52 protein-coding genes, 2 tRNA genes and 2 pseudogenes (2 of these 56 running past the window's edge) are annotated in these 57,671 nt (G+C 49.9%); 24 read left to right on the top strand and 32 right to left on the bottom strand.

The genetic code is table 11. The features are described 5' to 3' along the window. Window positions 1-1,043: the 3' portion of an IMP dehydrogenase gene (gene guaB / locus NL324_RS06190; protein WP_253306760.1), read on the top strand. 427 nt of this gene lie to the left of the window's left edge; the window shows 1,043 of its 1,470 coding nt (coding positions 428-1,470); its start codon lies beyond the left edge, outside the window; it ends in the stop codon at window positions 1,041-1,043. Window positions 1,044-1,125: 82 nt separating this feature from the next. Next, window positions 1,126-2,706, top strand: coding sequence for a glutamine-hydrolyzing GMP synthase (gene guaA / locus NL324_RS06185; RefSeq protein ID WP_253306759.1), 1,581 nt, complete (start codon window positions 1,126-1,128; stop codon window positions 2,704-2,706). 172 nt (window positions 2,707-2,878) lie between these two features. Here the strand turns inward: guaA and NL324_RS06180 are convergent, their stop codons facing one another. Beyond that, the gene (locus tag NL324_RS06180) at window positions 2,879-3,610 is read right to left on the bottom strand and encodes a 3-deoxy-manno-octulosonate cytidylyltransferase (protein ID WP_253307150.1); all 732 of its coding nucleotides are present in this window, start codon (window positions 3,608-3,610) and stop codon (window positions 2,879-2,881) included. Window positions 3,611-3,955: 345 nt separating this feature from the next. On the opposite strand from NL324_RS06180, the gene NL324_RS06175 reads away from it, so the two are divergent. Beyond that, window positions 3,956-5,632: an ABC transporter substrate-binding protein gene (locus NL324_RS06175; RefSeq protein WP_253306758.1), complete on the top strand. Its 1,677-nt coding sequence runs from the start codon at window positions 3,956-3,958 to the stop codon at window positions 5,630-5,632. A gap of 38 nt (window positions 5,633-5,670) precedes the next feature. Here the strand turns inward: NL324_RS06175 and NL324_RS06170 are convergent, their stop codons facing one another. From NL324_RS06170 to NL324_RS06150, 4 genes and pseudogenes are all read right to left on the bottom strand, one after another. Next, window positions 5,671-6,765, bottom strand: coding sequence for a hypothetical protein (locus NL324_RS06170; RefSeq protein WP_253306757.1), 1,095 nt, complete (start codon window positions 6,763-6,765; stop codon window positions 5,671-5,673). A 104-nt stretch (window positions 6,766-6,869) separates the two neighbouring features. Beyond that, window positions 6,870-7,433, bottom strand: coding sequence for a GNAT family N-acetyltransferase (locus tag NL324_RS06165; protein ID WP_253306756.1), 564 nt, complete (start codon window positions 7,431-7,433; stop codon window positions 6,870-6,872). 178 nt (window positions 7,434-7,611) lie between these two features. After that, window positions 7,612-8,777, bottom strand: a pseudogene (locus tag NL324_RS06160) (IS3 family transposase). Window positions 8,778-8,940: 163 nt separating this feature from the next. Further along, window positions 8,941-9,150 carry a hypothetical protein gene (locus NL324_RS06150; protein WP_253306755.1) on the bottom strand — a complete coding sequence of 70 codons (210 nt, stop codon included), beginning with the start codon at window positions 9,148-9,150 and terminating at the stop codon, window positions 8,941-8,943. 379 nt (window positions 9,151-9,529) lie between these two features. Between NL324_RS06150 and NL324_RS06145 the strand changes: the two genes are divergently transcribed. The 5 genes from NL324_RS06145 to sucD all read left to right on the top strand — a co-directional run bounded on the left by NL324_RS06145 (window position 9,530) and on the right by sucD (window position 16,765). Beyond that, complete coding sequence (locus tag NL324_RS06145) at window positions 9,530-10,288, top strand: Nif3-like dinuclear metal center hexameric protein (RefSeq protein WP_253306754.1); 759 nt, start codon at window positions 9,530-9,532, stop codon at window positions 10,286-10,288. 179 nt (window positions 10,289-10,467) lie between these two features. Further along, entirely contained in the window at window positions 10,468-13,296 is a 2,829-nt protein-coding gene (locus tag NL324_RS06140; protein ID WP_253307149.1) for a 2-oxoglutarate dehydrogenase E1 component, read from the top strand. Between the two features lie 92 nt (window positions 13,297-13,388). Next, window positions 13,389-14,621, top strand: a complete 1,233-nt coding sequence (gene odhB, locus NL324_RS06135; protein ID WP_253307148.1) for a 2-oxoglutarate dehydrogenase complex dihydrolipoyllysine-residue succinyltransferase — start codon at window positions 13,389-13,391, stop codon at window positions 14,619-14,621. Between the two features lie 84 nt (window positions 14,622-14,705). Then, entirely contained in the window at window positions 14,706-15,899 is a 1,194-nt protein-coding gene (gene sucC, locus NL324_RS06130) for an ADP-forming succinate--CoA ligase subunit beta (RefSeq protein ID WP_253306753.1), read from the top strand. Then, window positions 15,887-16,765, top strand: a complete 879-nt coding sequence (sucD, locus tag NL324_RS06125) for a succinate--CoA ligase subunit alpha (protein ID WP_253306752.1) — start codon at window positions 15,887-15,889, stop codon at window positions 16,763-16,765. The genes sucC and sucD overlap by 13 nt, the downstream gene beginning before the upstream one ends. Before the next feature lie 107 nt (window positions 16,766-16,872). On the opposite strand, the gene NL324_RS06120 is transcribed toward sucD, so the two are convergent. Next, window positions 16,873-18,267: a hypothetical protein gene (locus tag NL324_RS06120; RefSeq protein ID WP_253306751.1), complete on the bottom strand. Its 1,395-nt coding sequence runs from the start codon at window positions 18,265-18,267 to the stop codon at window positions 16,873-16,875. Between the two features lie 454 nt (window positions 18,268-18,721). Here NL324_RS06120 and fnr point away from each other — a divergent pair, with 454 nt between their 5' ends. Then, entirely contained in the window at window positions 18,722-19,420 is a 699-nt protein-coding gene (gene fnr, locus NL324_RS06115; protein ID WP_253306750.1) for a fumarate/nitrate reduction transcriptional regulator Fnr, read from the top strand. Window positions 19,421-19,456: 36 nt separating this feature from the next. Here the strand turns inward: fnr and NL324_RS06110 are convergent, their stop codons facing one another. Both NL324_RS06110 and galU read right to left on the bottom strand, forming a co-directional pair. Then, window positions 19,457-20,791, bottom strand: a complete 1,335-nt coding sequence (locus NL324_RS06110) for a UDP-glucose dehydrogenase family protein (RefSeq protein ID WP_253306749.1) — start codon at window positions 20,789-20,791, stop codon at window positions 19,457-19,459. A gap of 6 nt (window positions 20,792-20,797) precedes the next feature. Continuing rightward, on the bottom strand, window positions 20,798-21,727 hold the full coding sequence (gene galU, locus NL324_RS06105; protein WP_301282763.1) for a UTP--glucose-1-phosphate uridylyltransferase GalU: 930 nt from the start codon (window positions 21,725-21,727) through the stop codon (window positions 20,798-20,800). A gap of 163 nt (window positions 21,728-21,890) precedes the next feature. On the opposite strand from galU, the gene sppA reads away from it, so the two are divergent. Then, entirely contained in the window at window positions 21,891-23,750 is a 1,860-nt protein-coding gene (gene sppA, locus NL324_RS06100) for a signal peptide peptidase SppA (RefSeq protein WP_253306748.1), read from the top strand. A gap of 71 nt (window positions 23,751-23,821) precedes the next feature. Beyond that, window positions 23,822-24,865: an asparaginase gene (gene ansA, locus NL324_RS06095; protein WP_253306747.1), complete on the top strand. Its 1,044-nt coding sequence runs from the start codon at window positions 23,822-23,824 to the stop codon at window positions 24,863-24,865. Between the two features lie 20 nt (window positions 24,866-24,885). On the opposite strand, the gene NL324_RS06090 is transcribed toward ansA, so the two are convergent. Further along, window positions 24,886-24,972, bottom strand: a tRNA-Leu gene (locus NL324_RS06090). Between the two features lie 231 nt (window positions 24,973-25,203). Here NL324_RS06090 and queA point away from each other — a divergent pair. Beyond that, entirely contained in the window at window positions 25,204-26,265 is a 1,062-nt protein-coding gene (queA, locus tag NL324_RS06085; RefSeq protein ID WP_253306746.1) for a tRNA preQ1(34) S-adenosylmethionine ribosyltransferase-isomerase QueA, read from the top strand. 35 nt (window positions 26,266-26,300) lie between these two features. Here queA and NL324_RS06080 read toward each other — a convergent pair whose 3' ends face one another. From NL324_RS06080 to rluC, 11 genes are all read right to left on the bottom strand, one after another. Further along, window positions 26,301-27,116, bottom strand: a complete 816-nt coding sequence (locus NL324_RS06080) for a YchF/TatD family DNA exonuclease (protein WP_253306745.1) — start codon at window positions 27,114-27,116, stop codon at window positions 26,301-26,303. A gap of 10 nt (window positions 27,117-27,126) precedes the next feature. Next, a complete protein-coding gene (locus NL324_RS06075; protein ID WP_253306744.1) occupies window positions 27,127-28,125 on the bottom strand; it encodes a DNA polymerase III delta subunit-related protein in 999 nt (332 codons plus the stop codon). Between the two features lie 9 nt (window positions 28,126-28,134). After that, window positions 28,135-28,767 carry a dTMP kinase gene (gene tmk / locus NL324_RS06070; protein WP_253306743.1) on the bottom strand — a complete coding sequence of 211 codons (633 nt, stop codon included), beginning with the start codon at window positions 28,765-28,767 and terminating at the stop codon, window positions 28,135-28,137. After that, the gene (mltG, locus tag NL324_RS06065; RefSeq protein ID WP_301282762.1) at window positions 28,764-29,741 is read right to left on the bottom strand and encodes an endolytic transglycosylase MltG; all 978 of its coding nucleotides are present in this window, start codon (window positions 29,739-29,741) and stop codon (window positions 28,764-28,766) included. Before mltG ends, tmk begins: the two co-directional genes overlap by 4 nt. A 274-nt stretch (window positions 29,742-30,015) precedes the next feature. Further along, window positions 30,016-30,267 carry an acyl carrier protein gene (gene acpP / locus NL324_RS06060; RefSeq protein ID WP_253306741.1) on the bottom strand — a complete coding sequence of 84 codons (252 nt, stop codon included), beginning with the start codon at window positions 30,265-30,267 and terminating at the stop codon, window positions 30,016-30,018. Window positions 30,268-30,426: 159 nt separating this feature from the next. Further along, window positions 30,427-31,161 (bottom strand): 3-oxoacyl-ACP reductase family protein, encoded by a 735-nt coding sequence (locus NL324_RS06055; protein WP_253307146.1) that lies wholly within the window; start codon window positions 31,159-31,161, stop codon window positions 30,427-30,429. A gap of 7 nt (window positions 31,162-31,168) precedes the next feature. Beyond that, on the bottom strand, window positions 31,169-32,113 hold the full coding sequence (fabD, locus tag NL324_RS06050) for an ACP S-malonyltransferase (RefSeq protein ID WP_253306740.1): 945 nt from the start codon (window positions 32,111-32,113) through the stop codon (window positions 31,169-31,171). Between the two features lie 11 nt (window positions 32,114-32,124). After that, window positions 32,125-33,075 (bottom strand): beta-ketoacyl-ACP synthase III, encoded by a 951-nt coding sequence (locus tag NL324_RS06045; protein ID WP_253306739.1) that lies wholly within the window; start codon window positions 33,073-33,075, stop codon window positions 32,125-32,127. A gap of 86 nt (window positions 33,076-33,161) precedes the next feature. Continuing rightward, window positions 33,162-33,335 (bottom strand): 50S ribosomal protein L32, encoded by a 174-nt coding sequence (rpmF, locus tag NL324_RS06040; protein WP_253306738.1) that lies wholly within the window; start codon window positions 33,333-33,335, stop codon window positions 33,162-33,164. A 10-nt stretch (window positions 33,336-33,345) separates the two neighbouring features. Beyond that, window positions 33,346-33,894, bottom strand: coding sequence for a YceD family protein (locus NL324_RS06035; RefSeq protein ID WP_253306737.1), 549 nt, complete (start codon window positions 33,892-33,894; stop codon window positions 33,346-33,348). Between the two features lie 34 nt (window positions 33,895-33,928). Next, window positions 33,929-34,900, bottom strand: a complete 972-nt coding sequence (rluC, locus tag NL324_RS06030) for a 23S rRNA pseudouridine(955/2504/2580) synthase RluC (RefSeq protein WP_253306736.1) — start codon at window positions 34,898-34,900, stop codon at window positions 33,929-33,931. Window positions 34,901-35,421: 521 nt separating this feature from the next. Between rluC and rne the strand changes: the two genes are divergently transcribed. Then, complete coding sequence (gene rne / locus NL324_RS06025) at window positions 35,422-38,046, top strand: ribonuclease E (RefSeq protein WP_253306735.1); 2,625 nt, start codon at window positions 35,422-35,424, stop codon at window positions 38,044-38,046. A 117-nt stretch (window positions 38,047-38,163) separates the two neighbouring features. Continuing rightward, window positions 38,164-39,597 (top strand): deoxyribodipyrimidine photo-lyase, encoded by a 1,434-nt coding sequence (gene phrB, locus NL324_RS06020; protein WP_253306734.1) that lies wholly within the window; start codon window positions 38,164-38,166, stop codon window positions 39,595-39,597. Between the two features lie 14 nt (window positions 39,598-39,611). On the opposite strand, the gene NL324_RS06015 is transcribed toward phrB, so the two are convergent. The 9 genes and pseudogenes from NL324_RS06015 to NL324_RS05975 form a co-directional block, all read right to left on the bottom strand. After that, a complete protein-coding gene (locus tag NL324_RS06015; RefSeq protein WP_253306733.1) occupies window positions 39,612-40,532 on the bottom strand; it encodes an OTU domain-containing protein in 921 nt (306 codons plus the stop codon). 143 nt (window positions 40,533-40,675) lie between these two features. After that, on the bottom strand, window positions 40,676-40,876 hold the full coding sequence (gene iscX, locus NL324_RS06010; RefSeq protein WP_253306732.1) for a Fe-S cluster assembly protein IscX: 201 nt from the start codon (window positions 40,874-40,876) through the stop codon (window positions 40,676-40,678). A 42-nt stretch (window positions 40,877-40,918) separates the two neighbouring features. After that, on the bottom strand, window positions 40,919-41,257 hold the full coding sequence (gene fdx / locus NL324_RS06005) for an ISC system 2Fe-2S type ferredoxin (protein ID WP_253306731.1): 339 nt from the start codon (window positions 41,255-41,257) through the stop codon (window positions 40,919-40,921). A 25-nt stretch (window positions 41,258-41,282) separates the two neighbouring features. After that, a pseudogene (hscA, locus tag NL324_RS06000) lies at window positions 41,283-42,824 on the bottom strand (Fe-S protein assembly chaperone HscA); the annotation flags it as partial. A 12-nt stretch (window positions 42,825-42,836) separates the two neighbouring features. Beyond that, on the bottom strand, window positions 42,837-43,361 hold the full coding sequence (gene hscB / locus NL324_RS05995; RefSeq protein WP_253306730.1) for a Fe-S protein assembly co-chaperone HscB: 525 nt from the start codon (window positions 43,359-43,361) through the stop codon (window positions 42,837-42,839). Beyond that, window positions 43,354-43,677 carry an iron-sulfur cluster assembly protein IscA gene (gene iscA, locus NL324_RS05990; RefSeq protein WP_253306729.1) on the bottom strand — a complete coding sequence of 108 codons (324 nt, stop codon included), beginning with the start codon at window positions 43,675-43,677 and terminating at the stop codon, window positions 43,354-43,356. The genes hscB and iscA overlap by 8 nt, the downstream gene beginning before the upstream one ends. A gap of 29 nt (window positions 43,678-43,706) precedes the next feature. Continuing rightward, complete coding sequence (gene iscU, locus NL324_RS05985) at window positions 43,707-44,132, bottom strand: Fe-S cluster assembly scaffold IscU (RefSeq protein ID WP_253306728.1); 426 nt, start codon at window positions 44,130-44,132, stop codon at window positions 43,707-43,709. Between the two features lie 31 nt (window positions 44,133-44,163). Further along, window positions 44,164-45,378, bottom strand: coding sequence for an IscS subfamily cysteine desulfurase (locus tag NL324_RS05980; protein WP_253306727.1), 1,215 nt, complete (start codon window positions 45,376-45,378; stop codon window positions 44,164-44,166). Between the two features lie 78 nt (window positions 45,379-45,456). Further along, window positions 45,457-45,924 (bottom strand): Rrf2 family transcriptional regulator, encoded by a 468-nt coding sequence (locus NL324_RS05975; RefSeq protein ID WP_253306726.1) that lies wholly within the window; start codon window positions 45,922-45,924, stop codon window positions 45,457-45,459. Window positions 45,925-46,112: 188 nt separating this feature from the next. On the opposite strand from NL324_RS05975, the gene xseB reads away from it, so the two are divergent. From xseB to dxs, 3 genes are read left to right on the top strand one after another with little or no spacing between them, the layout of a single operon-like run. Further along, window positions 46,113-46,376, top strand: coding sequence for an exodeoxyribonuclease VII small subunit (xseB, locus tag NL324_RS05970; RefSeq protein ID WP_253306725.1), 264 nt, complete (start codon window positions 46,113-46,115; stop codon window positions 46,374-46,376). Continuing rightward, window positions 46,376-47,260 (top strand): (2E,6E)-farnesyl diphosphate synthase, encoded by an 885-nt coding sequence (ispA, locus tag NL324_RS05965; RefSeq protein WP_253306724.1) that lies wholly within the window; start codon window positions 46,376-46,378, stop codon window positions 47,258-47,260. Before xseB ends, ispA begins: the two co-directional genes overlap by 1 nt. A 36-nt stretch (window positions 47,261-47,296) precedes the next feature. Further along, window positions 47,297-49,171: a 1-deoxy-D-xylulose-5-phosphate synthase gene (dxs, locus tag NL324_RS05960; protein ID WP_253306723.1), complete on the top strand. Its 1,875-nt coding sequence runs from the start codon at window positions 47,297-47,299 to the stop codon at window positions 49,169-49,171. 1 nt (window position 49,172) lies between these two features. On the opposite strand, the gene NL324_RS05955 is transcribed toward dxs, so the two are convergent. Continuing rightward, a complete protein-coding gene (locus tag NL324_RS05955) occupies window positions 49,173-49,811 on the bottom strand; it encodes a carbonic anhydrase (protein ID WP_253306722.1) in 639 nt (212 codons plus the stop codon). A gap of 131 nt (window positions 49,812-49,942) precedes the next feature. On the opposite strand from NL324_RS05955, the gene NL324_RS05950 reads away from it, so the two are divergent. The 3 genes from NL324_RS05950 to gpmA all read left to right on the top strand — a co-directional run bounded on the left by NL324_RS05950 (window position 49,943) and on the right by gpmA (window position 51,635). Continuing rightward, window positions 49,943-50,018: transfer RNA gene (locus NL324_RS05950), tRNA-Phe, on the top strand. A 55-nt stretch (window positions 50,019-50,073) separates the two neighbouring features. After that, window positions 50,074-50,724, top strand: coding sequence for a ribonuclease T (gene rnt / locus NL324_RS05945; RefSeq protein ID WP_253307145.1), 651 nt, complete (start codon window positions 50,074-50,076; stop codon window positions 50,722-50,724). Window positions 50,725-50,864: 140 nt separating this feature from the next. Then, entirely contained in the window at window positions 50,865-51,635 is a 771-nt protein-coding gene (gene gpmA, locus NL324_RS05940) for a 2,3-diphosphoglycerate-dependent phosphoglycerate mutase (protein ID WP_253306721.1), read from the top strand. Window positions 51,636-51,674: 39 nt separating this feature from the next. Here the strand turns inward: gpmA and dcd are convergent, their stop codons facing one another. Continuing rightward, the gene (dcd, locus tag NL324_RS05935; protein ID WP_253306720.1) at window positions 51,675-52,268 is read right to left on the bottom strand and encodes a dCTP deaminase; all 594 of its coding nucleotides are present in this window, start codon (window positions 52,266-52,268) and stop codon (window positions 51,675-51,677) included. A 33-nt stretch (window positions 52,269-52,301) separates the two neighbouring features. Beyond that, on the bottom strand, window positions 52,302-53,420 hold the full coding sequence (apbC, locus tag NL324_RS05930; RefSeq protein WP_253306719.1) for an iron-sulfur cluster carrier protein ApbC: 1,119 nt from the start codon (window positions 53,418-53,420) through the stop codon (window positions 52,302-52,304). 228 nt (window positions 53,421-53,648) lie between these two features. Between apbC and rdgC the strand changes: the two genes are divergently transcribed. The 4 genes in view from rdgC to NL324_RS05910 are tightly spaced (at most 46 nt apart) and all read left to right on the top strand, a layout consistent with a single transcriptional unit that may run on beyond the window. Continuing rightward, the gene (gene rdgC / locus NL324_RS05925) at window positions 53,649-54,566 is read left to right on the top strand and encodes a recombination-associated protein RdgC (RefSeq protein ID WP_253306718.1); all 918 of its coding nucleotides are present in this window, start codon (window positions 53,649-53,651) and stop codon (window positions 54,564-54,566) included. 38 nt (window positions 54,567-54,604) lie between these two features. After that, the gene (trhP, locus tag NL324_RS05920) at window positions 54,605-55,927 is read left to right on the top strand and encodes a prephenate-dependent tRNA uridine(34) hydroxylase TrhP (protein ID WP_253306717.1); all 1,323 of its coding nucleotides are present in this window, start codon (window positions 54,605-54,607) and stop codon (window positions 55,925-55,927) included. Between the two features lie 46 nt (window positions 55,928-55,973). After that, window positions 55,974-57,098 carry a macrolide transporter subunit MacA gene (gene macA / locus NL324_RS05915; RefSeq protein ID WP_253306716.1) on the top strand — a complete coding sequence of 375 codons (1,125 nt, stop codon included), beginning with the start codon at window positions 55,974-55,976 and terminating at the stop codon, window positions 57,096-57,098. After that, window positions 57,088-57,671: the 5' portion of an ABC transporter permease gene (locus NL324_RS05910; RefSeq protein ID WP_253306715.1), read on the top strand. The gene runs 1,375 nt beyond the window's last position; the window shows 584 of its 1,959 coding nt (coding positions 1-584); the start codon lies at window positions 57,088-57,090; the stop codon falls past the right edge of the window. Before macA ends, NL324_RS05910 begins: the two co-directional genes overlap by 11 nt.

The following is a 57,671-nucleotide window of genomic DNA, read 5'->3' as shown; positions in this document are numbered from 1 at the left end:
CTGATCTAGATAAACCAGTGAGTCAAGTGATGACGCCGAAAGAGCGCCTAGTCACCGTGCGAGCGGGCGCTTCCAGCGAGACGATTTTGCAGTTAATGCATCAACATCGGATAGAAAAAGTGTTGGTAGTGGATGCTCAGTTTCGTCTTCAAGGGATGATCACCGTCAAAGATTATCAAAAAGCCGAAAATAAACCCAATGCTTGTAAAGATCACTTAGGGCGTTTACGGGTAGGTGCTGCCGTTGGGGCAGTGGCTGGTAATGAGATCCGCATTGCCGCACTGGTAGAAGCAGGCGTTGATGTGTTGCTGATTGACTCCTCACATGGTCATGCAGAAGGCGTTTTGCAGCGCATTCGCGCTACCCGAGCGACCTATCCTGATTTGCCGATTGTGGGGGGTAATGTCGCCACCGCTGCTGGCGCGCTGGCATTGGCGGAAGCTGGGGTGAGTGCCGTCAAGGTGGGTATTGGTCCAGGCTCGATCTGCACCACTCGGATTGTCACCGGTGTTGGCGTCCCACAAATTACTGCCATCGCCGACGCCGTACACGCCTTGGCAATGGCAAATTTAGATATTCCGGTGATTGCTGATGGCGGCATCCGTTTTTCTGGAGATATTGCTAAAGCGATTGCCGCGGGTGCCTCCTGTGTCATGGTGGGGGCCCTGTTGGCTGGGACCGAAGAGGCGCCTGGCGAAGTGGAACTCTCCAAAGGGCGGGCTTATAAAAGCTACCGGGGGATGGGATCGCTCGGGGCCATGGGTAAAGGATCCGCCGATCGCTATTTTCAGAGTGATAATGCGCTGGATAAATTAGTACCCGAGGGGATTGAGGGACAGATCCCTTACAAAGGTAAGCTGAAAGAGGTGGTGCATCAACAGATGGGTGGACTCCGGGCTTGTATGGGGTTAACCGGCTGTGCCACTATCGAAGCTTTACGCACCCAAGCACAATTTGTTCGTTTAACGCGTGCGGGCATTGCTGAGAGTCATGTCCATGATGTCACCATCACCAAAGAAGCGCCGAATTATCGTTTAGGGTAATCCATCAGACACACAACCTCTCTTAAACTGGTGGCGCTACTCCTAGCGTTGCCGCTATTGAATGAATAGGCTACCTTCACCCATGCAGACCAACTCTCCAGAACAGCGACTCCTAATTTTAGATTTTGGATCACAAACTAGCCAACTGATTGCCCGTAGAGTTCGCGAATGTGGCGTGTACTGTGAACTGTGGGATGGCTCAGTATCAGCCGCCAAGATCCGTGAGTTTAATCCACGTGGCATTATCTTATCCGGTGGTCCCGATAGTAGCCTGGCCGTCGATAGCCCGCGGCCCGCTGAGGCTATTTTTCACTTAGGAGTCCCGCTCTTGGGGATCTGCTACGGGATGCAGATCATGGCCTGCCAATTGGGGGGTGAGGTTACTCCGGCCGCTGCACGAGAATTCGGTTATGCTGAAGTGGTACTGCATACCGCTAGTGCTTTATTCGATAACATTGAAGATAGCCTGACAGCTCACGGTGATCCGCTGCTCAAAGTGTGGATGAGCCATGGTGATCAGGTGACGCAGTTACCGAAGGAGTTTGTGAGCCTGGCCAGTACCCCGAACTGTCCGCTGGCCGCGATGGCCGATGAAGCCAGAGGTTTTTACGGGATACAGTTTCACCCAGAGGTGACGCATACCCCCCAAGGCCTGCGGATTTTAGCGCGTTTTGTACAGCAAATTTGTGGCTGTACGCCGAGCTGGACACCGCAGTCGATTATTGACGAGTTAGTCGCAAACATTCAACAGCAGGTTGGAGCAGAGGAGCAGGTGATCCTCGGGCTCTCTGGCGGGGTGGACTCAGCAGTGACCGCCTTGCTACTCCACCGTGCGCTGGGCCAGCGACTGCACTGTATCTTTGTGGATAATGGCCTATTACGCTGGCAGGAAGCAGAACAGGTTCGTCAAACTTTTGCTGAGCATTTTGGGCTGCATTTAACAACCGTTCAGGCTGAACAGCGGTTTTTTGCGGCACTACAAGGGGTGGTCGATCCAGAAGCCAAACGAAAAGTGATCGGTCATCTATTTATTGAGGTGTTCGATGAGCAAGCAGGGCAATACCCAGAGATCAAGTGGTTAGCGCAAGGGACCATTTACCCGGATATCATTGAATCAGCCGCCTCAGCCACCGGGAAAGCCCAGGTAATCAAATCGCACCACAATGTTGGTGGCTTGCCTGAGACGATGACCTTAAAACTGTTAGAACCCTTACAGAAGCTCTTTAAAGATGAGGTGCGTGCCATTGGTTTAGAGTTAGGCTTGCCCTATGAACTCCTCTATCGTCACCCCTTTCCGGGACCGGGACTCGGGGTACGGGTTCTGGGTGAAGTGCGTGCCACCTACTGTGACCTACTGCGCCAAGCCGATGCTATTTTTATGGAAGCCCTGCAGCAAGCAGGGCTCTACTATCAAGTCAGTCAAGCCTTCGCAGTATTTCTAGGGGTTCGTTCGGTAGGCGTCATGGGCGATGGCCGACAATATGCCTGGGTCATTGCGCTACGGGCGGTAGAGACCATCGACTTTATGACCGCCCGCTGGGCCCGGCTACCGGGGGATTTTCTAGAGTTAGTAGCCAATCGCATTATCAATGAGGTCCCCGGCATTGCGCGCGTGGTGTACGATATCTCAGGAAAACCCCCAGCGACGATTGAATGGGAGTAGGGGGTTGCTATGACTGATGGGGACTGCAGACGGCGCCAGGTTTAGACTTTAGCACAGGGATGATTTCCTGTGCTGCTTTAATAGAAGTAAAGGAGAGACTAAGCCTGTCTCTCATGAAAAATCTATTTATTTCTGGAAAGAGTTATTATATTCATTATCATGCATCAATAAGTTATTCACTCATAGATTGATAAAACTCTATGGCTTTGTTTAAATCCTCTGCTGTATCAACAGAAATAGGAATATTATCAACATAACATACCCCTATGGACATATCATTTTGTAATGCTCTTAGTTGTTCAAGTTTTTCGATTAATTCTAAGGTTGAGGTGGGTAAGTTCCTGAATTTAGTTAATGCTTCTTTACGAAATCCATAAATGCCTACATGACATAAAAATTCTTCAGCGCCATGAGGAATAAGACTACGAGAGAAATACAAGGCTTTATCATTATGGCCAGTAACCACTGTGACCTTGCTCGGGCTATTGACGATATCTATTCCAACTTTTACCACGGGTGTCATAATATCGTAATGACTCGATTTTAGGCTTTCAATAACTTTTATAATTGATTTTGGTTCTACAAAAGGCATGTCACCTTGTACATTCAAAATATAATTAATATGCTGATTATCAGGAATGAGCTGAAATGCTTCACATACTCGGTCAGTACCCGATTGGCACTCTTGGGTGGTGAGAATGAATTGTCCACCACAATCAGTCACTTTTTCAGCTATAGCTTCTGAGTCAGTTGCAACATAAATATTTTTTAGGGTGGTTAAGTGCACCTGCCTGAGAACGTGCTCGATCATTGAAACTTCCCCTATAAATCGTAGAGGTTTTTGGGGAAGCCTTACCGAATCAAGTCTTGAAGAAATGATAATAGCAACATCAGAATGCATAATACACCATACCTATAAAAGTAGTTGCCCTATTACTTTGCAATGGTAGCTTTTTTAAACGATAAGGTACAGTGAAAAGTGATTCTTTCCTCTTAAAAAGATGTTATTCCTGTATAAACAATAATCCATAATAGTTAATAGTCTATTCTGGACTATTAACTATAGGATTATCTATCCGATAGAGCAGCCCAGACCCAGACCAAGCTTAGCTTACATAGAGGCAAGATCCATCATAGTGACTGGCTCTATTTTAGAAAAATTATTTTCATGGAATGGGTGTACTCCTTGATTTTTTTAGATTTATGATCCAGGATGCCCTATGCAAATATTATGTAGCAGGTACTTAGGGTGCAGGATAGTAGGGTTAAAATTAAAGGGGTGGCCAATACAGTAGGAGGGAGTAGCGTGACGCTGTGGGGGAGTTTGACTCTAAGCCTAGCCCTATTATCGAGCATACACGTTGTCGGTGCTGAAATCCCCTCTGGAGTAGCGCTTTCTCCCCATCAGGAGCTGGTGATTAATAATGTGGCTGAACCGGCATCCCTAGATCCCCATAAAACTCTTGGCTCCCCTGAGGCCAGTATTATGGCAAATCTTTTTGAGGGCTTAGCCTCTTTTGATCCTCGTGGAGAGATAGTTCCCGGGGTGGCTGTGCGTTGGGAGAGCACTCCAGATTTTAAGCGCTGGACCCTCTATTTACGAACGGAAGCTAGTTGGTCCAACGGCGAACCCCTGACAGCCCACGACTTTGTCTACAGTTGGCAGCGCTTGGCTGATCCTGAGACTGCCGCACCCTATGTTGATGCTCTTCTAGGGATGAGGTTAGAGAATATCGATGAGATCGTCAGTGGGAAGCAGCCGAGCGGAAAATTGGGGATCTGTGCCATTGATGACCATACTCTACAGTTATCTCTCTCCTCTCCAGTGCCCTACTTGAGTAAGATGCTCGCCAATTTTCCGCTCTATCCTATTCATCAGGCTACGGTGGAAAAGTTCGGTGACAAGTGGACTTCCCCAGCAAACTGGGTGGGTAATGGGGCCTATAAGATAGATAAGTGGCTGGTCAATGAGCGGATTGTTCTATTGCGCAACAAAAATTACTGGGACAATTTAAACATGGTTATCGACAAGGTAACCTTTTTGCCCCTCTCTTCGGATGAGAGTGCTGTCAAGCGTTACCTAGCAGGAGAAATTGATATCACTGGGAGAAATTTGCCAACGGAACTGTTCAAGGAGTTTAAGCATACGATGGCAGAAGAGGTACAAGCTTCCCCACGTTTAGCCCTCTATTTTTATGAATTCAATATACGCCAAGCCCCATTTAATGATCCCCGGGTGCGCAGGGCGCTCTCTTTAGTTTTGAATCGTGAATGGATCTCCTCATCGGTTCTGGGCCAAGGGCAACTGCCAGCTTACACCTTCAACTCGAGAGACCCCAAGGGCTTTCAGCCACATCCAGTGGTGTGGAGCAGCTGGGAGCCACAACAGCGGCAGGTGGAAGCTAGAAAGTTACTTCAAGAGGCGGGCTATGGCGAGGAGAAGCCACTAAAGTTTACTCTGAGCTATGACAACAGTGAGTATAACAAGAAGATTGCGCTAGCGGCGGCGGCCATGTGGCGTGAGACATTAGGGGCCGAGGTACGCTTGGAAGGGCAGGAGTGGCGGAGCTTTATGGAAAACCGCGCTGCAGCCAAGCTCCAGATGTCAGCCCTGACCTGGTTCTCCGACTATAATGAACCCAGCTCGTTTCTGAATATTCTAATTTCCAACAGCAGTGTGTGTACCTCGGGGTACAGTAGTCAATATTTTGATGATCTGATGCTACGCAGCTTATCAGCTACAACTGTGGAGGAGCGCTATCAGATCTACCAAGCGGCGGAGGATCAGTTAATGTTAGATCTACCGATTATTCCTCTTTTCCACGTAGTGACGGTTCGACTGGTAAAGCCAGATATCGGTGGTTATAGGTGCGATAACCCTATGAGGGTTTTCTATATGAAGGATCTGTACCGCATTAAGCGGTAGCTAAATTATTTTGGTCTAATAGATCAATAGAGTAAAATCTATTGACTAATACTGTTATCGACTGGCGCTTCAGGCGGTTGCGTGCGGCAGGCGGTGCTGGGTTTTTTAGACTTTAGCACCGCGACAATCTCCTTGGCGTCTAAGGATAAAATTTCCTGCTCGCCATTGACGGCGACTTTAAAGATATAACGCCCCCCAATATCCCATAGGACCTCGATATTCTCTACGCTGCACTGTGGGGAGATCTCCAATAACTGTGTCTCTTGGAGACGCTGACAGCTCTCTGACGTCAGATACACTTGAGAGGCTTGATAGTTACCTATGTTAAGGGTTTTAACAACCTTTGCTGGAAAGGATTTTCCTATATTCGTCAGAAAAAACAAAAAATAAAAAAAACTGATAATTATCATGAATACACCCAATTTATTTTTTTCAATAAATAGCACTGTGATAATGTTAATAAACATAGTGGTAATAAAAATAAAAAATAAAAAGATAATCTCATTGAGATGGGATATATTATCTTGGAAAATATATGAAAAAATAATACAAAAAACACTCGAAATAAATATCGAATAAGTAATCATCATAAAATATTCAAGGCATCGTTTATAAGGGAGTTGTAGTTTCTTCCAAAGAGTACTAGCAGTGATTCCCCCTAAAATGATAGGCATCAAAATAAAAACAGATGTTATCACATAGGCATTTTTAAAGGCATAGCCAATCAATACTAACAGCAAGTTATTGATTAGTAATGGTATCCAAAAGCAATAAATTGTTATCTTTCGAAGATAAAGGTCATCTAATAACCAATCTCCTTTTTTGTGGGCTATTTTTTTTAATAAAATTTTATCCTTAACAACAAAATTACTCCAACAATAACTCACAACTATTATAAAAGAAATTAGAATAAAAAACCAGAGAGACCCTAAGATAAAAGCAGAAATGATAAGTGATCCCCAATTAAAGATATCCATATTGGGAAAAAAATCATTTTGAATAAAATAGAATAAAAATATTGAATAACCTATTAATAATGAAGTAATTTTTAGGGTAGATATTATATTGTATTTTAATTCATTGAAAAACCAATTATTTTTACTGTTTTTTTTTGGACAATCTAGATCAGGCATCGAACGACTCCTTGTATCGAATGTTTTAAATAAGCGAACAAAAACTCTTTTTTATTGTTTATGGTGGGTAAGCGATCAAGCATTAGGTCATTCATAGGAGTGCCTTATAGCGCATTGCTATTGATTCGCGAGGTCAAGAGGTGATCTTCCCAGAGACCATTGATCTTGAGGTAAGCTCGGGCCTTGCCCTCGATTTCGAAGCCTAGACGGGCCAGTAATTGGCCACACCGCCGGTTTTCCGGACGATAGTTAGCCATGATACGATTCAACCTATAACCCCTAAAAATAAAGTCTATGGCGGTAGATAACGCTTCATGCATGAGGCCTTGACCCTGGGCAATGGAGAAGCCAAGGTAACAGGCCTGGAAGGGACCGCGAATAATAGCCGTGACATTGCACTCTCCCTGTAGCCCCACACTTTTTCGGCCAATGAGTAGCCAGTGAATAGCATGGCCTTTCTCCATGGCCTCTACCCGATCGATCAGGCTTTGTTGCAATTTTGGCAACGTATAGAAATCATCTGGATGTTGTGGTTCCCAAGGCCTCAGGTGGTCACGATTGGCGTGATAATAGTGAAGCAGATCAAGCGCGTCTTCTGGCTTGGGTGGGCGCAGTAAGAGTCGTTCAGTTGGTAGTTCAATCGTTGAGATAGCTGCAATAGGCATCATGAAATTTTCTATGATGAAAATTTGTCGGCACTGGCGATGATAAAACAACTTAAATTGAATGCCTAGGATAAAACTCTGCTGCTTCAGCTAGCGTATCGCTCTCCTGGCTACTGGCCAGAGCGCTGAATGCAGGGCTAGTGATCTTGCCACCTTTTTTTAGACACAGAGAAGAGAAACCTTAAGCGACCTGGGATAACCAATTTTTTTCAAAATTTACAGGAGACAGATAGCCTAGCGTTGAGTGCCGTCTCTGTCGGTTATAAAACACTTCTACGTATTCAAAAATGCTCAATTTGGCTTGTTCTCTGCTCTCAAAACGTTCAAAGTGGGTGTGCTCTGTTTTTAAGGTATGGAAAAAACTCTCTGCTACTGCATTGTCATAACAATTGCCCGTACTACTCATGCTAAGCGTTATCTGGTGATGCGCCGATACAGCCTTGAATCCTTTGCTGGTATACTGGCTGCCTCGGTCGGAGTGGTGGATGAGACCTGCAGCAGGCTTCCTCCGTGTTATTGCCTGGCGTAATGCTGCGGCTACTAACTCGGTGGTCATGTGAGCTTGCATATCCATCCCCACGATACTACGAGAGAACAGGTCCAGTACGATAGCAACATACAACCATCCCTCTTGGGTCGGAATATAGGTAATATCTGCTGCCCAGTATTGATCAGGGCGAGTGGCTGTGAACTTCTGCTTGAGTAAATTAGGCGCCACTGCGGCCTTTGGATCGACTATTGTGGTTACCTTAAATCGTTTTTTCATCTTAGCCGCAATATGGGCTGCTTTCATTAGCCGACAAACCCGTTTGCGTGAACAGCGCTCACCTCTAGCTCGTAACTCAGCATGGATACGTGGGCTACCGTAAATTTGGTTGCTTATGGTATAAACCTCTTTAATTTCAGATATTAAACGCTCATCCTCACAATAGCGCTTGGATGGCTCAGCCTTGATAAACTGATAATAGCCACTGCGGGATACACCTAACACGTTGGACATCCTCTCTACGCTGAATTCCCCAGCATGCTTTTGCATAAACTGGTATTTTACTTGCGGGCCACTGAGAAGATGCCCAAGGCTTTTTTTAGGATATCCCTCTCTTCGCGTGCTATCGCCAATTCTTTCCGCAATTGACTGAGCTCAGCATCAGACGCTTTCAGGTATCCTTTGCCCGGGAAAGCCTCTGCACCATCCTTGTTATGCTGATGGACCCACCCTGCCAATGTACTCTTGGGAACTCCCAATTCCTCGCTCAATTGACAGAGCGTTTTACCAGTGCTGTGATACAGCTTTACCGCATTCAGCTTGAATTCCTTATCATAGCTCCTTGATTCCCCTTGATTCATAACTTCACCTCAAAAAGTAACAAAAAATTATACGCTTTGTTCCTCTTCGTTGTGTCCGTTAAAGGGTAGCAAGATCATAGAAAGGATTTGATGGGGGTGACCAGGATCAGCAATCAAGAGATAACTGGTGCCATCAAACTGAGGGTTTGATGGCGCCAGCGGTTTAAGCGTCAAACGGTTTGCTGCTACTCATTATTGAAGCATACCAAGCCCCCCAAGCGTGAATCCGCCTACGATCTTTTATGAGACGTCGTTTACGAATGAATTTGATCAGGGTAGATAGAGACTGCTGTACTAGATCGCCAGTAAAAAAGCGTAGACGAGGCTGTTGTTGATGGAAATAAAAAGGCACTGCATGACTCATTACAGCCATCTCCGATGAATAAAAGCCCAAGAGGGAAAGCGTGCCACTGAAGTTGCTAATACTGGTGGTGGCAGCTCAAACAGGGTTAGCAATCCGGCTTCATCGGTGACCGGCCAGCCTTTCGGCTGCCCTGCTTGAACCGCCATAAATCGGCAGGAACAAGCCCAAAACGGGCTATAGCAGCACAATTTGTGCCCCGATCAAGTCCTAGGTTGCTAAACCAGGAGGTATTGATGTACCTCAAATGCAATAATAACGTTTCTATTGAACGGCCGCAAACTTTTTTAACCTCTGTTATCCCAAAAATAAACCTACTGGCTTGCGCCAGTAGGGGTCTTTCGGGCATGGTGGCGGAATTAGACAGGGTCGGTTAACAGCGGGGCCAGAAATGCATCGTCAACAATTGCTTCAGTTACTACACGATACCTTGCAACCGGACAGCATCCAAGATAGCGCTCCTAATGGGTTACAAGTAGAAGGACGTGCCCAGATACACCGCATCCTCACCGGGGTGACCGCTAGTCAGGCGCTGCTAGCGGTTGCCGTCAAGGAACAGGTCGATGCGGTGTTAGTGCATCATGGTTACTTTTGGCGCCAGCAATCCCCTGTAGTCGTCGGCATGTTGCGTCAACGGCTCAAAACACTCTTAGGCCATGATCTCAACTTGCTGGCGTATCATCTACCCTTAGATATCCATCCACAGTTGGGCAATAACGCGCAATTAGGGCGTTATTTAGGAATCAAGGCGGCCGTACCTTTAGCCGACTGTCAGCCAGTGGGCATTGTCTGGCAAGGCGAATTAGCCGTGCCCTGTCGTGGCGCTGAATTAGCCGCCCAGCTGCAGCAACAGCTAGGACGTTCACCGTTACATTGTGATCCGCTGACACTCCCGCTGATTCGGCGGGTTGCCTGGTGCACTGGGGGTGGTCAAAGCTATATTTTGCCGGCTGCGGCCCACGGAGTCGATGCCTTTATCACCGGTGAAGTTTCCGAGCAGACCGTGCATGTAGCCCGTGAAATGGGGCTGCATTTCTATGCGATTGGGCACCATGCCAGTGAACGCTATGGGATCAAAGCTTTGGGCGATTGGTTAGCACAACAGCATGATTTTGCAGTACAGTTTGTCGACATTGATAATCCAGCGTAAATATTGTTTATGCTCCCCCAATTAGCTTATAATTTTCGCTCATGCCTAACCAGCATTGACAGCCCCTCATGTGGTCGAGGTCTAAGCTGAGGTGACAAGGATGTATGGTATAATCACACATCGTGTTAACATCCGAACCACAGCGATCACCATCGCTCTCTACAGATGGTAAACAGATCATGCAGAATAACAACCACCGATCTAGGCTAGAGATCTCACCGTTAACAGGCAGTAATCAGACCTATATTGAACAGCTTTATGAGGCTTACTTAAGCGATCCACAGCAGGTGGACGTTGGCTGGCAAGCGCTATTTGAACAATTGCCTCCCCCCGATCCTGCAAAATCATCTCCGCGCCCTGCACCTAAAACGCACCAGACCGTCATCAGCTCAGTATCGTCTACCCAACCAAACTATCAACTCCAGCAATTATTGCCGTTAATCAATGCCTTTCGCACTGATGGCCACCGGCAAGCGCAACTTGATCCTTTAAATAGACGTGTACCTACCTTGCTCGCGTCGCTGCAACTAGAATTTCATCAGTTTACGTCGAGCGATAGAGACACTTTGGTTGACATTGGTGCTCTCAACAGTCAACGACCCCTTCGCACGCTAGGTGAGCTCTATGACTGGTTGCAACAGATCTACTGTGGTTCGATTGGCATAGAATACATGCATTTGAGCAGTGCTTCAGAGCGAGCTTGGCTCCAGCAACGACTGGAATCCGCTGATCCACAACCCCCCAGTACCCCAGGATTGCAACACTGGTTATTGCAGCAGCTCACCGCTGCTGAGGGGCTAGAGCGCTACTTGGCGACACAATTTCCTGGAGCCAAACGTTTTTCGCTGGAGGGCAGCGATGTCATGATCCCGTTGCTCAACTATTGGATTGATCAAGCAGGGCAACAGGGCATACAGCAGGTGGTGCTCGGTATGGCACATCGGGGCCGCTTGAATGTCTTAGTGAACGTACTGGGTAAACCACCCGGGGATCTATTTGCCGCTTTTGCTGGCAAAGCGGATAAGCTGGTTCAGGGCAGTGGTGATGTCAAATATCACCAAGGATTCTATTCTACTATCCAGGGCACTGCTGGTCCGGTCTCTCTATCCTTGCTATTTAACCCATCCCATCTGGAAATTGTGAATCCCGTGGTCATGGGTGTGACGCGGGCTCATCAAGATCAAGGTGGTGATGAGCAGGGATCACAGACGCTGGCGATAACCCTGCATGGTGATTCTGCGCTTGCTGGCCAGGGGGTGGTTCAGGAAACCCTTAATCTGTCACAACTCCCCGGCTATCGCGTGGGCGGGACCATACGCCTCGTGATCAATAACCAACTGGGGTTTACCACCAGTGATCATCACACCCGCTCAGCCTACTACTGTACTGATATTGCCAAGTTTATTGAAGCGCCGATCATCCATGTGAATGGGGATGATCCTGAAGCAGTTCTGCGAGTGGCCCAGTTAGCCCTTGATTTTCGACAAACTTTTCGGCGTGACATCGTGATCGATCTAGTTAGTTATCGCCGCCATGGTCACAATGAAGCCGATGAACCTAGCGCCACTCAGCCATTAATGTACCGTTGTATTAAGCAGCAGCCAACACTCCGTACGCGTTATGCTCATCAGTTACTCCAGGCTGCAGTGATCCATGAGCAGATGGCTGACCAGTTGGCATCAGCCTATCGAACCACCTTACAGCAGGGTGATCCGATCGTGGCCACCATGACCCAGATGATGGGTCCCACCTCGAACGTCGCTGAGACTACTCCAGCAGATCCCAGTACAGCACTTGATCAAGCGACTTTACAGCGTTTAGGTCGGCGAAATTGCCACTATCCAGAGGATTATCTGTTACATCCGCGGGTGGATAAAATTTACCGAGACAGAGACCAGATGGTTGCAGGAGAGCAGCCTTTTGATTGGGGGGGGGCCGAAACCCTGGCTTATGCCACCCTGTTGGCGCAAGGTATTGATGTGCGACTATCTGGTCAGGATAGTGGCCGTGGTACCTTTTTCCATCGCCATGTGGTGCTACATCATCAACAAGAAGATCGCTGTTATATACCGCTTGCCCACCTACAGCCACAACAGGGCCGCTTTCAGATCTGGGATTCTACACTCTCTGAAGCTGCAGTCTTGGCTTTTGAATATGGTTACGCTTTAACTGCCTCACGAGCCTTGGTGATTTGGGAAGCGCAATTTGGTGATTTTGCCAATGGTGCCCAAGTAGTCTTTGACCAATTTATCAGTGCGAGTGAGCAGAAGTGGGGTGAGCAGTGTGGTATCACCCTATTATTACCGCATGGCTATGAAGGGCAGGGGCCTGAGCACTCATCAGCCCGCCTAGAACGCTATTTACAGCTGTGTGCGGAACAGAACTTGCAGGTGTGTATCCCCTCCCATGCGGGCCAGATCTACCATCTACTCCGTCGTCAAGCGCTCCACTCCCGACGTCGACCACTGATTATTTTGTCACCAAAATCGCTGTTACGTCACCCGCTAGCTACTGCCACGCTGACCGAATTAGCCGAAGGTGCTTGGCAACCGGTCATCGCGGAAAAGAGCGATCGAGGGAGTGATAAGGTGAGCAGAGTCATTTTCTGTAGTGGCAAAGTCTACTATGATCTGTTGGAGCAGCGACAGAAACAGGATGCTCGGCAGATTGCCCTGATCCGCATTGAGCAGCTCTACCCCTTTCCGCAGCCAGTGATACATCAGCTGGTGTGTCAGTATGCACACGCACAGCGTTTCATCTGGTGTCAAGAGGAGCCGATGAATCAAGGGGCCTGGGCATTTATGCAGGCTCATTTGGCACCGCTGATCGCGCAGATCGTCCCACAACAGATCTTACACTATGTGGGGCGCCCCGAGGCTGCAGCACCAGCGGTAGGTTCTTTAGCTCGGCATCAACACCAGCAGCGCCAGTTAGTAGAGACCGCCTTGAATTGCACAGAGGATAGCGTGTTACAACCGGTCTCTTTAGTCAAGAAGCGCCATCAGTAACGCTGGATAATCACCCGTAGGTTGCTAATAGCCTTCCAGCAAGGTCATCGATGGGCAGTCGCTCTTTCCCTTAAATAATGCGTGCGTGAATGATGAAAAAAATTGAAATTATGGTTCCTGATTTACCAGAATCAGTGGCGGATGCCACCGTAGCGACCTGGCATAAACAGCCAGGAGATGCGGTACAGTGTGATGAAGTGTTGGTTGAAATTGAAACTGATAAAGTTGTTCTAGAGGTTCCCGCCACCACCGCCGGAGTATTACAGGAGATTTTGCAGGTCGAGGGGGCCACAGTGGTCAGTCGTCAACCCTTGGGCTATCTGCTACCGGGTGCTACTGACGCTACTCCTTCACCGAGTTTGAATGAAACACTAGCCTTTCCTAGTATCGTCGCGATTAACCACGATGCCCCTGCAGCTAGTGAAGGGGCCCATAATGTGGTGAGCCCGGCCGTCCGACGCTTGCTTGCGGAGCATGATCTGGAGGGTAGCCAGCTATCTGGAAGTGGAATCAAGGGCCGTTTGACGCCTCAAGATATCGAACAGCATCTCACTAAGCCGGTAGTGCCCATTAAAGTGCCTCTAGCTAACCCAGTGGTCACCACTCTGGCACCCCAAAACCCCTTGGAGCAACCTCGTCGGGTTCCCATGAATCGTTTGCGCCAGCGGATCGCTGAACGGTTACTAGAAGCAAAACAGAGCACCGCCATGTTAACTACCTTTAACGAAGTTAATATGCAGCCAATGATGCAACTTCGCCGCGAACTGGGGGAGACCTTTGAGAAGCAGCACGGTGTGCGGTTGGGCTTTATGTCCTTCTTTGTTAAAGCAGTCGTTTTAGCGCTGCAACGCTGGCCGATTATCAACGCCTGCCTAGAGGGAAATGACATTGTGTACTATCCACAGGTGGATATTAGTATTGCAGTCTCCACTCCCCGTGGGTTAGTGACGCCTGTGTTGCGTCACTGTGCAGCACACAGTATGGCGCAGATTGAGCAGCAGATTAAAACGCTCGCCCAGCAAGGACGAGATGGTAAACTCACCGTGGATGATTTGACGGGCGGAAGCTTTACTATCACCAATGGTGGGCTGTTTGGATCACTGATGTCCACCCCTATTATTAATCCCCCTCAGAGCAGCATCTTGGGGATGCATGCTATCAAGGAGCGCCCGATGGCGATCAATGGTCAGGTGGTGATTTTACCGATGATGTATTTAGCACTCTCCTATGATCATCGATTGATTGATGGACAAGCCTCGGTGAGCTTCTTAGTGGCCGTAAAGGAAGCACTCGAAGCGCCCATCCGGCTATTACTGGAAGTTTAATAAGAGAGACTATTAGCATTCGTCATCACTGTGCTGTTTACAACACACCTTGATAAATATCTACCTATAGATGGATAACCACGCATGAATTTACATGAATATCAGGCGAAGCAGCTCTTGGCGCAGGCCGGCTTACCGGTCTCTTTGGGGATCGTCTGCACCACACCCCAGCAGGCATTAGCAGCGACCGATCAACTGGGGGGTGACCAGTGGGTGGTTAAATGCCAAGTGCACGCTGGGGGACGGGGTAAGGTCGGTGGCGTAAAGCTGCTGCGCAGTCGGCAAGCAGTGGGTGATTTTGCGCAGCAGTGGCTAGGGCAGCGCTTGGTGACAAACCAGACTGATGAGCAGGGTCAATTGGTCAGCCAGATTTTGGTTGATCAGACGCTGGATATTGAACAGGAGCTCTACTTAGGGGCGGTAATCGATCGCAACACCCACCGCATTACCTTTATGGCCTCTACAGCCGGTGGTGTCGACATTGAAGAGGTCGCCCAACAGACCCCGCATTTGATTCATCAAGTCAGCATTGATCCACTCACCGGGCCACAGCCTTTTCAAGGCCGGCAGCTAGCCTTTCAATTGGGATTAACGGCCGCCTTGGTACACCCGTTTAGTCGGTTATTCATGGGGTTGGCCAAGCTATTTATAAGCCATGATTTAGCGCTGATTGAAATAAACCCGCTGGTCATCACCCCACAAGGACAATTGCACTGCTTAGATGCCAAATTGGTTGTGGAAGACAATGCGCTATTTCGTCAACCCGAGCTACGTCAACTGCAGGATATCACGCAAGAAGATGTTCGAGAAGCTGAAGCTGCTGAATGGGAGCTAAACTATGTTTCCCTGAGTGGGAATGTTGGTTGTATGGTTAATGGGGCAGGGCTAGCGATGGCGACCATGGATATGGTGCAGCTACATGGCGGCATGCCCGCTAATTTCCTAGATGTCGGCGGTAGCGCTACCCAAGAGCGGGTAGTACATGCCTTTAAACTGATACTTTCCGATCCAAACGTCGAAGCTGTTTTAGTGAATATTTTTGGCGGCATTGTCCGTTGCGATCTGATTGCCGATGGCATTATTGCCGCAGTAGCTGAGGTGGGTGTAGCAGTGCCCGTCGTTGTTAGGTTACAGGGTAACAATTCGTTATTAGGCGCTGCCAAACTGGCAGAGAGTGGCCTAAATATTATCGCGCAAAATAATTTAGATCAGGCGGCAGCCTATGTAGTGAGTGCCGCCAAAAGCAGACCAACACAGAGGCAAGCATGTCTATCTTGATTGATCAACAGACCCGGGTCATTTGTCAGGGCTTTACCGGTAGCCAGGGCACCTTACATTCACAGCAAGCGCTGGCCTATGGGACCCAGCTGGTGGGGGGGGTCTCCCCTGGTAAGGGCGGCACTCAGCATCTAGGGCTGCCAGTCTTTAATACGGTGCGTGAGGCGGTGACAGAAACCCAAGCCACGGCTTCGGTGATCTATGTGCCAGCACCGCTGTGTCAGGATGCTATCCTAGAGGCTATTGAGGCAGGGATTAAACTGATTGTCTGCATCACTGAAGGGATCCCGGTCTTAGATATGGTGGTGATTAAGGCCAAGTTACAGCAAACGGGGGTGCGGATGATTGGCCCGAACTGTCCCGGCGTGATCACGCCGGGTAGTTGTAAAATAGGGATTATGCCAGCAGATATCCATCATCCAGGCACTGTTGGTGTCGTCTCCCGTTCGGGAACCTTGACCTATGAAGCGGTGCAGCAGATCACTGAAGTTGGGTTAGGGCAGTCCACTTGTGTCGGCATTGGCGGCGATCCCATTGCTGGCAGCAGCTTTATTGATATCTTAGCGCTGTTCCAAGCCGATCCTCAAACCGAAGCGATTGTCCTGATCGGAGAGATTGGTGGTACGGCGGAAGAGGAGGCAGCAGCCTATATTCAAGCTCAGGTGACCAAGCCAGTGGTCGCTTATATCGCCGGAGTCACCGCGCCTAAGGGTAAACGTATGGGGCATGCTGGTGCTATTATTGCCGGGGGGAAGGGGAGTGCTGAAGAGAAATTTACAGCGCTGACGGCCAGTGGGGTCACCACCGTTCGTAACTTAGTGGAGATTGGACCTGCGGTTAAGGCACTGCTCGCTACAGCTCACTAGCCAGAGGGATGATACGCGCGGCCCTCACCGACGGTTTTCTAACCAGTGAGGAACCGCGGCTTAAGAACTGTGAAATATTCTGACAGTTAACTCCCTTCAACAATAGCCTATCCTCTAGGATTTCCGCGGAGATTACCCTGTATTGGGAGGGCACCCAGTTCTTCCATGACGCTCCCGGCTAAGCCGAGCCTTGCGGATGGTAGCTCGAGGTTCTGGGGATTAAATGCATTGATATCCTCCCTTAAGTTTCTGTAACTGTTGGAAAAAACAGTCGCAGTATTGCGTAGCGTTCGGAGGTCCTCCGGATAAAATATCCCCTCTGTCCTTTCAGCCTCAATAATGTGTGCAGTAGTCACAAATCCCAGGAATAGGTGCCTTACATCTTCTGTATTAATAAGAGTTTCCTGAGCACGGTGCACTCGCTTAACAGCGAACGCAATCTTGGCAATTGCTCTACCATGGTTTCTTCTATAATCATTTGGAATGGGATCATAGGGGTTGGGGAAAGTACTCAAAGCAGCTAGAAAAGAAGTAGTTAAAGTAGCTAGCTGTGCTGGCGATAATAATTCTAGATTCAATGACTCACTATTGATGTAGCGCGCCATTGAATGCACAGCTCCTGGAACATGAGGCAGACTAAGTACCTCTGAAAGAGTGTGAGCTAAATTAACCAACTGGTTTGGCTCTAACGTTGTCAGGGATACTCCATCTTGGCTCATGAGCTCTGCAATTCGGCTTATTGCAGGCGCTACACTAGGCATATTCGCTAGTCCAATTGATTCAACTAAATTCTGCTGCAAATTGAGAAGGTGCTGTGGTGATCCCTGTAGCACAGCTGTTTCCCAATTCACCAGAAGATGCTCTGCGATCAAGTTAATTGCTCCACGAGCAACTGGATCTGGTAAAACGCTGGTTAAACCTTGCAAAATACAGGATAAATCCTGAATACTGCACCTATCTAGATCGTACTGACGTTGTGATATCATCGTAGCGATCTGATTCAACTGCACGATGGATTCTTCTGGACCATCCAGCCAAGCCAATCTACTCAAACTGTTTACTGTATCCGCTAGCATGTTTGGCATAAACTCCCTGGTAATGAGATCATCTCTATCATTGAGGCGCCTGACTATCTCATTAATGGCATTAATAATAGGCGGTGACCACCGAGAGCCAGCAGCCCTGGTAATGCCGTTCGCGACCAAAATTAATTCTCGAGGGTTGAAAACCCGCATGGCGTTAGTTCTCTGCATTATATATATTGACAATGACTCAAGTGCCTGTACGCAAGTCTCCTCTCTTCCTGCCAAGTCGCCTAGTACCCACGCCAATGTGGCTAAATATTTCGGTCCCTTATCATCCAACACCTGATTGGGGTGTGCAACAATGCTGTCGGCCATTGCTAGGACAGAATTTTGATAGCTGCGATCTCCTTTTCGCGTATTAAAAACCGCAAGTATGGAATCTTGTTCAGGAGTTAAGGTGTTTCGATAGTCAAACATTTTAAGTCTTCCTTGATTAGATAGCCTTGAACTTTCGTCAGTTGTAAAGGTAGTCTTGCTTGAAGCCGTTGTAAAGGAAGCCGTTTGCAAACAAGCGCTAGAGTGGCTCTCCGTCTTCAGGTCGGTGCATTACTGCTGTTGATCCAGGCTGAGAGGATTTAGAGCAGCTGGGATGAGGAAGCGCGGGTACCGCAACGCAGTGAGGAGCGACCGCGACCTCAGCCCAGCTGCTCATAACCAATTCAGCAGTTGATATAATAAAAAGTAATAACTACTGGAATATCTAGAGCTTTTTTAGCACAGTTGTAGCATTTTAGGTTGCTTGACAGTTTTGTAGGAGTTACTATCATGGGCGTTGGGTGTTTTAAGTCTGTTGGATGACTTAGACCCCTTACGAACGCTCCAGTAGTTCGTATAATGTATATTATGTTAAATAATCAAGGAAGAATAACCCATGACGACTTCCACTCGCTGCCAAGACTGTATCTCTAATCAATTTTGTATCCCCTCCACATTAAACCACTACGAGACTAATCAACTAGATAGCATCATTTTGCGCAAAAAACCCCTGCATAGAGGTCAATTACTTTTCGAATCGGGTGACAAACTGACTGCTTTATACGCTATTCGTTCTGGGATCATTAAAAGTTACACGGTCACACAGCAAGGTAAAGAACAAATTACCGCTTTTTACTCGACTGGCGATATCCTCGGGTTTGATGCTATTAATACCCTACGTTACCCTACCTCTGCCCGGGTGCTCGATACCTCCATGGTGTGTGAAATCCCTTTTGAAAACTTAGAGCACCTCTCTAGTAAGATCCCATCCCTCCGTCGGCAACTGCTACGCTTAATGAGCCGTCATATCCAGTATGACCAAGAGAACCTCTCGATAACCAGAAAAAAAGCGAAAACAGGATTAGCCACTTTTATTTATAAGTTAATCTGCAACAGAGCACAACGTGGCCTCTCCCCAACAAGCTTGCGCCTCTCTATGTCTCATACTGAAATTGGCAACTATTTGGGGTTATCTCTTGAAACGATTAGTCGGCTGTTTAGCAACCTACAAGAGAGCGGCATCCTGATGATTAAAGGCCGCTATATCACCATCCAAGATAGCGACAAACTAGCTAGGATCTCCAATAATGGATGAGTTTTCCTAGGGGTTGACCCTCCCACGCCGTTACAGTTACAGTACTCTTTGTCCTCGACCTACTCCATAGTAAGTAAATCCTAGTTGAACTAACTGTTCAGGATCATAAAGATTACGGCCATCAAAGATTAAAGGGTGGCGTAATTGCTTCTTTAAATAGCTGAAATCCGGTGCTCTAAAGTTTTGCCATTCAGTGCAGATAACCAACGCATCAGCCCCTTGCAGCGCTGCTTCTTTAGTCGGCATTAATTGAAGATCCGCACGCTGTCCGTACACGCGTGCTATTTCTCCCATGGCTTGTGGATCAAACAGCTGCACCTGAGCACCTGCTTGCCACAGCGCTTCCATCAAAACCCGACTAGGGGCTTCACGAATATCATCCGTATTAGGTTTAAAAGCAGCACCCCATAGCGCAAACCGCCGCCCGTTCAGCGACTGCTTAAAGTGACGCTGTATCTTATAAAAGAGCTGCTGTTTTTGTTGTTGATTGATCACTTCTACCGCTTGCAATAGCTTTGGCTGATAACCAATGGCTTCAGAGCTACAAATCAGTGATTGGATATCTTTGGGAAAACAGGAACCACCATAACCACAGCCCGGATAGATAAAATGATAACCGATACGGCTGTCTGATCCAATTCCTAGCCGCACTTTTTCGATATCAACCCCTAACCGCTCGGCTAAATTAGCCATCTCATTCATAAAACTAATCTTAGTGGCTAATAGGCAATTAGCAGCATATTTGGTTAATTCAGCACTGCGTTGATCCATGAAAAATAGTCGATCATGGTTACGATTGAAGGGGGCATACAGCTCACCCATCAGCGTTTTAATGCGTGGATTATCAGTCCCTATCACAATGCGTTCTGGGCGCATACAGTCAGCGATGGCAGCCCCCTCTTTAAGAAATTCTGGATTGGAAACCACATCAAAAGGCAAGTCAATGCCACGCCGCTGTAATACCTGCTCGATAAGCACCCTTCCCTGCTCTGCCGTGCCTACTGGGACAGTTGATTTATTAATGATGACTTTTCTATCTATCATCTGTTCAGCAATGGTCTGAATAACCGTGAATAGTGCCTGCAAATCGGTTGATCCCTGGGCAGTAGCAGGCGTTCCTACCGCAATAAATTGGATTTCACCATAAGCGATCCCTGCTGCCGCTTCGCTGCTAAAGATCAGCCGCCCGGCGGCGTGATTTTGCTGAACAAGTGCTGATAATCCTGGTTCATAAAAAGGGATAATGCCACGATTTAAGTCAGCAATTTTTTGCTGATTGGTGTCAACACAGATCACCTCATGTCCTACTTCAGCCAATACGGCAGCCTGTACTAATCCAACATAGCCGATTCCAAAAACTGTCACTTTCATAGCTAATTAAGCTGTCCTGTCCTGTGCAAAAGAAGTTGAATGAATTTTAGCTAATCGCTGGGATAGCCAAGCTTCGAAAGCTTGACCTAATTCCGCATGCTGCAGGCCATGTTCGACAAAAGCCTGTAAATAGCCCAATTTATTACCACAATCATGAGTACGACCAATCAGCCGGTACGCTTCTACGGGCTGTTCAGCCAGTAAGCGTACTATGGCTTGGGTCAGTTGAATTTCCTGGTGTTGATCAGGGGTGATCATGGCCAACGGCCGCCAGATCGCCGAGGAAAAGATATAACGCCCTACAGCAGCTAAATGGGAGGGCGCTTCTTCAACCGTTGGTTTTTCTACCATATGATGGATGCTTGTGCTTTCCCCAGGCGCTAAAGAAGCACCCCCACAATCGACAATGCCATACTCCGTCACGATAGCAGGGGAAACTTGCTCGACCATGAGCTGGGCGTTCCCACTCCGTTCAAAACGCTGGCACAGCGCGCTTAAATTAGCGGACTCATTCGCTGGATCCATAATGACATCCGGCAAGATGACGGCAAACGGCTCATCACCCACTAAGGGCTGTGCACACAAGATGGCATGTCCTAACCCTTTGGCCAGTCCTTGGCGCACCTGCATAATGGTGACATTGTCTGGGCAGATAGCCGCTATTTCTGATAGTAACTGACGCTTGACCCGTTTTTCTAGGGCCGCTTCTAACTCAAAACTAGTATCAAAATGATTTTCAATGGAGTTTTTAGAGGCATGGGTCACCAGTATGATCTGGTTGATTCCTGCACCAATACACTCATGAACGATATATTGAATTAAAGGTTTATCAACTAAGGGTAACATCTCTTTGGGGATGGCTTTGGTGGCAGGTAACATTCGTGTACCTAAGCCAGCTACTGGAATCACTGCTTTGGAGACGCGCACTCCTCTCATGGCTAATGGCTCTACTCTCTATTCATGGATGACGACACCAGGGGCACTCACCATTGGGAGTATAACATTGGTGACGTTATTAGGTTGAAGAACTTTTAATGCGCTTATAGGGATAAGTAGACTAAACTAGTACACTGTTGATTATCTAATCATTGGGAACATTATGCATAAATTATGGCGGACTATCACCACAGTCTGCTGCTGGCTCTGGCGGCTATTGAGTTTTATACGCACTGCCGTACAAAATCTCCTCTTCGTTGGTTGTGCCCTGGCTGCAGTGACCTTTATCTTTCAATACGGCAATAAAATAGAACAGCGGGGCGCTGGGATTAAACCAGGCGCTTTGGTGCTCGATCTCCAGGGCCGAATCACGGATAGTATCCCCCTTAGACAACAGTCACGTGGCTGGTTCCATCAGTGGGCGACTCGATCGCCTGCCCTCGGCAATGCTCTCTTTGAAATCGTCGGCGCGATTCGTCAAGCCAAGAGCGATCCCAACATTAAGGGGATAGTACTCTCCTTACAAAATTTCGACGGCGCTAATCAGCCAGCACTACGCTATATCGGTAAAGCGCTCACTGAATTTCGTAACAGCGGTAAGCCCATTTATGCTTTTGGAGACAGCTATACCCAAGATCAATACTACTTGGCTAGCTTCGCCACCACTATTGCCCTGGCACCTCATGGTTCAGTCGATTTATATGGTCTGGCTCGAGAAAATTTCTACTACAGAACCCTATTAGATAACTTAAAAATATCGACGCATATTTTCCGAGTGGGCACCTACAAATCAGCCGTTGAACCCCTACTCCGCGATGATATGTCCCCGGAGGTTCGTGCCGATGAACAACAGCGTTTGCAGAGATTATGGCAATCCTTCATTGATGACATTGCCGCTAATCGACAGCTTCCCAAGCGCACACTGACACCAGAACCGGCAAGCTATATTGAGGATTTACGACGCCTTCAAGGCGATAATGCCCAATATGCTTTGCAGCATCAGTGGGTCGATCAGCTGATCAGCGCTCATGAGAACCGCGAATCACTGCTGACTTTCTTCGGAAAACAGGCTAAAAATGAAGCCCTAAATGCTGTGAGCATTTATGACTATAATCCCTCACAGAAACACGCTTCACAGCCCGATCCAGGCCGTTTACCGCACATTGCTGTCGTGGTCGCCAATGGTCCACTCATTTATGGAGTAGCTAAACCGGGATCAGTCGGGAGTGAAACCACCGTTAAGTTATTACGACAAGCCTGCTATGATAAAAAAATCAAAGCGGTCATCCTCCATATTAACAGCCCTGGTGGCAGCGTTCAGGCCTCGGAAGCGATCCGCAGTCAAGTGACTGCCCTAAAGTATGCTGGTAAACCCGTCGTGGTCTCCATGGGTGGTGCTGCAGCCTCTGGAGGGTATTGGATCGCTTCAGCGGCCGATCATATAGTGGCTAATGCCTCTACGGTCACCGGTTCCATTGGCATTTTTGGGATTATTCATACCTTTGAAAACAGTTTCAGAAGTATTGGTCTACAGGCGGATGGCGTGACCACCTCATCCTTAGCGAATTTTAGTGTTAATAGATCCCTATCACCTGCCCTATCGGAGCTAATCCAAATCAGTGTAGAGAAAGGGTACAGTCAATTCATCGAATTGGTCGCTAAGGCTCGGCATAAAAGTTTAAAAGAGGTAGAGGCCTTAGCTCAAGGGAGGGTGTGGCTAGGACAAGAGGCCTATGATAAAGGGCTGGTTGATCAACTCGGAGACTTCGATGATGCGCTTGCTCAGGCTGCTGAACTCGCTCAGTTGAAACAGTACCGTTTGATCTGGCTTGCTCCACAGCCCAGCGAATGGTTAGAATACCTGTTTGGTGTGGATCATGCCCAATCAATCAAGACACTACTCCGGAGCCTATCCATCAGCTCCTTCCAGCAGCTCTTTGATCAGACCCAGGCCCAAATTCTAGGGGCTTTCAACGATCCACTGCGACGTTACGCCTTCTGTTTTAGCTGTCAAAAGGACTAGGCAGCACTGGCGCTTTGTGCCCCCAAGTCATTAGCCTTAGGGGTGCTAGCCTATGAAATGAGATAGTCTCCATGCATAAAAAAACAATTTACATTATCTATACCGGCGGCACGATTGGTATGCAGCGTTCCGATCAAGGCTATGTGCCCGTCAAGGGATATTTACAACAACAGCTCCAGCAAATGCCGCGTTTTCATCGCCCAGAGATGCCAAGCTTTGTTATCAATGAGTACCACCCTTTGATTGATTCTTCAGATATGTCTCCGGCGATCTGGCAGCAGATCGCTCAAGATATTCAGGAAAACTATACGCATTACGATGGATTTGTCATCTTACAAGGTACAGATACCATGGCGTTTACTGCTTCTGCACTCTCTTTTATGTTAGAGAATCTAGCCAAACCGGTGCTCATTACGGGTGCTCAAATTCCGCTTTCAGAGCTACGCTCGGATGGGCAAAGCAATCTGCTGAATGCGCTCTACCTGGCGGCACACCACCCCATCAACGAAGTAGGCCTGTTTTTTGATCAAAAGCTGTTTCGCGGAAACCGAGTTACCAAAGCCCATGCGGATGGCTTTTCTGCCTTTACCTCACCCAATTTCCCACCGCTGGTGGAGACCAGTATTCATATTCGCAAGCCCCATAAGTCTCTCACACTGCCCCTTCTGGGTGAGTTGAAAGTCCATACGATGTCTCCACAAGCCATCGCTATTATTACCTTATACCCTGGTCTAGATAGCCGCTTAATTCAAGGGCTATTGCATCAGCCCCTCCAGGCGGTGATTCTACGGACTTATGGGCTAGGTAATGCGCCGAGTTGTTCTAATTTTCTACGATCCATTGAGGCACTGACTGCGCGTGATATTCTAGTCATTAATATCACACAGTGTTTATCTGGAAGGGTCAATATGCAGCGCTATGCCAATGGGCATGGACTAGCCAACATCGGGGTAATCAGTGGCTTTGATATGACACTAGAAGCTACCGTGGCTAAGCTGTATTACCTATTGAACAGACCGCTAAGCCCCCAACAACGACGCGCTGCCATGATACAGAATTTGCGGGGTGAGTTAACGTTAGAGACAGAGAACAGCCATTGGGGAGAGGTCGCTTAAGCGAACTAGCGGCCACTGATTGGTGCGGGTGGCCGGACTCGAACCGGCACAGCGTAACCGCCAAAAGATTTTAAGTCTTTCGTGTCTACCTATTCCACCACACCCGCTAATAACCATCTCTAGAGCGATGTGCTCTGAAATGATATAGTGCCGGCATTGTACTCGCCTATAGAGTTCAGTCAATATAATTTTTACCGAGCACCCCGTAAAGCCTGGCTCTTCAGGTCAAGGATACGGTTGGGTTTTTCCTTATTCGATACTGATTGATACGGATGAAGTCGCAGCGTAAAATGGGCGCGCACTGTTTCCGGGACCGATCAGAGAATACCCCCCACCGCATGCACATTAATGACTTTACCTTTGAACTACCGCCTGAGCTGATCGCTTCACACCCCTCAGCGGTGCGCACTGCCTGTCGTCTGCTGCGGCTTGAGAATCCTACTAGCACCCTCCACCATGGGGTATTTAGCGATCTGCTGCAGCTGCTGCAGCCAGGCGACTTGCTGGTACTCAATGACACCCAAGTGATCCCTGCACGGCTCTTTGGCCGTAAAGCCAGCGGCGGTCGAGTTGAATTGCTGGTAGAACGCCTACTATCAGAGCAAGCGTTGTTGGTCCAGCTGCGGGCTTCTAAGGTACCGAAAATTGGCAGCCTGTTAACCCTAGAAGCGCCACCCGGCCATGAACCCGTTCAGGCGATCATCATGGCCCAACAAGGAGCACTATTCCAGCTGCAACTACAGGACAACCGCCCGCTACTAACGATTTTGAACGCTATCGGTCATATCCCGCTCCCCCCTTACCTGCAGCGTCCAGAGAGCGAGGCAGATCGTGAACAGTACCAAACCGTCTATGCTCGCGTGCCTGGTGCGGTCGCGGCCCCCACAGCGGGCTTACATTTTGACCAATCACTGCTAGCGGCCTTACAGGCAAAAGGGGTGCTCATGACGACCATCACCTTGCATGTCGGGGCGGGTACTTTTCAGCCGGTGCGCGCCGAACAGATCCAAGATCATGTCATGCACGCTGAATCGGTCATGGTCGCGGCAACAGCCGTTGAAGCAGTACTAGCTTGTAGAGCCCGTGGTAACCGAGTGGTGGCAGTCGGCACAACCGCCGTGCGGGCTTTAGAAAGCGCTGCAGCCGCAGCACTACAACAGGGAGCCCCACGATTGATCCCCTTTGAGGGTGATACCCGGCTGTTTATTTACCCCGGTTATCATTTCCAGCTGGTGGATGCACTCATTACCAACTTTCACCTGCCGCATTCAACACTATTGATGTTAGTCTGTGCCTTTGGCGGTTATCAGCCGATCATACAGGCTTATCAGAGCGCTATTGAGCACTGTTATCGCTTTTTCAGCTATGGGGATGCCATGTTCATTCCCCGAAAAGTCTGAAAGACTAGGATACAATCCACCCTGTGACCGTTTGGTTATCCTAGATCGAGTGACTTTCTGGCTTCAAGAGTGGTTATCAGCGGGCGCTGAAACAGCCGACAAAAATTAGCCGTGGTCGCTTCAGCGAACTGCTCGAGCGAGATCCCCCGGAGAGCAGACACGTAGTCAGCTACTTCACGCACATAAGCTGGCTGATTCTCTTTGCCACGATAGGGCAGTGGCGCTAAGTAGGGGGCGTCGGTTTCAATCAATAATCGATCCAGGGGAATAAACAGAGCGATCTCGCGCAATGCTTGGGCATTTTTAAAGGTCACCATCCCGGATAATGAGAGATAAAAACCTAGATCTAATAAAGCCGTCGCTAAGGCCCGATCCCCAGTAAAGCAGTGTAATACCCCGCCACAATCTGTAGCCTGCTGCGAACGCAACAGCATTAAGAGATCCTGCTCAGCCTGACGATGATGCACAATCAACGGTTTTTTGAGCTGTCGTGCGACGGCAATCTGTTGGCAAAAAGCTTGCCGCTGCTGTGCGGGAGGCACTGTTTGATAATAGTAGTCTAATCCAGTCTCTCCGATGGCGACGACTTGAGGATCTTGAGCCAATTGATACAGCTGCTGACTATCAAGATCTGTGGTGATATTCAACGGGTGAACACCACAGGAGAGTGAGATGTCTGGGTGGTGTTGCACCTGTGGCTGGAATTGAATAAAGCCCTCCAGCGTGGTGGCGACCGACAACAGATGCCCTACCCTTCGTGCCTGGGCTTTGGCCACGACGTCAGCAAGATCCCGATGTATCGTTTGATAATCTAAGCAATCTAAGTGGCAATGAGAGTCCACTAATAACATAAACAGCCTTTTATTGACGGTGATAAGGAGAGTAGAGTACCTCCTGCTGTCGACAGAGTAGCTCCGTCAACAGCAGGGTCTGGTTGACACTAGGCAGGATCAACAAAGTGTGACGACAGCGTAAGGTACGCTGGCAACAGGCCTGTAATTGCTCAGGGGTAAAGGTGGTGGCTAATGTAGAGAGCAGCTGCCGCTGCTCACAAGCTTGCCTGACATCAGCTACCTGCCACTGCTGTTTGAGAGCCGCTAGCCATACGGTGGCTAGCCAATACAGGGCAGAGTGAACGTTGTTGTGATCAAGATGAGGCAGCACCAGCAGTAAATCACGCTGTTGCAGCGCACGCTGTAGATCCTGTAGTAAAGCGGTATACTGCTGTAATCCCCCTGCTTTGAGCAATGCCAAGGCTGCCAAGGGGGCACCCAAACTCAAGTGCAGTGCTGTAGTGGCTTGGGAGGCCATTACCGTAGGATCTTGGCTCTGTAACCACGCTATGGCTTCTGGTAAGGCGGGAGTGTCTAGGGACCAATGCTGGCAGCGACTCCGTAGTGTGATCGGTAACGTGGCTCCTGTACGACACACCAGCAAAAAATAGGTCGCCGGTGGCGGTTCTTCTAAGGCTTTTAAGAGTGCATTAGCCGCCGATTCGCTCAAACGCTCGCTGTCCAGTAACCCAATCACCTTGGCACCACCCTGCTGGGCACGTTGATAAATCGACGGTAATACCGTCCGGATCTGCTCTATCGTAAGCTGCTGCTTCCCTGATTCCAGGCGAATAAGATGGTAATCAGGATGATGGTGAACGGCCATTAAGGTGCAGGCGTGGCAGTGGCTACAGGGCTGTTCCGCCTGCCGCTGTTGACACAGCAACCATTGTGCCACACGAGCGAGTAGTCGCTCGCTACCGCACCCTGGAGGTGTCATGATCAGCTGTGCATGATGACCGCGTGCTTGCTGATGTTGTTGTACTAAATGGTCATACAGCGGGGTTAACCAAGGATAATCCAGCATCTGTTGACCCTAGTTCCGCGATAACCAAGTAGTGATTATCTGTTGTATCTGTTGCGCGATCTGCGCTCTAGAATGCTCTGCCGACACAATCACAATCTGGGGATCATCGGTAGCTAAGGCTAAGTAACGTGCCCGGACACGCTGGAAAAAAAGTAATGATTCCTGCTCCATCCTATCGAAAGACCCACGCTGCGCCACCCGTTGTAATCCCTTCGCTGGGCTGATATCGAGGTACAGCGTCAAATCTGGTCGAAAAGGTCCTAAAACCGCATCCCGTAAGCTATTTAATACCTGTTCGGCTATCCCACGACCTCCGCCTTGGTAAGCCTGCGTGGAGAGATCATGACGATCGCCAACCACCCAAGCCCCTCGAGCTAGGGCCGGTTTGATCACCTGTTCAACCAACTGTGCACGGGCAGCGTACAGTAGTAATAACTCTGCGGTAGCTTGTAGCGGTTCATCTGGAAGCCCCTGCTGAATCAAGAGGCGTAACTGCTCCCCCAGTTGGGTACCACCCGGTTCACGGGTTTGTAACACCTCTGAGATACCCGCTTGGGTTAATGCCGTGGCAACCAGGCCACAGACCGTGGATTTTCCAGCACCCTCTAAACCCTCAATAACAATAAATCGCCCTAGTTTCATCGGGTAACCAGTGGCTTTGAGAGCTGAAAGTTCCGGGTCGCTTGACGGTGTGCTGCAAAATCGTGGTTAAACGTATGGCCTCCCTCCTGGTTAGCCACAAAGTAGAGATAGGGGGTCTCTGCAGGTCGTGCTGCGGCCTCCAAGGCCGCTCTTCCTGGCATGGCGATCGGGGTGGGCGGCAAGCCAGGAACACGGTAGGTATTATAACGATGGGCTTGGCGCGTCATTGCATAGGTCAAGGATCCCGTATAGGGTGCGCTAAGGCCGTAGATCACCGTCGGACAAGCCTGTAACCGCATCCCTCGGCGGAGCCGATTGATGAAGACTGAAGCGACTGTAGGACGTTCAGTGGCCACTGCTGTCTCTTTTTCAATGATTGAAGCTAAGATTAACAGCTCATAAGGTGTTTTTAAGGGGTGTTGGGGATGGCGTTTTTCCCAAACAGCAGCCAACTGCTCCTGCATTCGTTGGTGGGCACGGCGTAGTAGTTCTACATCAGAGGTTCCAGCAGTATAGTAATAGGTGTCAGGGAACAGCCATCCTTCAATGTGCGAGTGAGCTAATCCCAGCAGCTCAGCTGCTGCTTCCGCAGGCTGATCGAGTAAAGTATGCTGCAGATAGGGGGCTGTATTGAGGATCTGGCACCACTGTTGGTAACGACTACCCTCAACAAAACGGATGCTAAATTGAGCAACCGTTCCCTGTTGAAATTGCTGTAACAACCCCCGCAGACTCATGCCTGGAAGCACCCGGTAAGTGCCCGCTTTAAATTGTGCCAGCTTGGGATGAAAACGCCAGAACCAACGCAGCGCGGTCGGCCGTTTGACCCATTGCTGCTCTTGTAGTAACTGAAGCACCTGCTGTCGACCGCTGCCGGCAACAACCGTGATCGGGTGTGGCGCCGTTAAGGGTAATGGAGACTCAACACACCCCATAAGCTCTCTATAACCAAGCCATCCTGCTACGATAAGCATCGATATGAATAAGCCGCCACGCCATTTAGAAGGTAACCGCATAGACCCGTTAACCTTTTTTTAACTATTCACCACGCGACCTCCTGGGAGATCTAGCCCTCATCATAGCACTTAATCTATTATGAAATAAAATTCTGTAAGACAAAAAGGTTAGGTGGCCTAAACGCCACCTAAAAATAGTCCTCAGTATTGAGATCCCCAAAACAGCTTCTCAGTCTGTTTGGGAAATCACTCAATCTGCTCTCCCAATCACCTGCCGTTGGCTGAGGTAGATTCAGGAGACCTCTTCTTGAGAAGAATGGGCCTTAATGTAATCGATAGCCGCCTGAACGGTGGTAATTTTTTCAGCCTTATCGTCGGGAATTTCAGTATCAAATTCCTCTTCCAAAGCCATCACCAGCTCAACAGTATCTAGAGAATCTGCCCCTAAATCTTCAACAAAAGAGGCTTCTAACTTAACCTCATCCTCTTTAACACCTAGTTGCTCAATAATAATTTTTTTAACGCGTTCTTCGATAGTGCTCATACTCTTAAATTTTCCTATCAAAATTCGCTTGCGCGACGATTTTCGTAGTGTATTCAATATTAAAGAAGTTTCAACCGAATTAGCTTTCACTAACCCCTGCTGTTACCACAAATTTAGAATTTTCCTTAACATACGCTAAATTACAACCTGGCTTCTCAATTAAACCATATGCAGACCACCATTAACATGTAACGTTTCTCCTGTGATATAAGCTGCCTGTTGCGAAGCTAAGAAAGCCACCGCATAAGCAACCTCTTTAGCATGCCCTAAACGGCCGACTGGCACCCGATTGATGATGTGTTGCTGTCTCTCTTCACTTAAAGCCTGAGCCATATCCGTATCAATAAAACCCGGAGCAACCACATTCACAGTGATGCCACGCAGTGCTACCTCACGAGCCAGGGATTTACTAAACCCTATCAGCCCAGCCTTAGCAGCCGTATAATTAGTCTGGCCACTATTGCCGGTACTACCCACCACTGATCCCACGTTAATAATACGCCCATAGCGCTTTTTAACCATAAGCCCTAGCACCGCTTTTGATAAAAGAATCGGCGCGACTAAATTAACCGATAGTACCTGCTCCAACGCTTCGATGGGCTGCCTCATCAGTAAGGCATCACGACAGATCCCCGCATTATTCACCAAAATAGTGATGTCACCAAATTCCTGACGGATCGCTTGTACTACTTGCTCAATAGCGGCTTTGTCAGTCACCTCTAACTGCAGACCACGCCCTTGACCTTTCACAGTATCATCAATGGCGGCGACCCCGCTTTCACTGGTTGCGGTACCAATGACAGTTGCCCCTTGAGCCGCCAACAGGGCTGCAATAGCCCGTCCAATCCCACGAGTGGCACCGGTGACTAAGGCAATCTGGCCACTTAACGCCAGGGTTGTCCTATCTGTTTTGTCGTTCATAACCATCATCACACTGTCTGGTAGGCTGAAATACCCTCGCTGAGATCCCCTTTAGGGTTCGGGCAGCAAGCCCCGTGAGGACACTGCCAGGCCCTAATTCAAAGAGCTGCTGGATGCCTTGTTCGCTCCAATACAGCAACGTTTCATACCAGCGCACTGGTGAGTAGAGTTGACGGATCAAAGCCTCTTTGATAGCCAAAGGTTCAGTCTGTACCTGTACATCCACATTATTGACCACCGGCCACTGTGGTGACTGAAAGGTGACAGCATCCAGTAGCAGTGCAAACTCCGTGGCAACCGGTTTCATTAAAGCACAATGGGCTGGAACCGTGACAGCTAAAGGAACCAGGCGTTTGGCACCCAGAGCTCTGCAGTAGTCCATGGCCCGTTCGACCGCTGTATGATTGCCAGCAATCACCACCTGCCCAGGGGCATTAAAATTAGCCGCTGCAACGACCTCACCTTGGGCGGCCCGCGCGCAGGCATCACCAACCTGGGCTTCAGTTAATCCCAGCACCGCCACCATAGCGCCTTCACCTTCTGGCTGTGCTGCTTGCATCAGACGGCCACGTTGTTCGACTAGCCAGACTGCATCCTCTAAGGCCACTGCCCCAGCACAGACTAAGGCAGAATACTCTCCTAAGCTATGACCCGCTGCCAGCGTTGGCACGAGGCGGTACTGTTGCTGCCATAGCCGCCATAGCGCTACTGAAGCCGTCAATAAGGCAGGTTGCGCACAGGCCGTTTGGTTTAATAAAGCACTAGGCCCCTGCTGTACCCGCTGCCATAAATCATAGCCCAGCACTGATGAGGCCTGCTGAAAAGTTTCCAAGATGATAGGAAAGTTTTCAGCATACTCTGCCAGCATCCCCACAGACTGAGAGCCCTGTCCAGGGAACATGAGAGCAAGCGGTTGCTGTATCATCGTGCTGGCACTTAAAAACGCACTAAGGCTGAGCCCCAAGTGAACCCGCCACCAAATGCTTCCAGCAGCACCAACTGGCCCCGTTGTATCCGGCCATCCCGTACAGCCTCATCAAAAGCAGCCGGCACAGAAGCCGCTGAAGTGTTGCCATGCCGATCCAGTGTGACTACAACACGATCCATTCCCAGTTCCAACTTACGGGCAATCGCTTTAATAATACGCAGATTGGCTTGATGAGGGACCAACCAATCCAAGGCTTTTTTATCTAATTGATGCGCGGCTAAAGTCTGCTCGACTAATTTGGCCAATTCTAATACGGCGACCTTAAAAACCTCATTGCCCTGCATCGTTAAATAAGCTGGGTGGCGCGCAGGATAATCAATATAGGGTAGCTTCAATAAATGGCCATAACGCCCATCCGAATGCAACTGTGTAGATAAAATCCCGGGTTGCTTAGCCGCGCCTAATAACATAGCGCCCGCCCCATCCCCAAAGATCACCAGGGTGCTGCGATCCGTTGGGTCGAGGGTCCGTGACAGCAGATCCGTACCAATGACCAAAGCATAGTCAACCGTACCCTGACGAATATAGTGATCAGCAACGCTTAAAGCATAGATAAACCCTGCACAGGCTGCCGCCAAATCAAAGGCAAATCCCTGTTGTATCCCCAATAATTGCTGAATTTGACAAGCAGTACTCGGAAAAGCATGCGTTGAGGAGGTGGTCGCCACCAACAGCAGCCCCACCTGGCTTGCAGCAATACCTGCACTCCCCAGTGCACGTTGTGCCGCTTGATAACCCATCGTGGTGACGGTCTCTTGCGGCGCGGCAATCCGTCGTTCATGGATGCCTGTGCGGGAGACAATCCACTCATGGGAGGTCTCTACCCGCTGTCCCAGATCACTATTGGTGACGACCTGTTCGGGTAAGTAACCTCCCGTTCCTAAAATAGTCGTATGCATGAGGACTCAGCCACTCTGATCCGCCCTATAAAGAAGTTATTGCACCAAGGGATAGTCGGTTTATCTATTAGCGAAAAAGGGCCAGTTTATGGATTATCAATCACTTTGCGGCCGCGGTAATAGCCCTCTGCAGTGACATGGTGACGACGGTGCGTCTCTCCAGAAACTGGATCAATAGAGAGTGCGACAGTGGTGAGCGCGTCATGAGAACGGCGCATATCACGCTTCGATCGACTTTTACGACTTTTTTGTACGGCCATGTTAAAACTCCTAAAGTTTGGTCTCTTTTAAAGATAACAGCACCCCGAAAGGGCTATCCTGCTTGACAGGCTCCACGACTGGCAATAGTGGGCTATTCCAATAGGCTAAAATAGCCGCTGAACACCCCTCGTCGGGATGAACTGCTGCCAATGGTAAGCGAAGTAGCAGCTCCTCTTCAATTAAACTGATCAGATCGACCTGCTCATACTGATCAATTAGCCAGGGATCATAAACACTGGGCAGTGCTTTTGCCTGCCGGTCATCTAGCACGGGGCTGACACAGTAATTCACAGAAAGCGTCTCTAAAAAGCAGTCGTTACAACGCTGGCATAACAAAGCAACCTCGACGTGAGCTTCACCGTGGACAACTAGGCGCTGCTGCGTATCCTGCGTAAAACAGATCGTAGCCCGAAGTTCACTAACCACCCCCTCTGTAGCGCTGGCTAAACGCGTCCAGAGGGTTGAGGGATAATAGCCCTCATAACGCATCTGTTGCTGAACTGCAGTGCGTAGATTAACGATCGAAGGTAACGGAATTGGCTGCATAATGGGCGGCATAGTAACGGCCTAACCCCAGAGAGTCAAAAATTAGTTACGCCTTGACACAGATACTTTTATCCGTAGCACGGCGTAATCGCTGCAGCAGGCTCTGCAGGGCTGCTTCTAACGGCGCCTCTAGTAGCAGCCGTTGACCACTCTGAGGATGTGTTAAACACAGTGAGGCTGCATGCAAAAATAACCGACCCGGTCGATCCTGCACGATTAATGGTGCATCCCAATGACTGTGGCCATAACGCGCATCAAAGACAATGGGATGTCCCACCGACTGCGTATGAACCCGTATTTGGTGGGTACGTCCGGTAATGGGTTTGACCTGCAGGAGCGTTGCTTGAGGAAAGCGTTCAATCACTGTAAAGTGTGTCTCAGCTGGCTTCCCTTGAGGATGAATCTGAATCAGTCGTTCTCCACTAGGCAATACTGTTTTTAAGAGCGGTGCTTTGATCTGCTTACACTCCATTGGCCACTGGCCATGAACTAATGCCCAATAGCACTTCTCGATTTGGTGATCTCGTAACTGCTGGTGTAATGCGCGCAGCACTGAGCGCTTTTTAGCGACCACCAATAATCCAGAGGTTTCACGATCAAGACGATGGACCAGTTCTAAATAGGCTAGATCGGTACGCAGCGCCCGTAACCCTTCAATAACAGCGATAGTAACACCACTGCCTCCATGGACCGCCATTCCTGAGGGCTTGTTGATAACTAACAGTCCCTCATCTTCATAGAGCAAGCAGTGGTTTAAAGCTTTGACTTTATGCAGTGCAGCCATCGGCTCTGGTTCACTGAAACGCACCGGAGGAATACGGACTTCATCTTGTGCTTGCAGCCGATACAGCGGTTTAACCCGCTTTTTGTTGACGCGGATTGCCCCGGTACGCAACAGACGGTAGATGAGGCTCTTAGGAACCCCTTTCAATTGCGACCGTAAATAGTTATCAATCCGCTGAGACGACTCTTCAGCAGAGATACTCCAACATTGTCTGGGTGATGATTCTGCGTGCATCGTCTATTCTAACATAGGATTAAATTCAATAAGAGAGCAAAGTCACCTTGCCAGGTTACCCCCCTCAATGAAATAATAACAGCGATTTTTTGTCATTAACCCATTACCCACCACCGGTTTCAAAGCGAACTGAACGACTCAACCGAGGTTCGCCTGCGGGCAGACAGAGAATGCGAATTTAAAGGCTGCTAGCCCTCTAACTGAGCGGCGGGATAGGTTGTGTTAGTTTGAGGAAAGGACGGCAAAATTAATCAATTAGCAAAAAATTGTTCTCAACGACCTAAAGACATTTTAATGAACCTACTCTGTAAGAGGCTAGGTCATGATTTTTAACACAACACGCTGAATTCTTCATCCATAATGACTCTAGAGAGATGAAGTAGGCTGGCGTGTCTTAGCTGAACTGCGCAGGATGGCCGTTCAGGGGCGGGATCCCTAGCTGTGGGTAATCAGTACGCCCTAGCAGGGTTGTGGCTCTCCGAGAGCACCCGCACTAACCTAATATCAATGAGTTGAATTTAATGAAAAGAATGTTAATTAATGCGACTCAAGAAGAAGAGTTGCGTGTCGCTTTAGTCGATGGCCAACGACTGTATGACTTGGACATCGAAACCCCTGGCTACGAACAAAAAAAAGCTAATATCTATAAAGCGCGTATTACCCGTCTCGAGCCCAGTTTAGAAGCAGCCTTTGTCGATTATGGATCCGAGCGCAATGGGTTTCTCTCCTTGAAAGAGGTGGCTCGTGACTATTTTCCAGCAGACTACACGGGTCAAGGACGTCCTAATATCAAAGATATTTTGCATGAACAGCAGGAGCTGTTGGTGCAAGTTGAAAAAGAGGAGCGCGGCAATAAAGGAGCGGCTTTAACCACGTTTATCAGTCTGGCGGGCAGCTATCTGGTATTAATGCCGAACAACCCGCGGGCGGGCGGCATTTCACGCCGTATCGATGGTGAAGAGCGCAGCGAACTGAAAGCAGCATTAGCCACGCTAGATCTTCCGGAAGGGATGGGGCTGATTGTGCGAACTGCCGGGGTTGGTAAGTCAGCCAGTGAACTTCAATGGGATCTACAAGTGCTGCTTAACCACTGGGAAGCTATTCGCCAAGTGACCGAAAAATGCCCGGTGCCTTCGCTTATCCATCAGGAAAGCAATGTCGTTGTCCGAGCCATCCGTGACTATCTACGTCGCGACATGGGTGAGATCCTGGTAGATAATCTCAAGGTCTTTGAAAAAGCTAAAGAACATATCAGCTTAGTCCGACCGAATTATCTTAATCGGCTTCAACTCTATCAGAGTGAAGTGCCGCTGTTTAGTCATTACCAGATAGAGTCACAAATTGAATCAGCCTTTCAACGTGAGGTACGACTCCCTTCCGGGGGCTCGATTGTCATCGATACGACAGAAGCCCTGACGGCCATCGATATCAACTCAGCACGCGCTACGCGTGGCAGTGATATCGAGGAAACGGCTTTTAGTACCAATGTAGAGGCGGCCGATGAAATTGGTCGCCAACTGCGGCTACGGGATGTCGGGGGCTTGGTTGTGATTGACTTTATTGATATGGCACAGCCTCGCCATCAACGGGAAGTAGAGAATCGGCTTCGGGAATCAGTAGAGCACGATCGAGCGCGGATTCAGTGTGGCCGTATTTCTCGCTTTGGATTGTTAGAGCTTTCACGGCAACGGCTGCGTCCCTCACTCGGAGAGTCCAGTCACCATGTCTGTCCCCGCTGCAGTGGTACAGGGACTGTTCGTGAAAATGAGTCCCTGTCACTCTCTATTTTAAGGCTCATTGAAGAAGAGGCGCTGAAAGAAAATACCTATGCAGTCAATGCCATTGTGCCCATACAAATTGCCTCTTACTTATTAAATGAGAAGCGGCAATCCATCAGTCTGATTGAGCAACGTCAAAAGGTGAAGGTACTGGTAGTCCCCAATAACCGCATGGAGTCACCTCATTACTCCGTGGTACGAGTACGCAAAGGTGAAGAGAATTTAACGCCCAGTTACCTACTAGCACAACGGTTAGAAAGTGAAGCCACCATGGCCCTTCATGAAGTTTCTACCCCCAGTAAACGAATAGACAAGCCACTCGTGGGAATCAATGTTCCTGACAAACCCTTTGAACAGGGAGATTCAGCGGCTAAACGAACGGCACCCGCCTGCCAGACAGATCACTGGTTCAATCGCTGTCTTCAAGGTTTTAAACAGATCTTTATGCGACCACCGGTGGCTGCCAGCAAGCCTAAAGAACCAGCACCAACCCATCATTGCCACCAGAAAACAGCTCGAATAGCTTCAAGCGACTTAATGAGCTGTAACGTGGGCAAGATCCAGCCACGGCAGGCTAATGCCCATCAATCCCCCCAAAAAAATGTTAGACCAGCGCTGGATCGGCTGAAAAAAAATAGCCCCGCCCCCATACAGCCCACTCAGGCGGTTGAAGCGGCTAGTGCACCTCCTATAAACATATCCCAAGCTGCCACCATGACCCCTCGTGCAGCTGTGCCGCTTGATTCAGGTGAACAGGAGCCATTACCCATGGCCACTCGCCGACACCGGCGTCCTCTGAAAAAAAAGGTCCGGCTACCGGCAGCACAGCTAGAATCCTCTGGTGAGAAGCGTGTAACGTTAACAACCCTGGAGCCGGTGGTATCATCAGCGCATGAAGTCATTGACAGTGATAGGACAGCACCTGCTCATGATTTACTACCAGACACTCCAGAGGTCACTAATAGCAACAGCACTACTGCAACATGCCGCTCAAGACGTTCTCCTCGACAGCTAGAGAGTAGCACTCAGCACGCTCGTCAATCATCGGTGTCTTCGAAAACGCTGGCGACGAATGCTCCAGAGGCTGTCTCCACAGCTGATCTAGCTGGCAACCACCGCTTAGTACAAGCACCGCCTACGCAAGCTATACTCCCTGATAATGCCCGGCCTAATCACTCCGATGCTGAACACCCGACCGCCCCGCTCACCATCGTACCACCAACCCTGCTGCCACCTTCCAATCCGAAACCTATCTCGAGCAGCAGCTATTCAGGCTACTCTGAAAAGCCAAGAGGCCAAGCTATGGCAGCCGCCACGGCCATTAAAGAGAGCGCCGTAGACACAGACACAGCCAAAGCAGAGGAGTAACAGCATTTGTGATCCACAGGGTAGCGCTTAATGGGTTCAACGGCCCCCACCGCCTAAACAGCAGTGTGGGGTCACGCTGCTTGATTGAAGTTTCATCGACTATGATTGAGGAAGCCTTTGCCAACGCACCTAGTCTGGTTTAGAGAGGACTTACGGCTCGCCGACCATCGAGCGTTACACGCAGCTTGCGTCGATCCCACAGCACAGGTACTGGCGCTATTTATTGCCACTCCACAGCAGTGGCAAGCGCATCAGATGGCACCCCGCCAAGCTGATTTTCTACGGCGTCACCTAGTCTGCTTACAACAAGCACTGGCTGAACGAGGGATACCCCTCTACTATCATCAAGTTCCCTGTTTTTTAGACCTACCTGACGCCTTAGCAGCACTCTGTACAGCAAAGCGGATCACCCACCTGTTTTTTAATCGCCAATACCCTTTGAATGAACAGCGACGGGACCAAGCCGTACTGCAGCGGCTACGACCCACTGTTATCTGTCACACTTTTGATGATAGTCTACTGCTGGCCCCTGGCCAAGTCACCACGCAGCAAAGATCAATGTTTCGGGTATTTACCCCGTTCAAGCGGGCCGCACTAGCACAACTTTGTGAGAAACCGCCAAGGCCTCTGCCAATACCAGCGCCGCGCAGGGCACAAATGCCCGCACCGCAGTCACTGCTGGCACCCTTTGATTATCCTACCCAAGATAGTAGCTACTTCCCGGCAGGAGAAACCGCGGCCCTACAGCGCCTGCAGCACTTCTGTGAAAAGCAGGTGACTGACTATGCCCTACGCCGTGATTTTCCAGCCTTAGCGGCTACTAGCCAACTCTCTCCCTACCTAACCTTAGGGGTATTATCCCCCCGGCAATGCCTACAGGCACTCCAGGCGGTGGCTCCTGATATCCTGTACCAACCTAGGGGAAGTGAAGGGGCTGTCAGTTGGTTGAATGAACTACTCTGGCGAGAATTTTATCGACATTTAATCGTTGCTTTTCCAAACTTATGTCAACATCAGCCATTTGTCGCTTGGACCGATCAGGTGGCTTGGCAAGTCAATGCGCAGTGGTTACAGGCTTGGCAACAAGGGTGTACTGGCTACCCTTTGGTTGACGCGGCGATGCGCCAACTCAACCACTTGGGTTGGATGCATAATCGGTTGCGCATGGTGGTGGCCAGTTTTTTAAGTAAACAGCTGCTGTTAGACTGGCGGCTGGGAGAGCGCTACTTTATGTCCCAATTGATTGATGGTGACTTTGCCGCTAACAATGGTGGTTGGCAATGGGCGGCCTCTACTGGCTGTGATGCGGCCCCCTATTTTCGGCTCTTCAATCCGACCGCTCAGAGTCAACGCTTTGATCCGCAGGGCGCCTTTATTCGACAATGGGTTCCAGAGTTGGCCGCTCTATCCGATCGAGCCATTCACGCCCCTTATGCTACACCGGGAGAGAAGAGAACAACGCTCGATTATCCCCAGCCCCTAGTTGACCACAGCCTAGCCCGCCAAAGGGCGTTAACCGCCTTTGCAGCGGCCAAGAGCGGCCAAGGGTAAAGCTTTTTATAGCTTTATACGCCAGCCAATAAGACTTTCACGACCGCTTGCTGTTCTAGTCTCCGAGCCAGGACAGCATCTTCTGCTACTTGCAGCTCCCGAGCCAGGGCAGCAGCTTCTGCTACCTGCAGCTCCCGAGCCAGGGCAGCAGCTTCTGCTACCTGCAGCTCCCGAGCCAGGGCAGCATCTTCTGCTACTTGCAGCTCCCGAGCCAGGGCAGCATCTTCTGCTACTTGCAGCTCCCGAGCCAGGGCAGCAGCCTCTGCTATTGGCCCCTTAGCTTGTTCATCCTGCAGAATGCTGTTTTCATGCTCCAAGACACCGTCAGGAAAAAAATTGTGGAATGCAGGATTTTCCCGTAAATAGCTGGCTAGTAATTGGCGTAAAGCCATCACATTCGGGTTGTTTGCATCGTCTGCAATGCTGTTTCTATCATATGAGATAAAAGCCGTTCCTAACAGCTGCTGTTGCTCACTGTGATTTAAAGTCAGTAACAAAGAGTGATAGAAGCAGTTACCGTCACTGGCTACTGGAGTCACTTGACCTGCGATGATAGCTTCATAATGATTATTACGTAATTGCATCCTTAGGGGCGTAGTAGTCAATTGCTTGCCAAACTCATGTCTGTGAACGCCATCATTAGACACAACATTCAGGTCCAGATGTTTATCAGCAGGCCAGGTGGGTAGTTGTGTCACTGCTTCCGGAACGATGTCACCCGCTGTACCATTCCATGAGCGATTAGTCTCAATATCATTAATAATGCGTTGCGTTTCTCGACCACCGAACAGCGGTTCTCCTATTTTGGAGACATCAGAGTAGGCAGTGGGAGTGGTATGGCCGTGAGGCTGCCGTTCTCGGCTATCGAACACTCGCTCTCCTGTTTTGAAGAGATAAGCGTAGGCAGTGGGACTTCTATTGATGGGGAACATCATCTACTCTCCTGTCTAGTATGACTAGATCTAGTTTAGAAGAGTGCTGCTCTGCTAAGCCATTAGGCCATAGTCTCTATTTTTAGGTCTGATAACGCTCAGCGCCGGCTCGGTAGCCTTTATCGCACGAGCCGGCGCTAAAAAAACTACGCAGACTCCTCCAACCAGGCTAATAAAATAGCCTCTAAAATCTTTTCATTAGAGCGCTGTGGATCATCCTCAAACCCTTCCAGTTGGCAGATCCAGCGGTGCAAATCAGTGAAGCGTACGCTCTTGGGATCTATAGTGGGATAGTGATCTGATAAGGCTTGGGCAATCTCCCAACTATCTTGCCAGGTTAATGACATAGTCTGAACCCTTCTCTTTTGATTGCTTTACAGTTCATTGCACTAATGTCCTTCACGGACGTAATTAATGCTGTAGCGGGGGATCTCCACAATCAGATCAGCTTGCTGTACCCGTGCTTGACAACTAAGACGGCTCTCCGGCTCTAATCCCCAGGCTTTATCTAGTAGATCCTCTTCACGCTCCTCAGTGGGAGCTAATGACTTAAACCCTTGACGCACAATGACATGGCAAGTTGTACAAGCACAACATTTTTCACACGCATGTTCAATAGCAATACCCTGGCGCAGCGCGGCATCCAAAATGGTCTCTCCCGACGCTGCGCTGATCGCCGCTCCCGCCGGACACAACTCAGGATGGGGTAAAAAAACGAGGGTTGGCATCTCATGCTTCCTGGTCAGGGGGGCTAATCATCTGACGAATAGCTGCTTCAGTCAATCCATAACTGGGTTGTACCTGAACCTCTGCTTGCTGGCCGCTGACCGGCTCCACCGCCAGCACCCGCAGTAGACCATCCGCATCGATTTGAAAGGTGACTGTGATCCGGGCATCGCCGGCCGCAAGCAGTGGCAACCCTTGCAGGGTAAATTGAGCTAAAGAGCGGCACTCTGCCACCCGTTCGCTCTCACCTTGAACCACATGCAGCTTGATGGCACGCTGCCCCGTTTTATAAGTGGTAAACTGCTGCGTCACGCGAGCAGGTATCGCAGTATTGCGCGGAATGAGGTGCTGTACCACCCCACCCATGGTTTCAATCCCTAGCGATAACGGGGTGACATCCAGTAATAAACGCTCTTGACAGGTGGGATTCCCGATCAGCTGATCAGCATATAACGCCGCTCCCAAAGCGACGACCTGTTCGGGATCGAGCGTTGCTAAGGGTTGGCATTCAAAAAAACGGGCCACTGCCTGTTGTACCCAAGGAATGCGGGTGGAGCCACCTACCAAAACCACGGTATCAATCTGCTGCTGGGTGATCCCAGCATCTTGCAGCGCCCGCTGTGAAACTGCTAAGGTTTTCTGAACTAACGGGTCGATCAACTGTTCAAACTGTGAACGGGTGATTACCCCCTGCCACCGATCTTGGCGCACCACAACTTCTGTCTGCTCACTCAGGGTCTGTTTAGCCGTCACTGCCGCGTCTAACAAGGCGCGTTGTGCCATGGCGCAACGGGGCTCTGGGGTTCCTATTTGCTCGGCTAACCAGCTCGCTAAGCAGTGATCAAAATCATCCCCGCCTAAAGCGGCATCGCCACCCGTGGCGAGGACTTCAAACACCCCATTGGTAAGCCGTAACAGCGAAATATCAAAGGTACCGCCGCCCAAATCATACACGGCAATCACCCCCTGGCTAGCTCGTTGCAATCCATAAGCCAACGCGGCCGCGGTGGGCTCATTGAGCAGCCTCAATAATGGCAGCCCAGCCAACCGAGCCGCATCTTTGGTACTCTGCCGCTGAGCATCATTAAAGTAGGCAGGGACAGTAATGACCACGCCAGCCAACGGCCCCGCTAAAGCCTCTTCAGCCCGTTGAGACAAGATCTTAAGGATTTCAGCACTCACCTGTACCGGGAGCACAATCCCCTGAGCAGTGAGTAGAGAGAGCAGACCAGCTTCATTCTCTTGAAATAGGTAGGGTCGTTGTGGCCGCTGGCGTTGCAGTTCAGCCTGTGAATAACCTAGTAAACGCTTCACTGAGAGAATGGTATTCAGTGGATCAATCACCGCTTGCTGGCGTGCAGCCCACCCAACGACGGTTTTATCTGTCTGATACTGAACCACAGAGGGCAACAGCGACCGCCCTTGTGGATCGCTCAGCACAGTGACCTCACCCCCCTGGGGGACGGTCGCTACTAGCGAATAGGTCGTCCCCAGATCAATTCCAGCTGCACGTTTCCAAGGCGTGGAGGTCAACTGTTGTCCGGGTTCACTAATCTGTAGGAGGGCCATTGACAATTTCCATTAACGGGTAGGGTCTGCCAGTTCCAATTGCAGCAGTTGTTGTTGATGCTTCGCCAAAAATTTTAATTGACTTAAACTCTCGGCAGCCTGCTTCCAAGCGGCATTTTCTAGGCAGTCAATCAAACGCTGGTAATAGTCATTATTTAAGGCTGCAATCCGCGCCGCGAGCTCTGCTATCACCGCTTGGTCGGTCGCCGTGGCCAACGCCTCCCCTAAAGCTAGCTGCTCCATTAGAAACGCTGTATCGTGGTGGCGGTGCTCTTCTTGATCCCCCAACCCCTGCAACATGAGCAGATACTCGGCACGGCGTAGCGGATCTTTTAAGGTATGGAACGCTTGGTTGATTGCCGCCGCCTGCTGTACCGCCCACTGCTGCTGCTCATCCGTAGCGTTTACAAAGCGATCGGGATGGTTCTGCCATTGTAAATCGTAGTAGCGCTTTGTGAGCAACTGTTCATCCACTGCAAAGCGCTGCGGCAAGCCAAAACGGCTGAAGTGATCACTGGGCTCCTGCCGATCAGACATGGAAACTCTCTCCACAACCACACGACCCTTTCGTATTCGGGTTATCAAACGTAAAGCCCTCGTTCAACCCCTCCTTGACAAAGTCTAAGGCCATGCCCTGCAGATAAACCAAGCTTTTTTCATTGATAATCACTTGGATGCCTTCTGTTTCGAAGATCTGATCATCCTCTTTCAGCTGATCGACAAATTCGAGCACATAGGCCAGCCCAGAGCAGCCGGTGGTTTTAACCCCTAGACGCAGGCCGATACCTCTACCCCGTTGTTCCAGGAACTGCTTTACCCGGTGCGCCGCCCGTGGACTCAGAGTAATCGCCATGCTCTCCTCACTACACGGTCATCAACGTGTTAAGCCACTGATACCGGTTGTTTAGCAGCACTCCTGGTGATGGATTGCCTGTCCTGTTTCTGCTGGTAATCAGCAATCGCGGCTTTAATAGCATCTTCAGCTAAAATTGAACAGTGGATCTTGACCGGAGGCAATACCAGCTCTTCAACGATATCAGTATTTTTAATCGTTGCCGCTTGCTGCAAAGTTTTGCCCTTCACCCACTCGGTGATCAAAGAGCTTGAAGCGATGGCTGATCCACAGCCATAGGTTTTGAAACGGGCCTCTTCAATCACCCCCGCTGCATTGACCTTGATCTGTAGTTTCATTACATCACCACAGGCGGGGGCGCCGACAATGCCACTGCCTACCTGAGGATCTTGCTGATCCAAGGAACCGACATTTCTTGGGTTTTCATAATGATCCAAAACTTTTTGATTATACATGGTCTAACTCCTTCAAGGATCTATCCCTGATTTAATGGTGTGCCCACTCAATCTCATTGAGGTTAATACCCTGGGTATACATCTCCCAGAGGGGAGACATCTCCCGCAACCGGCTGACCGCCTGTTGGATCAACACAATAGCCCGATCAATCTCTGGCTCAGTGGTGAAACGACCTATCGAGAAGCGGATAGAGCTATGGGCCAATTCATCGTTTAACCCTAAAGCCCGTAGCACATAAGAGGGCTCCAAACTCGCTGAGGTACACGCCGATCCCGAAGAGACGGCCAACTCTTTTAATGCCATCATCAGCGACTCCCCTTCGACGTGAGCAAAACTCACATTGACAATGCCCGGGACACTAGAGGCTAAATCACCGTTCACCGAAACCGCTTCCATCATTTTGATGCCACTCCATAGCCGATCACGCAGGCGCCCAATCCGCTGCTGCTCCGCTGGCATCTCGGCCTGTGCAATTCGACACGCTTCGCCCATGCCAACGATTTGATGGACCGGCAAGGTTCCAGAGCGTAATCCACGCTCATGGCCACCGCCATGGATTTGTGCCTGCAACCGCACCCGCGGTTGTCGCCGAACATACAGCACGCCGATCCCTTTAGGACCATAGAGTTTGTGGGCTGAACAGGATAGCAGATCAACTGGCAACTGCTGCAAATCGATGGGCAATTTTCCGGCGCTTTGACTGGCATCCACATGTAATAGAATCCCACGCTCCCGGCAGAGGGCGCCGACTGCTGCGATATCTTGAATGATGCCAAGTTCATTATTCACCTGCATCAAGGAGATCAGACGGGTCTGTGGCGTGATGCTCGCTTCTAGCTGCTCTAACGTCAGTAGACCTGTAGATTGCGGCTTAAGGTAGGTGACGGTAAACCCCTCGCGCTCCAATTGACGGCAGGGATCAAGGACCGCTTTGTGTTCCGTTTGGCAGGTTATCAGATGCTTCCCCTGTTTAGCGTAGAAGTGCGCCGCTCCCTTCAAGGCGAGGTTATTGGCCTCCGTTGCCCCAGAGGTAAAAATCAGTTCCCGCGGATCGGCGCCTAATAACTCAGCAATTTGGTGGCGTGCAATATCAACTGCCTCTTCTGCCTGCCAACCAAAGTGGTGGGAGCGCGAGGCGGGGTTACCAAAGATTCCATCTGGTGTCAGATAGTGCATCATTTTTTCTGCAACCCGTGGATCGACGGGGGTAGTCGCCGCATAATCCAGATAGATGAGAGATCGCATGGTCTAAAACTCCGTTGAGGGCCCTACGGCCGAAATAGAGAGACATCCATCAAGTCGTGTTGTCTCTGTGCTAAGCCATCAACAGTTGATGGCTTGCTGACGCTGAACCGTCAAATCAGCTTGTCGACAAGCCACCTGTTGCACCGCTGGGCTCCGGCTTAACTCACTTAAGGTGACGGTACCGAGAAACTGCTGGATACGCTCATTCAATGCGGACCAGAGAGGATGGGTTAAACAGCGCTCACCGTGTTGGCACTGCTGCAATCCCAAGCAGTGGGTGGTATCGACCTGCTCCTCCACCGCTTGTAAAATCATGCCAATCGTGATGGCACTCGCGCTCTGACAGAGCCGATAACCACCAGCCGGCCCCCGCACGCTGGAGACCAACCCCTGTTTGCGTAATCGGCAAAAAAGTTGCTCTAAATAGGGCAGAGAGAGATTTTGCCGCTGGGCAATCTCAACCAGGGCGATCGGCCGTTGATCAGCCTGCAGAGCAATATCTAATAACGCAGTAACAGCATACCGTGCCTTTGCGGTCACGCGCATAACAGACCCTTCGATCACTCAGTGGCTGACTGGGCACTAGTATCCTTTACCCGACTATTTTAGTCAACTATAACGTGATCTCTTGCTCAGTTTAGCCCAGCACCGTCAGATGCTGCCCCCTTCCAAGCTCTATTTGACCTGATACGGCTATTAGCGTACCTTATGCCGAGTTTTTAAACTTAAACTAAATGACCTTCAATCGCGTGAAACCAACGACCCGAAAAACTGCCCTGAGCTTTGCAGATACCCTGACTGAACTGGAGCAGATCGTGACACGTTTAGAAAGCGGTGAGTTGCCTTTAGAAACTGCCCTGACTGAATTTGAGAGGGGGGTACAGCTCGCTAAAGAGGGCCAACAACGTTTAAAACAGGCAGAGCAACGTGTCGAAATTTTGCTCAGTGATGACTCCCAGGCCTCTTTAACGCCCTTTTCACCTGATGCTGATCGTTAATGTCTTCGATTGAACAGCAGCTGCAGCCACGGCGACAGCGCCTCGATAACTACTTGCAAGGCTGTTTAACGGCGTTACCCTTTGCGGATAGCCACCTAGCCGCGGTGATGCGTTATGGCCTCTTGCTGGGAGGGAAGCGTATCCGTCCGCTGCTACTCTATCTAGTGGGCGATCTCTTCGCGCTCCCGGTAGCGCTATTGGATGCTCCTGCAGCGGCCGTAGAGTGTCTCCATGCCTACTCCCTGCTGCATGATGATCTCCCGGCTATGGATAATAGCCCACTGCGGCGAGGGCAGCCCACCGCACACGTGCAATTTGGCGAAGCGCAGGCTATTTTAGCCGGTGATGCCCTACAGACCTTGGCTTTTTTGCTGCTGACTCAGGCGACACCCGCACTATTAACACCCGCGACCCAACTGCGGATGCTACAGGAGTTAGCCCAAACCAGCAGTGGGTTGTGCTATGGACAATCTTTAGATCTCCAGGCTGATAACCAGCCGTTAGATACAACAGCTTTAGCACAGATCCACCACTATAAAACTGCCTTGTTGATACGGTGTGCTATCCGCTTGGCAGCACTAGCCGCCAAGCGGCCTGGAGAGGAGTCACTGCCACTATTAGATCGCTATGCCCAAGCGCTTGGCCTCGCCTTCCAACTGCAAGATGATCTCCTCGATGTGACCGGCACCACTGCGCAGCTAGGAAAACCCCCAGGCAGTGATCAGCGCTGTGGTAAGAGCAGTTATCTGCAGCTAGGGATTGATGCCACTCAAGAACGCCTCAGACAATTACACCACGAGGCTTTTGCAGCGCTCTCGTTGCTACCTTACGATACCACCGCATTAGAAGCTTTTACTCACTATTTAATCAACCGTAATGACTAACTAGCCATCACAGGCTTCCGAGATGATGGACCCCCCATGACCCTTGATAGCTCCTCTTACCCCCTGTTAGCACGAGCTACCCTCCCAGAGCAGTTGCGACAGCTCTCCCCAGCCGATCTCATCCCACTATGCCAAGAGATCCGTGACTATCTCCTCAATAGCGTCAGTCTGTCTAGCGGACATTTAGCCTCTGGCTTAGGCGTGGTTGAATTGACAGTGGCTTTACACTACTGCTATGCCACCCCTTTCGATCAGCTGATCTGGGATGTTGGCCATCAAGCCTACCCCCATAAAATTTTAACGGGGCGGGCGCAACAACTTGCCACCATCCGTCAAAAAGACGGGCTACATCCCTTCCCCTGGCGTGATGAGAGTCCTTATGATGTCCTGTCAGTCGGGCACGCTGGGACCTCCATTAGCGCCGCCCTCGGATTAGCGGTCAGTGCACAGTTAGAAGCCTCTGGTCGACAAGTCGTCTGTGTGGTTGGCGATGGTGCGCTCACGGCGGGGATGGCCTTTGAAGCGATGAATCATGCGGGGGCACTGCATCCTAATCTGCTGGTGATCCTGAATGATAATGCCATGTCGATCTCGGAAAATGTCGGCGGGTTAAAGGAGTGTTTGGTGCGCCTGCTCTCTGGAACGATCTACAGTGACCTACGCTCCAGAAGTAAACAGGTACTGGCCAAGCTTCCGCCGATTCAATCACTCTTAAAACGTACTGAAGAGCATCTAAAAGGGATGGTGCTGCCCTCTGCCCTTTTTGAAGCCCTCGGTTTTAACTATATTGGTCCAGTCGATGGCCATGATTTACCGGCCTTGCTGACAACCCTAAACAATATGCGGCGTTTGCAAGGACCCCAACTGCTGCATCTATTAACCCAAAAAGGCAAAGGTTACCCACCTGCTGAAGAGGATCCGATTCGCTATCATGCGGTCCCAAAATTTAATCCAAAGGAGAACACGCTGCCCCACGCTCAGCCACAACAGCCCATCACTTACTCACAACTGTTTGGTGAGTGGTTATGCGAGGTGGCAGCTACCGATAAGCAGTTAATGGCCATTACACCAGCGATGTGTGAAGGATCGGGGATGGTGCGTTTTGCTCAGGAATTCCCGCAGCAATACTTTGATGTGGCCATTGCCGAGCAACACGCTGTCACGTTTGCTGCCGGGTTAGCGATTGCCGGCTATCGGCCAGTAGTGGCTATTTACTCCACTTTTTTACAACGCGCTTATGATCAACTTATCCATGATGTGGCTCTGCAACGGTTACCAGTACTATTCGCCGTTGATCGCAGCGGTATTGTGGGTCCTGATGGTCCTACCCATCAAGGCGCTTTTGATCTCGCCTATTGTCGCTGTATTCCTAACCTGTTGATCATGGCCCCCAGTGATGAAAATGAGTGCCGACAACTGCTCTATACGGGTTATCACTATTCAGGTCCTGCTGTGGTGCGCTATCCTCGGGGCCAAGGTACAGGCGCTTCGCTGTACTCCCTCGCCCCGCTGCCGATTGGCAAAGGGATCCTACGGCGTCAGGGTCAGGGGATTGCGCTGCTGAATTTTGGAACCCTACTGCCGGCCGTGCTACAAACGGCCGAACAGTTAGACGCTACCGTAGTCGATATGCGGTTTGTTAAACCACTGGATGACGAGCTGATACTGAAAATGGCCGCCACCCACCACTCATTGGTCACTGTCGAGGAAGGGGCTATCCTGGGTGGGGCGGGGTGTGGGGTGGTCCAACTGCTGAGCCAGCACCGACGTGGCGTGCCAGTGTTCACGATTGGACTGCCTGATCACTTTATTGAGCAAGGCAGCATTGCCGAAATGCAGGCCACCTTAGAATTAGATGCCAGCGGACTGCTGCGACAGATCAAACGTTGGCTCTCAAGCCAACCAGAGTAGGCTAGCTATCGAGCGGCTGATAGCGCTGTTGATCCTCTGCATAAGCAAAAATTTGTCCGGTTTGGATATCAAAATACCATAAATGAATCGTCAGTAGTTGTTGCTGTACTCTGTCAGCAATCCAAGGAAAGGTCATACAATGCTGCTGTGATTGCTTCAGCGCTAACTGCGCGCACTCATCACTCGTGGATGGCAGGTTCCCCGCTGGGGGTTGTATAAGAGAAACCCAGTGCGAGATAAAATCATTGGATGGCTCCGATCCATTATTGAGCAGTGCTTGGATCCCGCCACACTGGCTATGTCCTAATATAACCAAGTGGCTTACTTTTAAGCAGCAGATCCCAAACTCTAGCGCTGCACTGGTGCCATGATGTGCCTCATCCTTTTCATAGGGCGGTACGATGTTAGCCACATTACGCACAACGAAGAGATCACCGGGATCACATTGTAAAATTAAGGCAGGATCAACCCGGGAGTCACAACAAGCCACCACCATGACTTCCGGTCTTTGTCCCTGTCGTGCCAAAGAGTGCATGATAGAGCGATCGCCGAGCGCGTAGCGCGCTCGGAACACCTGATAGCCCTTCAGGATTCTTTTAAAATTATTGCGTATCAAGGGAGCACGCGCGTCACACGGCAAAAAATCGTGCTGTCACCTTACCTGGAAAGTACTCTAAGGTCAAATTACCGCCAGCCCTCCCCTAATAAATCAGTTTTCGTAAAAAATAGAGTTGACTCCACACTCTAAAATTCGTTTAATAACGCCCCATCGCCCAGATAGCTCAGTCGGTAGAGCAGAGGACTGAAAATCCTCGTGTCGGTGGTTCGATTCCGCCTCTGGGCACCATGTCATGTTAGCGCTCTGCGCCTAGCAGTTTTTGGTGTTAATCTATAGGCTCGTGATGGATGCTACACATCTCCTGGCTGACCGTTTTCGTGGCTACTTTCCGGTGGTCATTGATTTAGAAACGGCTGGTTTCAATGCTAAAACAGATGCATTGCTAGAGATGGCAGCAGTGCTGCTGCAGATGGATAGCGCCGGGTGGCTCACCCCCTGCGAGACTTTGCATTTTCATATAGAGCCTTTTGCAGGCGCTAGTTTAGATCCTGCAGCCTTAGCTTTTAATCAAATAGACCCCTACAACCCCCTACGGGGTGCCGTCAGTGAAGGTGAAGCTTTACAGCTACTCTTTAAGCAGGTCAAAAAAGCGTTGAAGGCGGCCCATTGCCAGCGCGCAGTCATCGTCGCCCACAATGCAGCCTTCGATCAGGGATTTATCACCGCGATGACTGCACGTACTGGCCTGCCTCACACACCTTTCCATCCCTTTGTCACCTTTGATACTGCGGCAATGAGTGGGCTAGTGCTCGGTCAAACGGTATTAGCTAAGGCTTGTTATGCGGCTGGTTTGCCGTTTGATCCAGCACAAGCCCACTCTGCACTCTATGATGCGGAGAGAACCGCCCTGCTTTTTTGTGAATTAGTGAACCGTTGGAAACGGTTGGGAGGTTGGCCAATCATCCAGAAAGCAGAGCCCCTCACAGCGCACTAAATCTATTGAGGTTTGAGGCCGTCTGTTAGCCTGTTTCTTACGACCACTCTAAAAAACCGCTCGCTGCCACGCAACAGCACCGCTAGACTGTGTAAAAGCCAGTGATTAAAGCACAATATCCATTGAGCAGGAGTTCAGCCATGAGCGTTCATAAAACGGTTGTGAGGCAGTTGGTATTAGTACGGCATGGTGAAAGTGTGTGGAACCAAGAGAACCGCTTTACCGGGTGGCAGGATGTAGACCTATCACCCCAAGGGGTGACGGAAGCGCTACAGGCGGGTCAACTATTAAAAGCGCAGCAGTTTCGCTTTGATGGCGCTTTTACCTCAGTGCTAAAACGTGCCATCCGTACCCTATGGTTTATCTTAGAGTCACTTGATCAATGCTGGTTGCCAGTAGAAAAGAGCTGGAGATTCAATGAGCGGCACTACGGTGCCCTGCAGGGACTCAATAAAGTAGAGGCCCTAAAGCGCTATGGCCCTGAGCAGGTACAGCAGTGGCGCCGTGGTTTCTCCACCCCCCCGCCGGCGTTAACCGTGGACGATCCACGCTTTCCTGGAAATGATGCTCGCTACGCCTCCTTGCTCAAAAAAGATCTGCCAACAACTGAAAGCTTGGCAATGACGATTCATCGGGTCGTTCCCTATTGGAGCCATGTCATCCAGCCCAAAGTCGCGCAGGGGGAGACGATCCTGATTGTGGCTCATGGCAACTCCTTGCGCGCTTTAATTAAACATTTAGATAATCTCAGTGAATCAGCGATTGCCGATCTCAATATTCCTACTGGTATGCCGTTACTCTATGAATTTGATGAGAACATGCAGCCTATGCGCCACCGCTATCTGGGAGACCAAACCGCCATTGCGGAGAAGATCGCGGCGGTAGCGTCACAAACCAAGCGCCCTCGATAGGAGAGCAGTCGGTAGGCTATTGAGAGATGATTATCGTGATCACTGGCTGATTTTATCTTGGTGAATACGACTAGCCACGGCGCCTGCTTGTCCCTGATATTTGGCATCTGCTCTGCGGTGGTAAGGGCGCGCAGCGGCGTTGGAGAGTAATTCAAAACTCAAAGCGCCAATGATCATGCGGGGTCGTAGCAGTAACGGCACTTTACCCGCATTGTAACACTCCAACACCACCTGCCCTTGCCAACCGGGATCAATTCGATGAGCAGTCACATGCACCATCAAACCTAAACGGGCCAGTGAAGAGCGACCATCTAACCACCCCACCAGTGTATCGGGCAGAGTGACTGATTCATAGGTAACCGCCAGAGCCAGCTCTTGAGGGTGTAAAAAAAATCCCTCAGAGGCCTCTAGGACCATTTCATCACTCATAATCTGATCGACGGTAGCAGCGACATCGGCTTTAGAGCCACTTAAATCAATGTAGGGCGTGCTGTGACCTAAAAACACTCGGAACTGATGCCCTAAACAGAGATCAACCGTCACGCCGTTGATCCGCTCGCGAGGAGGTCGAGGGGTGATCACCAATCGCCCCTCATCAAGCCACGCTTCAATATCTCGATCACATAATCTCATGCTTCAGTGTCCATGTTGATTCTCCCCGGGTGTTCATAAGTTGCGCACTGTCATCACCGTAGCTATCGGTTGACCTCGCCAGTACAGTAAGGTAGCGACCTGAACAGCTAATCTACGAAACAAAGTAGTGAGCTCTGAATCAGGTTGGCTGATCACAGTGGGATAGCCCTGGTCCAGATCGGCTTGCAGTGACCGCTGCAGTGGGATCTGCCCTAATAGCGGGAGATGATAGTGCTCTGCCAACCGCTCTCCCCCGCCACTGCCAAAAATGGGATCGAGGTACCCGCAGTGCGGACAGCAGTGGCCACTCATATTTTCAATCACGCCGAGTACTGGGATTGATAGTTTCTCAAACAGTTGAATCCCACGCAGAGTATCACTGACCGCCACCTGTTGTGGGGTCGTCACGCTGATAGCGGCAGTCACAGGTATCCGTTGCGCCAAGGTCAACGGTAGATCTCCGGTCCCTGGCGGCATATCAATGAGTAAGTAGTCTAAATCAGGCCATAAGGTTTCACGCAGTAGCTGCTCTAAAGCCCGACTAGCCATCGGGCCACGCCAGAGTGTCGCCTCATGGTCGTCCAATAGATAACCGATGGAGTTGATGGCCAGGCCATGTGCCTGAATGGGTAGCATCTGTCGACCATTCGTAGAGACAGGTCTTTGCCCTACAGAGCCTAGCATGAGGGGGATAGAGGGGCCATAGATATCGGCATCCAACAAACCAACCCTACCCCCTTCAGCCGCTAAGGCTAAGGCCAAGTTAACCGCAATCGATGATTTACCGACGCCCCCCTTAGCGGAGCTGATGGCAAGAATATTGCGAATGCCTGGGATCACTGGCTGGCCATTGGCCGGCAGCAAGGTCGCCACAGCCGGTTGCAGCTGCCAGGTGATGCGGTCAGCCCCTAAGGCACGGCACAACGATCCCTGCTCTGCTTGTTGTAAGGCCAGTAGCCCCTGCTGCCAGACAAAGGGCAGTTGTAAGGTGATCTGTAAGGTATTCTGCTGCCAGAGACAGTGTTTAACCGCCCTTAGATCAGCCAGTGATCGTTGTAAGGTAGGGTGACTAAAACCAGCCAACTGTTGCGTCACCTGCTGGCAGAGACTATCCTCGGCCCTGTCGCCCTGTGGCGTATCAACACCCCTCATCGATAGTATAAAAATTTTCCGTGATGACTAAACCGCCAGCATAACAGAAATTGGATCAACTGAAGTGCAAAACAGCTATCTCAGCCGACACTTCACTGTTAGAATTTCTCCTTCAACGATCAACCGCAGGCCGTTAAACCTAAAAGGTCCTAGCGTGGCCGGTGTGAAACTAATGACCCTACTGTAGATTGCCCCTAGATGATAGCGGGTGATCCTGGAATCCCCTCAATGTGGTTTAAAAACCTGGTTCTTTATCGTTTTACCAGTGAGTGCTCGCTCACTGCCTCGGCTATTGAGCCGTCATTAGCGGCCTATGCCTTTTTTGCCTGTGGAGCGCATGATAGCAAAGCCTTGGGGTGGATCCCACCGTTTGGGCTCGCTGATGCTCCTTTGGTTCAGGGTACCGACAGCCAATTACTCCTCTGTGCACGACAGGAAGAGAAAATTTTGCCGGCGGCAGTGGTTAACCAAGCCCTACAAAAACGCCTGGAACAGTGGGCGCATGCCCCACCGAATAAAGCTAAAAAACAGGCGCTGCGGGATCAGATTGTGAGCGAACTGCTTCCCCGTGCTTTTAGTAAATTTCAGGAGATCCGTCTCTGGATCAATCGCTGTGACGGCTGGCTGATAGTGGATACCGCCAGTGTTCATAAAGCGGAAATGATCTTAGCACTATTACGTCAAAGCTTAGGATCTCTCTCTGTAGTACCTTGGCTGCAGGAGATCACCATCACGACGCTGTTAACCCAATGGGTAGCTGGTCATATCTTACCTGCTGAGTTTACCCTCCAAGAAGAGGCCGAGTTACGGGCCACTCAAGCAGGTGGCGGCATCATCCGCTGTAAACAACAGCCGCTAGACAGTGAGGAGATTGCTGGACATTTAGCCGCGAATAAAGTGGTGACTAAATTAGCACTCGCCTGGCAAACTGAACTTCAATTTATTTTGACCGAAGAGGGTTTATTAAAACGTTTAAAATTTGCAGAGGCATTACAGCAACAGAATGACGATCTCGATCGAGACGACACCCTCCAGCGCTTGGAAGCAGATTTTATGCTCGCTACTGGAACGCTCACTGCCCTTTTACAGGCACTAGATAAGCTGTTTGCGGGCAATGATCGGCTGGTCATTCCACCCTCCCCTTGATTAAAGAGCACCTCTGATGAAATCTGAAGCCTCAAACAATGTCTAAAGTAGAGCTACTCTCGCCAGCCGGGAGTTTAAAAAATATGCGTTATGCTTTTGCCTATGGGGCTGATGCCGTTTATGCCGGTCAGCCACGCTATAGCCTTCGGGTGCGTAATAATGAGTTTAACCAGGATAACTTAGCAGTGGGTATTCAGGAAGCTCATAGGCTTGGAAAACAGTTCTATGTGGTCGTTAACATTGCGCCCCATAATGCCAAATTAAAAACTTTTCTGCAGGATTTACAACCGGTGATTGCCCTGCAGCCTGATGCCTTAATTATGTCCGATCCCGGACTGATGATGTTGGTTCGTGAACACTTCCCGACAATGCCCATCCATTTGTCGGTTCAGTCTAATACGGTGAATTGGGCCAGCGTGCGGTTTTGGCAACGGCAGGGGATCGCCCGAGTGATTCTCTCCCGCGAACTCTCCCTTGAGGAAATTGAGGAGATCCGCCAAAAGGTCCCCGAGATGGAGCTCGAGGTATTTGTGCATGGGGCACTCTGTATGGCCTACTCTGGGCGCTGCTTGCTGTCGGGCTATCTGAATAAACGGGACGCCAATCAAGGCACCTGTACCAATGCCTGTCGCTGGGAGTATAAACTGCATCCAGGAAAAGAGGATGAGCTTGGACAGATCGTGCATCAACAACCACCTATCCCGATACAGACTATTGAACCAACGCTGGGGATCGGAGCGCCAACGGATAAGCTCTATCTGATTGAGGAGCCGCACCGGCCCGGTGATTATATGAGCACCTTTGAAGATGAGCATGGGACCTATATCATGAATTCAAAGGATTTAAGGGCGGTACAACATGTCGAACGACTGATCAAAATGGGTGTCTGCTCGCTAAAAATTGAGGGTCGTACTAAATCGTTTTACTATTGTGCTCGCACTGCACAAGTTTATCGGCAAGCCATTGATCGAGCGCTGACTCACCAACCCTTTGATGCTGAATCTCTACGCTCCTTAGAGGCGCTAGCTCATCGAGGTTATACCGAAGGCTTTTTGCGGCGCCATGTTCATCAGGAGTACCAGCATTATACTCAAGGCCACTCGAGCTCCCGCCCGCAATTCGTCGGCGAACTGACTGGTCAGTGTCGCCAGGGTTTAGCCGAAGTGATCGTCAAAAATCGTTTTTCGGTTCATGATCACGTTGAATTAATGACCCCTCAGGAGCCACTACACTGGCAAATCACCCACCTGGAAAACCAGCAGGGCGAGCTCATTGCAGTCGCACCAGGAGATGGGCATACGGTCTATCTCGCGCTTCCCAAAGCGTTAGATCTCCATTATGGCTTGTTGATTCGCCACTGAATCTTCCATCTTATCCAGCAGTTTTTCAATAGGAGTCCTTGCTAACATGTTCTCGCTAGACTACTTGAAGCAGTGGAAAATGCTTCGTTGGTGTGCGGCTTTAGTGCTGCTGATCTTAACCGGTTTTTTTGGATGGAAGCGCTTCCATCCCCCTGCTGTACCGATACCCACTGTCCTCGTTAAGCGGCAAGATTTAAGTCGCACGATATTGGCTAGTGGTCAATTAGAGGCCGTTCACCAAGTGGCTGTTGGGACTCAAGTGAGTGGCCAGTTGCGCCAGATTCTCGTCAAGTTAGGCGAACAAGTTGAAAAAGGGCAATTATTAGCCACTTTAGATCCACTGGATGCTGAAAATGCAGTGGCCGTCGCACAAGCTAAGTTGCAAACAATGCAAGCAGAACAGCAAAAAACAGTGGCTGAATTAGGGTTAGCCCAACTCAAGCAGCAACGCCTAGCACGCTTACGCTCTCAACAAGTGACGCCACAAGAAAAATTAGATGAAGCGAATGCTACCGTAGCTATTCGACAAGCGGAACAGCGTAAAATAGCAGCAGCCATCGAACAACATAGAATAGATCTGCAACAGAGTCAGCGACAGCTGGCACAGACTCGGATCACCGCCCCCAGCGCTGGTCGGGTCGTTGACATTAGGGTAGAAGCGGGACAAACGGTGGTTTCATCACAAGCCGCCTCGATACTGCTCACCCTAGCCGATTTGCGGCGCATGAAAGTATGCGCGTTAGTCTCAGAAGCTGACGTGATTCAATTAACACCGGGGTTGCCGGCAACCTTTACCTTACTAGGCGATCCCCAGCGACAATTCAGTGGTTCCATTCTGACCATTGGTTGGGTTCCAGAAAAAACCGATGAAGCGATATTTTACCCGGTTATTTTTGAAGTCGATAATCCTGATGAGCTATTACGTTTAAGCATGACCGCACAAGTTTCTATTACTTTGGAGCAGATTAAGGATGCTTTAGTCATTCCTTATGCTGCCTTAGGAGCCCAGGTCAAGGACAACTGTTACCAAGTGCAACTCTTAGTCCAAGGCAAACTACAATCCAGAGAGATTACACTGGGAGCCCGCAATGAAATCCTGCTGCAGGTGATTGAAGGGCTAGCAGAAGGAGACGCCATCATGATAAAAGATCAGCCTGCTCATGCAACTTGAACACCCCTTGTTAGCCTTAGAACAAGTTTCTCGAACTTTCAAAGTTGGTGAGCAAACTATCACCGTGCTGGACCGCATCTCTTTTAGCATTCATGCTGGAGAGATGGTCGCCATTGTGGGTGCTTCAGGCTCTGGTAAATCGACATTAATGCATCTGTTAGGCTGCCTGGATCACCCGACTGCTGGGTGCTACCGGATAGCTAATCAGGCTATTGCCTGCTGTACGTCGAATGAGTTAGCTACCTTGCGGCGAGAGCGTTTTGGATTTATTTTTCAACGATACCATTTACTACCGCAATTAAGTGCTTGGCAGAATGTCGCGTTAGCGGCCTGTTACGCCGGTATTCCACCACTGGCACGCCAACAACAAGCGCAGGCATTACTGACACAATTAGGCTTGGCTCAGCGTTTGCATTATCTTCCAGAAAAATTGTCTGGTGGCCAGCAGCAACGCGTGAGTATTGCCCGCGCTTTAATGAACGGTGGTGAGATTATTTTGGCGGATGAGCCCACCGGTGCTTTAGATAGTCGTGCTAGTCAGCAAATTATGGATATTTTCCATCAATTGCATCA

Origin of the sequence: unidentified bacterial endosymbiont (genome assembly GCF_918320885.1) — a bacterium.
Classification (GTDB): domain Bacteria; phylum Pseudomonadota; class Gammaproteobacteria; order Enterobacterales.
Note: the sequence above shows the minus strand (reverse complement) of the source record. Positions and strands in the feature narration are given on the sequence as shown.

Bases quoted from the DNA above. Each gene is read 5' to 3' on its own strand.
- sppA (WP_253306748.1), top strand. From the start codon at position 21,891: ATGCATAAATTATGGCGGACTATCACCACAGTCTGCTGCTGGCTCTGG.
- NL324_RS06140 (WP_253307149.1), top strand. From the start codon at position 10,468: ATGCAGAATAACAACCACCGATCTAGGCTAGAGATCTCACCGTTAACA.
- NL324_RS06150 (WP_253306755.1), bottom strand. From the start codon at position 9,150: ATGGCTGTAATGAGTCATGCAGTGCCTTTTTATTTCCATCAACAACAG.
- rnt (WP_253307145.1), top strand. From the start codon at position 50,074: ATGGATGCTACACATCTCCTGGCTGACCGTTTTCGTGGCTACTTTCCG.
- odhB (WP_253307148.1), top strand. From the start codon at position 13,389: ATGAAAAAAATTGAAATTATGGTTCCTGATTTACCAGAATCAGTGGCG.
- NL324_RS06075 (WP_253306744.1), bottom strand. From the start codon at position 28,125: ATGCTGGATTATCCTTGGTTAACCCCGCTGTATGACCATTTAGTACAA.
- NL324_RS06145 (WP_253306754.1), top strand. From the start codon at position 9,530: ATGCATCGTCAACAATTGCTTCAGTTACTACACGATACCTTGCAACCG.
- ispA (WP_253306724.1), top strand. From the start codon at position 46,376: ATGTCTTCGATTGAACAGCAGCTGCAGCCACGGCGACAGCGCCTCGAT.
- acpP (WP_253306741.1), bottom strand. From the start codon at position 30,267: ATGAGCACTATCGAAGAACGCGTTAAAAAAATTATTATTGAGCAACTA.
- NL324_RS05980 (WP_253306727.1), bottom strand. From the start codon at position 45,378: ATGCGATCTCTCATCTATCTGGATTATGCGGCGACTACCCCCGTCGAT.
- NL324_RS06015 (WP_253306733.1), bottom strand. From the start codon at position 40,532: ATGATGTTCCCCATCAATAGAAGTCCCACTGCCTACGCTTATCTCTTC.
- sucD (WP_253306752.1), top strand. From the start codon at position 15,887: ATGTCTATCTTGATTGATCAACAGACCCGGGTCATTTGTCAGGGCTTT.
- NL324_RS06045 (WP_253306739.1), bottom strand. From the start codon at position 33,075: ATGCATACGACTATTTTAGGAACGGGAGGTTACTTACCCGAACAGGTC.
- macA (WP_253306716.1), top strand. From the start codon at position 55,974: ATGTTCTCGCTAGACTACTTGAAGCAGTGGAAAATGCTTCGTTGGTGT.
- trhP (WP_253306717.1), top strand. From the start codon at position 54,605: ATGTCTAAAGTAGAGCTACTCTCGCCAGCCGGGAGTTTAAAAAATATG.
- NL324_RS06080 (WP_253306745.1), bottom strand. From the start codon at position 27,116: ATGTTATTAGTGGACTCTCATTGCCACTTAGATTGCTTAGATTATCAA.
- iscA (WP_253306729.1), bottom strand. From the start codon at position 43,677: ATGGCGATTACTCTGAGTCCACGGGCGGCGCACCGGGTAAAGCAGTTC.
- galU (WP_301282763.1), bottom strand. From the start codon at position 21,727: ATGAGAGGAGTGCGCGTCTCCAAAGCAGTGATTCCAGTAGCTGGCTTA.
- fabD (WP_253306740.1), bottom strand. From the start codon at position 32,113: ATGATACAGCAACCGCTTGCTCTCATGTTCCCTGGACAGGGCTCTCAG.
- dxs (WP_253306723.1), top strand. From the start codon at position 47,297: ATGACCCTTGATAGCTCCTCTTACCCCCTGTTAGCACGAGCTACCCTC.
- tmk (WP_253306743.1), bottom strand. From the start codon at position 28,767: ATGAAACTAGGGCGATTTATTGTTATTGAGGGTTTAGAGGGTGCTGGA.
- NL324_RS06165 (WP_253306756.1), bottom strand. From the start codon at position 7,433: ATGATGCCTATTGCAGCTATCTCAACGATTGAACTACCAACTGAACGA.
- rdgC (WP_253306718.1), top strand. From the start codon at position 53,649: ATGTGGTTTAAAAACCTGGTTCTTTATCGTTTTACCAGTGAGTGCTCG.
- iscX (WP_253306732.1), bottom strand. From the start codon at position 40,876: ATGTCATTAACCTGGCAAGATAGTTGGGAGATTGCCCAAGCCTTATCA.
- fnr (WP_253306750.1), top strand. From the start codon at position 18,722: ATGACGACTTCCACTCGCTGCCAAGACTGTATCTCTAATCAATTTTGT.
- queA (WP_253306746.1), top strand. From the start codon at position 25,204: ATGCACATTAATGACTTTACCTTTGAACTACCGCCTGAGCTGATCGCT.
- xseB (WP_253306725.1), top strand. From the start codon at position 46,113: ATGACCTTCAATCGCGTGAAACCAACGACCCGAAAAACTGCCCTGAGC.
- fdx (WP_253306731.1), bottom strand. From the start codon at position 41,257: ATGCCAACCCTCGTTTTTTTACCCCATCCTGAGTTGTGTCCGGCGGGA.
- rpmF (WP_253306738.1), bottom strand. From the start codon at position 33,335: ATGGCCGTACAAAAAAGTCGTAAAAGTCGATCGAAGCGTGATATGCGC.
- NL324_RS06170 (WP_253306757.1), bottom strand. From the start codon at position 6,765: ATGCCTGATCTAGATTGTCCAAAAAAAAACAGTAAAAATAATTGGTTT.
- NL324_RS06110 (WP_253306749.1), bottom strand. From the start codon at position 20,791: ATGAAAGTGACAGTTTTTGGAATCGGCTATGTTGGATTAGTACAGGCT.
- dcd (WP_253306720.1), bottom strand. From the start codon at position 52,268: ATGAGATTATGTGATCGAGATATTGAAGCGTGGCTTGATGAGGGGCGA.
- mltG (WP_301282762.1), bottom strand. From the start codon at position 29,741: ATGCTTATCGTAGCAGGATGGCTTGGTTATAGAGAGCTTATGGGGTGT.
- gpmA (WP_253306721.1), top strand. From the start codon at position 50,865: ATGAGCGTTCATAAAACGGTTGTGAGGCAGTTGGTATTAGTACGGCAT.
- hscB (WP_253306730.1), bottom strand. From the start codon at position 43,361: ATGTCTGATCGGCAGGAGCCCAGTGATCACTTCAGCCGTTTTGGCTTG.
- rne (WP_253306735.1), top strand. From the start codon at position 35,422: ATGAAAAGAATGTTAATTAATGCGACTCAAGAAGAAGAGTTGCGTGTC.
- iscU (WP_253306728.1), bottom strand. From the start codon at position 44,132: ATGTATAATCAAAAAGTTTTGGATCATTATGAAAACCCAAGAAATGTC.
- NL324_RS06120 (WP_253306751.1), bottom strand. From the start codon at position 18,267: ATGTTTGACTATCGAAACACCTTAACTCCTGAACAAGATTCCATACTT.
- NL324_RS05975 (WP_253306726.1), bottom strand. From the start codon at position 45,924: ATGCGCGTGACCGCAAAGGCACGGTATGCTGTTACTGCGTTATTAGAT.
- ansA (WP_253306747.1), top strand. From the start codon at position 23,822: ATGCATAAAAAAACAATTTACATTATCTATACCGGCGGCACGATTGGT.
- rluC (WP_253306736.1), bottom strand. From the start codon at position 34,900: ATGCACGCAGAATCATCACCCAGACAATGTTGGAGTATCTCTGCTGAA.
- sucC (WP_253306753.1), top strand. From the start codon at position 14,706: ATGAATTTACATGAATATCAGGCGAAGCAGCTCTTGGCGCAGGCCGGC.
- guaA (WP_253306759.1), top strand. From the start codon at position 1,126: ATGCAGACCAACTCTCCAGAACAGCGACTCCTAATTTTAGATTTTGGA.
- apbC (WP_253306719.1), bottom strand. From the start codon at position 53,420: ATGAGGGGTGTTGATACGCCACAGGGCGACAGGGCCGAGGATAGTCTC.
- NL324_RS06035 (WP_253306737.1), bottom strand. From the start codon at position 33,894: ATGCCGCCCATTATGCAGCCAATTCCGTTACCTTCGATCGTTAATCTA.